59 protein-coding genes (2 of these 59 cut by a window edge) are annotated in these 57,671 nt (G+C 41.2%); 35 read left to right on the forward strand and 24 right to left on the reverse strand.

What is annotated here, in order from left to right; all coding sequences use genetic code 11:
• The 3 genes from srtB to CSV80_RS09650 form a co-directional block, all read left to right on the forward strand.
• A protein-coding gene (gene srtB / locus CSV80_RS09640; RefSeq protein WP_099670658.1) for a class B sortase crosses the window boundary here: on the forward strand, nt 1-19 show its 3' portion. 755 nt of this gene lie to the left of the window's left edge; the window shows 19 of its 774 coding nt (coding positions 756-774); its start codon lies off the left edge, out of view; the stop codon is at nt 17-19.
• Between the two features lie 110 nt (nt 20-129).
• Nucleotides 130-750 carry an NUDIX hydrolase gene (locus CSV80_RS09645; protein ID WP_029054341.1) on the forward strand — a complete coding sequence of 207 codons (621 nt, stop codon included), beginning with the start codon at nt 130-132 and terminating at the stop codon, nt 748-750.
• Nucleotides 751-769: 19 nt separating this feature from the next.
• Entirely contained in the window at nt 770-1,516 is a 747-nt protein-coding gene (locus CSV80_RS09650) for an alpha/beta hydrolase (protein ID WP_099670659.1), read from the forward strand.
• Nucleotides 1,517-1,611: 95 nt separating this feature from the next.
• Here the strand turns inward: CSV80_RS09650 and CSV80_RS09655 are convergent, their stop codons facing one another.
• Entirely contained in the window at nt 1,612-2,034 is a 423-nt protein-coding gene (locus tag CSV80_RS09655; protein WP_099670660.1) for an organic hydroperoxide resistance protein, read from the reverse strand.
• A 162-nt stretch (nt 2,035-2,196) separates the two neighbouring features.
• Here CSV80_RS09655 and CSV80_RS09660 point away from each other — a divergent pair, with 162 nt between their 5' ends.
• Both CSV80_RS09660 and CSV80_RS09665 read left to right on the forward strand, forming a co-directional pair.
• Complete coding sequence (locus CSV80_RS09660) at nt 2,197-3,390, forward strand: DUF4317 domain-containing protein (protein ID WP_099670661.1); 1,194 nt, start codon at nt 2,197-2,199, stop codon at nt 3,388-3,390.
• Nucleotides 3,391-3,635: 245 nt separating this feature from the next.
• The gene (locus CSV80_RS09665; protein ID WP_099670662.1) at nt 3,636-5,147 is read left to right on the forward strand and encodes a malate:quinone oxidoreductase; all 1,512 of its coding nucleotides are present in this window, start codon (nt 3,636-3,638) and stop codon (nt 5,145-5,147) included.
• 119 nt (nt 5,148-5,266) lie between these two features.
• Here the strand turns inward: CSV80_RS09665 and CSV80_RS09670 are convergent, their stop codons facing one another.
• On the reverse strand, nt 5,267-5,803 hold the full coding sequence (locus CSV80_RS09670; protein ID WP_099670663.1) for an ECF transporter S component: 537 nt from the start codon (nt 5,801-5,803) through the stop codon (nt 5,267-5,269).
• A gap of 544 nt (nt 5,804-6,347) precedes the next feature.
• On the reverse strand, nt 6,348-7,160 hold the full coding sequence (locus CSV80_RS09675; RefSeq protein ID WP_233201562.1) for a TspO/MBR family protein: 813 nt from the start codon (nt 7,158-7,160) through the stop codon (nt 6,348-6,350).
• 131 nt (nt 7,161-7,291) lie between these two features.
• On the opposite strand from CSV80_RS09675, the gene CSV80_RS09680 reads away from it, so the two are divergent.
• Both CSV80_RS09680 and CSV80_RS09685 read left to right on the forward strand, forming a co-directional pair.
• Nucleotides 7,292-7,684 (forward strand): (deoxy)nucleoside triphosphate pyrophosphohydrolase, encoded by a 393-nt coding sequence (locus CSV80_RS09680; RefSeq protein ID WP_099670664.1) that lies wholly within the window; start codon nt 7,292-7,294, stop codon nt 7,682-7,684.
• Nucleotides 7,685-7,708: 24 nt separating this feature from the next.
• Nucleotides 7,709-10,612, forward strand: coding sequence for a DEAD/DEAH box helicase (locus CSV80_RS09685; protein WP_099670665.1), 2,904 nt, complete (start codon nt 7,709-7,711; stop codon nt 10,610-10,612).
• A 41-nt stretch (nt 10,613-10,653) separates the two neighbouring features.
• Here CSV80_RS09685 and CSV80_RS09690 read toward each other — a convergent pair whose 3' ends face one another.
• On the reverse strand, nt 10,654-12,429 hold the full coding sequence (locus CSV80_RS09690) for a multicopper oxidase family protein (RefSeq protein WP_099670666.1): 1,776 nt from the start codon (nt 12,427-12,429) through the stop codon (nt 10,654-10,656).
• Between the two features lie 158 nt (nt 12,430-12,587).
• On the opposite strand from CSV80_RS09690, the gene CSV80_RS09695 reads away from it, so the two are divergent.
• Together CSV80_RS09695 and CSV80_RS09700 are read left to right on the forward strand one after the other, a co-directional pair.
• On the forward strand, nt 12,588-13,445 hold the full coding sequence (locus CSV80_RS09695) for a YitT family protein (protein WP_029054328.1): 858 nt from the start codon (nt 12,588-12,590) through the stop codon (nt 13,443-13,445).
• A gap of 255 nt (nt 13,446-13,700) precedes the next feature.
• The gene (locus CSV80_RS09700; protein ID WP_099670667.1) at nt 13,701-15,155 is read left to right on the forward strand and encodes a protein adenylyltransferase SelO; all 1,455 of its coding nucleotides are present in this window, start codon (nt 13,701-13,703) and stop codon (nt 15,153-15,155) included.
• Between the two features lie 83 nt (nt 15,156-15,238).
• Here CSV80_RS09700 and CSV80_RS09705 read toward each other — a convergent pair whose 3' ends face one another.
• The 6 genes from CSV80_RS09705 to CSV80_RS09730 all read right to left on the reverse strand — a co-directional run bounded on the left by CSV80_RS09705 (nt 15,239) and on the right by CSV80_RS09730 (nt 20,521).
• The gene (locus tag CSV80_RS09705) at nt 15,239-16,177 is read right to left on the reverse strand and encodes an ABC transporter permease (RefSeq protein WP_099670668.1); all 939 of its coding nucleotides are present in this window, start codon (nt 16,175-16,177) and stop codon (nt 15,239-15,241) included.
• Nucleotides 16,155-17,078: an ABC transporter ATP-binding protein gene (locus tag CSV80_RS09710; RefSeq protein ID WP_099670669.1), complete on the reverse strand. Its 924-nt coding sequence runs from the start codon at nt 17,076-17,078 to the stop codon at nt 16,155-16,157. Before CSV80_RS09710 ends, CSV80_RS09705 begins: the two co-directional genes overlap by 23 nt.
• An 84-nt stretch (nt 17,079-17,162) precedes the next feature.
• Complete coding sequence (locus tag CSV80_RS09715; protein ID WP_099670670.1) at nt 17,163-17,834, reverse strand: ABC-2 transporter permease; 672 nt, start codon at nt 17,832-17,834, stop codon at nt 17,163-17,165.
• Nucleotides 17,834-18,691 carry an ABC transporter ATP-binding protein gene (locus CSV80_RS09720; RefSeq protein ID WP_099670671.1) on the reverse strand — a complete coding sequence of 286 codons (858 nt, stop codon included), beginning with the start codon at nt 18,689-18,691 and terminating at the stop codon, nt 17,834-17,836. Before CSV80_RS09720 ends, CSV80_RS09715 begins: the two co-directional genes overlap by 1 nt.
• Nucleotides 18,692-18,696: 5 nt before the next feature.
• Complete coding sequence (locus CSV80_RS09725; protein WP_099670672.1) at nt 18,697-19,068, reverse strand: GntR family transcriptional regulator; 372 nt, start codon at nt 19,066-19,068, stop codon at nt 18,697-18,699.
• Nucleotides 19,069-19,192: 124 nt separating this feature from the next.
• Entirely contained in the window at nt 19,193-20,521 is a 1,329-nt protein-coding gene (locus tag CSV80_RS09730) for a TrkH family potassium uptake protein (RefSeq protein ID WP_099670673.1), read from the reverse strand.
• Nucleotides 20,522-20,651: 130 nt separating this feature from the next.
• On the opposite strand from CSV80_RS09730, the gene CSV80_RS09735 reads away from it, so the two are divergent.
• The gene (locus tag CSV80_RS09735; RefSeq protein WP_099670674.1) at nt 20,652-20,879 is read left to right on the forward strand and encodes a group-specific protein; all 228 of its coding nucleotides are present in this window, start codon (nt 20,652-20,654) and stop codon (nt 20,877-20,879) included.
• A 34-nt stretch (nt 20,880-20,913) separates the two neighbouring features.
• Here CSV80_RS09735 and CSV80_RS17515 read toward each other — a convergent pair whose 3' ends face one another.
• Both CSV80_RS17515 and CSV80_RS09740 read right to left on the reverse strand, forming a co-directional pair.
• Nucleotides 20,914-21,069 (reverse strand): hypothetical protein, encoded by a 156-nt coding sequence (locus tag CSV80_RS17515; RefSeq protein ID WP_155979523.1) that lies wholly within the window; start codon nt 21,067-21,069, stop codon nt 20,914-20,916.
• 75 nt (nt 21,070-21,144) lie between these two features.
• The gene (locus tag CSV80_RS09740; protein WP_099670675.1) at nt 21,145-22,062 is read right to left on the reverse strand and encodes a patatin-like phospholipase family protein; all 918 of its coding nucleotides are present in this window, start codon (nt 22,060-22,062) and stop codon (nt 21,145-21,147) included.
• A gap of 170 nt (nt 22,063-22,232) precedes the next feature.
• On the opposite strand from CSV80_RS09740, the gene CSV80_RS09745 reads away from it, so the two are divergent.
• Nucleotides 22,233-22,580: a DUF378 domain-containing protein gene (locus CSV80_RS09745; protein WP_099670676.1), complete on the forward strand. Its 348-nt coding sequence runs from the start codon at nt 22,233-22,235 to the stop codon at nt 22,578-22,580.
• Between the two features lie 139 nt (nt 22,581-22,719).
• On the opposite strand, the gene CSV80_RS09750 is transcribed toward CSV80_RS09745, so the two are convergent.
• Nucleotides 22,720-23,481, reverse strand: coding sequence for a purine nucleoside phosphorylase YfiH/LACC1 family protein (locus CSV80_RS09750; protein WP_099670677.1), 762 nt, complete (start codon nt 23,479-23,481; stop codon nt 22,720-22,722).
• On the reverse strand, nt 23,478-24,611 hold the full coding sequence (locus tag CSV80_RS09755) for an amidohydrolase (protein WP_099670678.1): 1,134 nt from the start codon (nt 24,609-24,611) through the stop codon (nt 23,478-23,480). Before CSV80_RS09755 ends, CSV80_RS09750 begins: the two co-directional genes overlap by 4 nt.
• A 510-nt stretch (nt 24,612-25,121) precedes the next feature.
• Here CSV80_RS09755 and CSV80_RS09760 point away from each other — a divergent pair.
• Both CSV80_RS09760 and CSV80_RS09765 read left to right on the forward strand, forming a co-directional pair.
• Nucleotides 25,122-26,603, forward strand: coding sequence for a BCCT family transporter (locus CSV80_RS09760; protein WP_099670679.1), 1,482 nt, complete (start codon nt 25,122-25,124; stop codon nt 26,601-26,603).
• 285 nt (nt 26,604-26,888) lie between these two features.
• Nucleotides 26,889-28,445, forward strand: a complete 1,557-nt coding sequence (locus CSV80_RS09765) for an ABC-F family ATP-binding cassette domain-containing protein (RefSeq protein WP_099670680.1) — start codon at nt 26,889-26,891, stop codon at nt 28,443-28,445.
• A 171-nt stretch (nt 28,446-28,616) separates the two neighbouring features.
• On the opposite strand, the gene CSV80_RS09770 is transcribed toward CSV80_RS09765, so the two are convergent.
• A complete protein-coding gene (locus tag CSV80_RS09770; protein WP_099670742.1) occupies nt 28,617-29,483 on the reverse strand; it encodes a LysR family transcriptional regulator in 867 nt (288 codons plus the stop codon).
• Nucleotides 29,484-29,598: 115 nt separating this feature from the next.
• Between CSV80_RS09770 and CSV80_RS09775 the strand changes: the two genes are divergently transcribed.
• The 8 genes from CSV80_RS09775 to CSV80_RS09805 all read left to right on the forward strand — a co-directional run bounded on the left by CSV80_RS09775 (nt 29,599) and on the right by CSV80_RS09805 (nt 36,380).
• The gene (locus CSV80_RS09775) at nt 29,599-30,294 is read left to right on the forward strand and encodes a CoA transferase subunit A (RefSeq protein ID WP_099670681.1); all 696 of its coding nucleotides are present in this window, start codon (nt 29,599-29,601) and stop codon (nt 30,292-30,294) included.
• Nucleotides 30,295-30,309: 15 nt separating this feature from the next.
• A complete protein-coding gene (locus tag CSV80_RS09780) occupies nt 30,310-30,960 on the forward strand; it encodes a 3-oxoacid CoA-transferase subunit B (RefSeq protein WP_099670682.1) in 651 nt (216 codons plus the stop codon).
• Between the two features lie 71 nt (nt 30,961-31,031).
• Nucleotides 31,032-31,571, forward strand: coding sequence for a 3-hydroxyacyl-CoA dehydrogenase family protein (locus tag CSV80_RS18170; RefSeq protein ID WP_369802819.1), 540 nt, complete (start codon nt 31,032-31,034; stop codon nt 31,569-31,571).
• The gene (locus CSV80_RS18175) at nt 31,568-31,963 is read left to right on the forward strand and encodes a 3-hydroxyacyl-CoA dehydrogenase family protein (protein ID WP_369802820.1); all 396 of its coding nucleotides are present in this window, start codon (nt 31,568-31,570) and stop codon (nt 31,961-31,963) included. The genes CSV80_RS18170 and CSV80_RS18175 overlap by 4 nt, the downstream gene beginning before the upstream one ends.
• 323 nt (nt 31,964-32,286) lie before the next feature.
• Nucleotides 32,287-32,520, forward strand: coding sequence for a GntR family transcriptional regulator (locus CSV80_RS17815; protein ID WP_099670683.1), 234 nt, complete (start codon nt 32,287-32,289; stop codon nt 32,518-32,520).
• Entirely contained in the window at nt 32,520-32,720 is a 201-nt protein-coding gene (locus CSV80_RS17820) for a UTRA domain-containing protein (RefSeq protein WP_233201565.1), read from the forward strand. The genes CSV80_RS17815 and CSV80_RS17820 overlap by 1 nt, the downstream gene beginning before the upstream one ends.
• A gap of 472 nt (nt 32,721-33,192) precedes the next feature.
• Nucleotides 33,193-34,863, forward strand: coding sequence for an amidohydrolase (locus tag CSV80_RS09800; protein ID WP_199083960.1), 1,671 nt, complete (start codon nt 33,193-33,195; stop codon nt 34,861-34,863).
• A 47-nt stretch (nt 34,864-34,910) separates the two neighbouring features.
• The gene (locus CSV80_RS09805; RefSeq protein ID WP_099670686.1) at nt 34,911-36,380 is read left to right on the forward strand and encodes a sodium:solute symporter family protein; all 1,470 of its coding nucleotides are present in this window, start codon (nt 34,911-34,913) and stop codon (nt 36,378-36,380) included.
• An 85-nt stretch (nt 36,381-36,465) separates the two neighbouring features.
• On the opposite strand, the gene CSV80_RS09810 is transcribed toward CSV80_RS09805, so the two are convergent.
• From CSV80_RS09810 to CSV80_RS09825, 4 genes are all read right to left on the reverse strand, one after another.
• Entirely contained in the window at nt 36,466-37,473 is a 1,008-nt protein-coding gene (locus CSV80_RS09810; protein WP_099670687.1) for a FecCD family ABC transporter permease, read from the reverse strand.
• The gene (locus CSV80_RS09815; RefSeq protein WP_099670688.1) at nt 37,470-38,477 is read right to left on the reverse strand and encodes a FecCD family ABC transporter permease; all 1,008 of its coding nucleotides are present in this window, start codon (nt 38,475-38,477) and stop codon (nt 37,470-37,472) included. Before CSV80_RS09815 ends, CSV80_RS09810 begins: the two co-directional genes overlap by 4 nt.
• 70 nt (nt 38,478-38,547) lie before the next feature.
• Nucleotides 38,548-39,480, reverse strand: coding sequence for an iron-hydroxamate ABC transporter substrate-binding protein (locus CSV80_RS09820; RefSeq protein WP_099670689.1), 933 nt, complete (start codon nt 39,478-39,480; stop codon nt 38,548-38,550).
• 3 nt (nt 39,481-39,483) lie between these two features.
• Nucleotides 39,484-40,278: an ABC transporter ATP-binding protein gene (locus tag CSV80_RS09825; RefSeq protein ID WP_099670690.1), complete on the reverse strand. Its 795-nt coding sequence runs from the start codon at nt 40,276-40,278 to the stop codon at nt 39,484-39,486.
• Between the two features lie 122 nt (nt 40,279-40,400).
• Between CSV80_RS09825 and CSV80_RS09830 the strand changes: the two genes are divergently transcribed.
• Entirely contained in the window at nt 40,401-41,447 is a 1,047-nt protein-coding gene (locus tag CSV80_RS09830) for an NAD(P)/FAD-dependent oxidoreductase (RefSeq protein WP_099670691.1), read from the forward strand.
• Nucleotides 41,448-41,500: 53 nt separating this feature from the next.
• Here the strand turns inward: CSV80_RS09830 and CSV80_RS09835 are convergent, their stop codons facing one another.
• Both CSV80_RS09835 and CSV80_RS09840 read right to left on the reverse strand, forming a co-directional pair.
• On the reverse strand, nt 41,501-42,181 hold the full coding sequence (locus CSV80_RS09835; RefSeq protein ID WP_199083961.1) for an MOSC domain-containing protein: 681 nt from the start codon (nt 42,179-42,181) through the stop codon (nt 41,501-41,503).
• A gap of 59 nt (nt 42,182-42,240) precedes the next feature.
• Nucleotides 42,241-42,573, reverse strand: a complete 333-nt coding sequence (locus tag CSV80_RS09840; protein WP_099670692.1) for a DUF5658 family protein — start codon at nt 42,571-42,573, stop codon at nt 42,241-42,243.
• A 174-nt stretch (nt 42,574-42,747) separates the two neighbouring features.
• On the opposite strand from CSV80_RS09840, the gene CSV80_RS09845 reads away from it, so the two are divergent.
• Genes CSV80_RS09845 through CSV80_RS09860 form a run of 4 tightly spaced genes read left to right on the forward strand, consistent with a single transcriptional unit; the run spans nt 42,748 to nt 45,446 of the window.
• Nucleotides 42,748-43,110, forward strand: a complete 363-nt coding sequence (locus CSV80_RS09845; RefSeq protein WP_199083964.1) for a GntR family transcriptional regulator — start codon at nt 42,748-42,750, stop codon at nt 43,108-43,110.
• Complete coding sequence (locus CSV80_RS09850) at nt 43,110-44,018, forward strand: ATP-binding cassette domain-containing protein (RefSeq protein WP_233201563.1); 909 nt, start codon at nt 43,110-43,112, stop codon at nt 44,016-44,018. The genes CSV80_RS09845 and CSV80_RS09850 overlap by 1 nt, the downstream gene beginning before the upstream one ends.
• On the forward strand, nt 43,990-44,739 hold the full coding sequence (locus CSV80_RS09855) for a hypothetical protein (protein ID WP_099670695.1): 750 nt from the start codon (nt 43,990-43,992) through the stop codon (nt 44,737-44,739). Before CSV80_RS09850 ends, CSV80_RS09855 begins: the two co-directional genes overlap by 29 nt.
• 8 nt (nt 44,740-44,747) lie before the next feature.
• A complete protein-coding gene (locus CSV80_RS09860; protein ID WP_143560478.1) occupies nt 44,748-45,446 on the forward strand; it encodes a hypothetical protein in 699 nt (232 codons plus the stop codon).
• A gap of 60 nt (nt 45,447-45,506) precedes the next feature.
• Here CSV80_RS09860 and CSV80_RS09865 read toward each other — a convergent pair whose 3' ends face one another.
• Complete coding sequence (locus CSV80_RS09865) at nt 45,507-46,376, reverse strand: dimethylarginine dimethylaminohydrolase family protein (protein WP_099670697.1); 870 nt, start codon at nt 46,374-46,376, stop codon at nt 45,507-45,509.
• A 233-nt stretch (nt 46,377-46,609) separates the two neighbouring features.
• On the opposite strand from CSV80_RS09865, the gene nhaC reads away from it, so the two are divergent.
• Entirely contained in the window at nt 46,610-48,052 is a 1,443-nt protein-coding gene (gene nhaC, locus CSV80_RS09870; RefSeq protein WP_099670698.1) for a Na+/H+ antiporter NhaC, read from the forward strand.
• 41 nt (nt 48,053-48,093) lie between these two features.
• Here the strand turns inward: nhaC and CSV80_RS09875 are convergent, their stop codons facing one another.
• Nucleotides 48,094-49,344 (reverse strand): HTH domain-containing protein, encoded by a 1,251-nt coding sequence (locus CSV80_RS09875; RefSeq protein ID WP_158231880.1) that lies wholly within the window; start codon nt 49,342-49,344, stop codon nt 48,094-48,096.
• Nucleotides 49,345-49,432: 88 nt separating this feature from the next.
• Between CSV80_RS09875 and CSV80_RS09880 the strand changes: the two genes are divergently transcribed.
• From CSV80_RS09880 to CSV80_RS09915, 8 genes are all read left to right on the forward strand, one after another.
• On the forward strand, nt 49,433-50,545 hold the full coding sequence (locus CSV80_RS09880; RefSeq protein WP_099670700.1) for a mandelate racemase/muconate lactonizing enzyme family protein: 1,113 nt from the start codon (nt 49,433-49,435) through the stop codon (nt 50,543-50,545).
• Complete coding sequence (locus CSV80_RS09885; protein ID WP_099670701.1) at nt 50,542-51,198, forward strand: GNAT family protein; 657 nt, start codon at nt 50,542-50,544, stop codon at nt 51,196-51,198. The genes CSV80_RS09880 and CSV80_RS09885 overlap by 4 nt, the downstream gene beginning before the upstream one ends.
• A 141-nt stretch (nt 51,199-51,339) precedes the next feature.
• Nucleotides 51,340-52,386 carry a selenide, water dikinase SelD gene (gene selD, locus CSV80_RS09890; protein WP_099670702.1) on the forward strand — a complete coding sequence of 349 codons (1,047 nt, stop codon included), beginning with the start codon at nt 51,340-51,342 and terminating at the stop codon, nt 52,384-52,386.
• A 21-nt stretch (nt 52,387-52,407) separates the two neighbouring features.
• Nucleotides 52,408-53,442 (forward strand): tRNA 2-selenouridine(34) synthase MnmH, encoded by a 1,035-nt coding sequence (mnmH, locus tag CSV80_RS09895; protein ID WP_099670703.1) that lies wholly within the window; start codon nt 52,408-52,410, stop codon nt 53,440-53,442.
• 255 nt (nt 53,443-53,697) lie between these two features.
• Nucleotides 53,698-54,087 carry a YugN family protein gene (locus tag CSV80_RS09900; RefSeq protein WP_158231881.1) on the forward strand — a complete coding sequence of 130 codons (390 nt, stop codon included), beginning with the start codon at nt 53,698-53,700 and terminating at the stop codon, nt 54,085-54,087.
• Between the two features lie 170 nt (nt 54,088-54,257).
• The gene (locus tag CSV80_RS09905; RefSeq protein ID WP_099670705.1) at nt 54,258-55,550 is read left to right on the forward strand and encodes an MFS transporter; all 1,293 of its coding nucleotides are present in this window, start codon (nt 54,258-54,260) and stop codon (nt 55,548-55,550) included.
• 126 nt (nt 55,551-55,676) lie between these two features.
• Nucleotides 55,677-55,919 (forward strand): PepSY domain-containing protein, encoded by a 243-nt coding sequence (locus CSV80_RS09910; protein WP_199083962.1) that lies wholly within the window; start codon nt 55,677-55,679, stop codon nt 55,917-55,919.
• Nucleotides 55,920-56,013: 94 nt separating this feature from the next.
• On the forward strand, nt 56,014-56,493 hold the full coding sequence (locus tag CSV80_RS09915) for a GAF domain-containing protein (protein ID WP_099670706.1): 480 nt from the start codon (nt 56,014-56,016) through the stop codon (nt 56,491-56,493).
• A gap of 478 nt (nt 56,494-56,971) precedes the next feature.
• Here CSV80_RS09915 and CSV80_RS09920 read toward each other — a convergent pair whose 3' ends face one another.
• Nucleotides 56,972-57,671 carry the 3' portion of a sodium-dependent transporter gene (locus tag CSV80_RS09920; RefSeq protein ID WP_099670707.1) on the reverse strand. The gene runs 623 nt beyond the window's last position, so 700 of the gene's 1,323 nt are visible here — the last part of the coding sequence; its start codon lies beyond the right edge, outside the window; the stop codon is at nt 56,972-56,974.

The raw sequence follows: 57,671 nt of genomic DNA on the forward strand, positions 1-57,671 counted from the left end.
GAAATTAGTGAAGCGCTAACGTATATAGATAGAATGAGGAGTTACTCTTACAGGGTAGCTCCTTTTAATTTCTTTAACGATTCGTCTGGTAATGATACGATAGGATAAAACGATGAGGTGGGGGACTTCATGGACTTGGATCGACTGCAAAGTAAATTATATGAAAATAAATCTTTATTCATCGGAGAAGATACTGCATTCCGTTCCGCTGTAATTATTCCGTTAGTAGAAGCGGAAGGGGAATGGCATGTACTGTTTGAGGTGCGTGCCTTCACGATGAGGAAACAGCCAGGAGACATCAGTTTTCCAGGCGGCAAAATCGATGTAACGGATGCGTCACCTATGGAAGCAGCTTTACGGGAGATGCACGAAGAGCTCGGAGTTGATCCGAAGACCGTACAGATGATAGGAGAGCTAAGTCCGTATATTGCGTCGCCTTCATTTGTCGTCTATCCGTTCGTGGCGGTTGTTGATTATCATGAAATTATTCGAAGCTATAATAAAGACGAGGTGGAGGAGGTATTCTCAATTCCATTAAAGTGGCTTGCGGAACATGAGCCATACATGCATATGGTAGCAATTGAAACAGCACCGCCTAAAAACTTTCCATTCGAAAAGATTATGAATGGAGATCGGTATAAATTCAGAAGTCATTCGCTTGAAGAATGGTTTTATGAGTATGGTAATTATACAGTTTGGGGATTGACGGCTAGAGTGTTAAAGCATTTTATCGATATCGTGAAGAAATAAACTGGAATGAGGATCAAGTATGAAACAAAAGAGGACATGGAAATTCAAGTTGTTCGTCGGGCTAGCAATTTTCCTGTTAATGATTGTAGTTGGTTTCTTTATATTCGCCAGTACTTATTATACAGCGCAGTCTTACGCGGAAGAAAATGTACAATCAGATTCAGATGTAGCGGTTGAGAATGGTAAAGAGCTAGTGTTTGAACCTACATCAAATAAGAAAAACATCGGTTTTATTTTCTATCAGGGTGCAAAAGTGGAAGCTGAAGCATACGCACCGATGGCCAAGGAAATTGCTAAACAAGGCTATACCGTAATTATTCCTCACTTGCCGCTCAAGATGGCCATCTTCTCGCCTGACCGAGCCGATAAAGTGATACGTAATCATCCTGAAATAGGTACATGGATAATAGGGGGGCATTCTTTAGGCGGTGTGACAGCATCGGATTATGCATCTCGCCATGAAAAGATTTCTGCGCTTGTGTTGCTGGCTTCTTATCCTGGAAGTCATACGGATTTGAGTGAAGCGTCGGTGGATATTTTGTCGATTTCGGCGAGTCAGGATGAGGTGGCGGATGCGGAGGCTATTCAGGCAGCTAAGTCTAGTATGCCTAGTGATGCAAAGTTCATCGAGATAGAGGGCGGTAATCATGCAGGTTTTGGTGATTATGGCGAGCAGAAGGGTGACGGTAAAGCCACTATATCGAATGAAGAGCAGATTATGCAGACTTCTGCCGCGATTGTGGAATTACTTGAGGGGTTGGAGTAGTAGAAAATATCTTTTGGTGAAATAAAAGGCTGTGCAAGAGGTCGTGTATGCATGTTTTCCAGCACAGCCTGTAGCGTTATTTTTAGAATGTAGAATTAAAGTACTGTTAGTGTCACTTCAATATTGCTTCTAGTTGCTTTGGAATATGGGCAGACGTGGTGTGCTTTTTCAACTAGCTCTTCTAGTTGAGCCTTTTCGATGTCTGTGCCTGTCACTTGTAACTCAACTTCTAGTTTGAAGCCGCCGTCTGTCTCATCTTTGCACAAGCTGACGTTAGCTGTGACTTCCGATGAAAATTTAACACGTTCTTTGCTTGCGACGAGTTGAAGTGCGCTGTCGAAACAAGCTGCATAACCTGCAGCGAATAATTGCTCAGGGTTGGTAGAGTTCTCTAATTCTTTCGCTCTTTTTGTACCTGGCATTGCCGTATCGAATTCGACTACTTTGTCGGAGGATACTACATGGCCTTCTCTTCCTCCGTTAGCAGTTGCTGTGGATGTAAATAATTTTTCTGACATGAAATCACTACCCCTTGTCTAATTTTTTAGTCTCACTCCATTGCGTACCCGAATATTGGATAATTATGTGTGAATTCTTTAATCTTTTATGTACGTGTATAGTAACGTCATCCAACGTAGTGAATACATTTAGTTAAATTAGTTAGGAAGTGGGAACACGAAATGAACAAAAATGATATTGCAGATATCCGTAAACGATTTAAATTAGATACAGATCTTTTGACGATCACTGACATTTACCATGTGTACATTAGGCAGGAAAGCAGTGAGATTTACCATGAAGAAAGTCAGGCTTTTGCTTTGCTTGACCGTGAGCAACAGGAATTGTTCATGACGAATTTCAAAAAGGTGCTCGGTGGTAAACTAGGCATGAAGTTATTTGAAGTGAAGTTCGAACGTCAGAATGAAGAGAATAACGAGGATCACGCACAAAAGATTTTGTATGAAGGGTTGCATGCGGAAGAAGCCGAAGAATGGAAAGAAGAGATGCAACATCTAGCACTCAAGATGGTGAAAGATGTCCAATACGAAAAGGATCTCGTCGTGACATTTATTCGTGGAAACTACTTTAAGAAGACTAAGCGTAACAGTGAAGAGACGGAAATTGATATGCGGGATGAAGTATTTACGACACCATTTATTCTATGCAGTATGAATCATACAGACTTGCCGAAGCGCTCCATTGTATTTGACTTTCAGGAGCGTGAATTCAAATCGAATACGATGCTCGATCCAATCATTAATCTTGCGTCACCAATAGGCGGCTTTTTATTCCCTTGCTTTACAGACAATTCAGCTGATGTCAATCATGTATTGTATGCTGCGGGTAAAGCGAATAAGCCGGATTATGCGTTCATAGAGAATGTCCTGAATGGAGAAGAAGTGGTTACCGCTGCGGACGATAAAGCTGTTTTCGAGGAGATCGTGAAACAAGTAGTTGGTGGTGAAGTAGACACGGAAACACTAGGAAATGTATATGAAGCTATCTACCGTTTAACTGTAGCGGATGAAGAAGAGGAAGAACCGGAAGAGCCGCCAGCAATTGATGCGAAGCAAATAGAGCGTGTTTTGAAAATGAGCGGTGTCGACTACGTGAATACAGAGTCTGTAGAAACGGCTTTCCAGACCATAGTGGATGACACTTCTTATGAAATGAAAGCAACTCACATCGTCCCAAGTTATACGTCGAAATCGATTAAGATCGAAACTAAAGTAGCGAACATTTCAATCAGTCCACAAGACTTGAAGTATGTGAAACAAGTGAACTACGATGGCAAGCAATGCATTTTGATTGAAGTAGAAGAGGATACAATTATTGAAGGATTCAAAGTGATCTCGGAAGATTTATTGACATGAAAATAGCCATAATTGAATCCAATCCGCGAAGTAGTTGAAAATTCGACACATTGCTGGCTTAATCCCGACAAATAAACAAGTCCCTTTAAACCAAGTTATATTTGATGTATAATAGAAAAGATGGTAGTAGATGTATGGTTAAACTGAGACAGAATAAAGTGCTCCTAGTACGCGCCATGTATGCTGTGACGCCTTATTTAGGAACATTTACGATTCTGTAAATTTCACATATAAGGAAGGTCAAAATGAGTAATAGACAAACTAAATCAGATGTTATATTAATTGGTGCCGGAATTATGAGTGCAACGCTAGGAACAATGTTGAAAGAATTAGCGCCTGACTGGAACATCTCGTTATTTGAGAAATTAGATAAAGCAGGGGAAGAGAGTTCGCATGAGATGAATAATGCGGGAACAGGACACGCAGCATTGTGTGAACTGAATTATACTTCCGAAAGACCGGATGGGACTGTAGATATCGCAAAAGCGGTTAAAGTTAATGAACAGTTCCAATTATCTATGCAATTTTGGTCCCATCTAGTAGAGAGAAATTTGATTAAAGATCCTGAGAAATTTATTATGCCACTGCCACACATGAGTCTTGTACAAGGTGAAGACAATGTGACGTATTTGAAGAAACGCTTTGAAGCGATGACAGCAAATCCACTATTCGAAGGAATGGAGTTTTCTGAAGATCCGGAGAAACTAAAAGAATGGATTCCGTTGATCATGAAAGACCGTACTGTTGATGAAGCAATTGCTGCAACAAAAATCGACACAGGTACAGACGTAAACTTTGGTGCATTGACACGTATGTTAATCGAGCATATGCAAAATGTGGGCGTTGATGTAAACTACGGTCATCAAGTGGAAGATATCAAACGTACAAGTGACGGCGAATGGGAATTAAAAATAAAAAATAATAAAGATGGCAAGCTTGAATTCCATAAGACTAAATTTGTTTTCATTGGTGGCGGAGGCGGAAGTCTTCCATTGCTACAGAAAACAGGTATACCTGAAAGTAAGCATATCGGTGGATTCCCAATCAGTGGTGTCTTCATGGTCTGTAAAAATCCAGACGTAATTGCAAAACATCACGCCAAAGTATACGGGAAAGCAAAAGTCGGTGCACCACCTATGTCCGTTCCGCACTTGGATACTCGTTATATTGATGGCGAGAAGTCCTTGCTATTCGGACCGTTCGCGGGCTTCACACCGAAGTTCTTGAAAGAAGGATCCATGATGGATCTTATTGGTTCTGTGAAACCAAATAACCTTACGACAATGCTTGCATGTGGTGCAAAAAATCTGTCGTTGACTAAATACTTGGTGGAACAAGTAGTACAAACAAAAGAACAACGTATTAATGAACTGCGCGAGTTTATTCCTGACGCGAAAAGCGAAGATTGGGATCTATGGACGGCAGGTCAACGCGTACAAGTCATCAAAGATACTCCGAACGGCAAAGGTACGCTTCAATTTGGTACAGAGCTTGTAACGGATCAGGATGGTTCCATTGCGGCATTGCTAGGAGCTTCTCCTGGAGCGTCAACTGCAGTAGCAGTTATGCTGGATCTTATTAACAAGTGCTTCCCGGGACAAGTAAGCGATTGGGAGCCGAAGTTGAAAGAAATGATTCCTTCATACGGTAAAGCATTAGCAGAGCATCCTGAATTATTGAAGGACATGCATGCATCTACTTCCAAGATATTGAAGCTAACCGAAAATGAGCTAGAAAAAGAAACAGTTCATAGCTAATAGTTAGAATTAAAAACGCTCTACTACGATGTATGTCGTAGTAGAGCGTTTTTTGTACCATTTTGTATAAGTAGTGTATTGAAGGAGTTCAGATTAGCCTTCTAATGTGAAACTGACATTTATTTAAACATAGAAACCTTCTTCAACATCGCATAAACCGGTATAGCAATGGCTATGCCTACTGCACATTGGACCAGATCACCTGGAATGGAAGCGAGTGGGATGATCAAACTGTTATATAGAATACTCTCTCCGATATAATAGCCAGCAATAGTGAATGGTATGGATACTAGCATGGCGAGCAAATTGAATTTAAAGCTTGTCCCTTTACGGCCGTTTGACCAAGCGATTTTACCTACAATATAACCTTGCAAGCCGCGTGTTAGGATAGTAATAGGTGCCCATAAAGCCCAACCGCTGACGAGATCGAACAAGCCCATTCCAACAGCTCCCGCAATCATACCTTTCTTCGGTCCGAACAAAATGGAGACAATGAACAACATGGCAGTACCTAGGTGAATTAGTCCGCCGTTTCCTAGTGGGAGTTTAATATTGAGTAAAAGAGTAGCGACGAACACGAGCGATGCAAGCATGGATGTCAGTATTAGATCAAACGTCTTCGTTCGTTGTGCTGGATAGCTCTGTGTTTTTTGCATAGTCTGAATCTTCCTCACGTATAAAAGTAGTAAATTTAGAATAAAGGCAATCTGATACTTTAGAAAGAGTCAATTTATAATAAATTTAAGGGGTCAGAACAGGAGACTTTTACATAGTTTTAAAAACACTCGCTATATTAGTTGTGTAAGTTTCTGTGGTATACATTTCCACTAACTATATGTTATGTGGTAATAGAAGTTAGGATGTGAAGGAAATGATACAAGTACACGGAATGGTGTAGGTAGGACAAGGTGAGTCAACGCTATTTGACTCCGACACGCAGAAGATTTAGTCGAGGTTTATAAAAGGAGTTTATAGATGGTAGTACGTTTGAAATCGCTACTCGATCCAGTTGTTCCTCAGCAAATTATATCGGTTGAAGTGCGCAATGATTGAATTGACCCCAATTGGAAAGACTATTATATTCATCACGATAGGTTTTTGTAGTAGTATGTAAGTATTGGGTATTGTATGATAACACGACCTGATGGCACAAATATTTGACGCAAAGGAAGAGGCGATTAGCGACTCCTTTGCGCTTTTTTATTTGCGTAGTTTTTTTACTGCAACGAGTACAATGGTCAAAGTTATAAGCCCCAAACAGATTAATATAGACAAGATAATAGAAGGATACTCTCCATTAAATCCACTTTCCGAAGTGTGCTTAGAATATATCCCGTAATATGCCCAAATCAATACAAGTGCGTACGCTATATCCTGACGTCGGATCGTAGTTAGAATCCCGATAGCAGCTCCTACGAATAAAATGATAATCGTCCATGTGATGTCAGATAAACCCAATCCTTCCCACTCAATAGAAACGAGAAAAGCGGTAATGTTTGCAATCGTAGCGATTGTAATCCAGCCGAAATAGATGCTGAATGGAAGTTTAATGAAGAACGCTTCTCTGCGAGTCAACGAAGCATCGAATGTGATGGTATTGATTTTTATTAATGTCAGCAACATCAGTAACATGACGATAACGGAAAGTAACAGATATTCATAATGCCATAAGAAAATCCATGATGCATTCAATACAGAGGAGATACAGAACCATATGCCAACTTGACTAAGTGGTTGTGGATTCTTCTTCTTCTCTTGAAAAAGACCAAGTTGATAGATGACATGAAATAATAACAGTAAGTAGATTACACTCCAAATAGAAAACGTAAATCCTGCCGGCGTAAATAAATTTCCGTATTTATCTGATAGCTCACCAGTCGTTTGTCCATTTAGAGGAATGATATTGGCCAATGCATTTGCTGTGATCATGATTGTATAAGTGATAACAATAGCTACGCGTAAAAGTATAGATGTTTTCTTTTGTTTCATTTCTTCACCTCTACTTTGTTTCATTATAGTGTAGTCCATAGTTAAGTATTCCTGGTTTAATGCAGAGTGAAACATGGGAAGCCTTCTTCATTTAATAGAGGTTGATGGTATAATGGATCCCAAATGGATTGGTAATAAGATGGAGGTCGGAATACATGAAGAAAAATGTACATGTAGTGGGAGCAGTGATTGAAAACGAGAAAGGTGAAGTGTTAGCTGCACTTCGTAGTCCTATGATGACACTGCCGAATTATTGGGAGTTCCCAGGAGGTAAAATAGAAACGGGGGAAACACATCAGGAAGCACTGCGACGAGAGATTCAAGAAGAACTGGGTTGCACCATTACTGTAGGGGAAGCAGTAGAAGACACTACATATGAATACGAAAAAGTCATTGTTCGATTAGAAACGTTCATGGCGAAGATTGTGAAAGGAAAGCCTGTGGTGACAGAACATGCAGAATTACGCTGGATTGCAAAAGATCGGTTACACACGCTGGAATGGGCACCTGCGGATCTACCGGCGATTGAAAAGTTGAAAGATCAATAGCATGAAGAGAGAGGTGTCTGTGGGATGGGAGATTTTATTCGGCAACTAGAAGCGTCTTTGCATAAGGGGTTTGTGAATAAAGAACATAATCAGAATGGCAGTTATAAACCGGAGTTATTGGTGAATAATTCAATAAAGAATACGACGGTGCTATCCTCGATTCAGGATGAACTTCGACACTGTGAACAATTCTTATTTTCAGTGGCATTTATCACAGAAAGCGGACTGGCTACACTTAAGTCTTTGTTTTACGATTTACATAAACGGGGCGTAAACGGCCGAATCATTACATCTACTTACTTATATTTCAATCAACCAAAAGTATTTCGTGAGCTTCTGAACATTCCGAACGTAGAAGTACGTCTTACTGAAAAGGAAGGCTTTCATTCAAAGGGTTATATTTTTCAGCAAGGCGATCAATATTCATTAATTGTAGGCAGTTCAAACTTAACAGCACATGCGCTACAAGTGAATTATGAGTGGAATGTGAAACTGACGTCTCATCGTGATGGAGAAATTGTCTATCATTTTAAAGATCAGTTTGAGGATGTATGGTCAGATGCCAATGTGTTAACTGAAGAATGGATTGAACACTATGAAACGGTTTATCAAGAACATGCAGATCGGATAAGCGCTGCTCAAGTATTTGAGCACCCAGCCACCTATCAAACCAATGCAATAGAACAGGCGCTAGAGATTACACCAAATAACATGCAACAGGCGGCCCTTGCAAGTATTGAAGCGGTGCGTGCGAACGGTGAGGATAAAGGGCTGGTCATTTCAGCAACAGGTACAGGGAAGACGTATCTATCTGCGTTTGATGTACGTAAATTTGCACCGAAACGTATGCTTTTCATTGTGCATAGAGAGCAAATCTTGAAGAAAGCTATGCAAGATTTCAAGCGGGTACTCGGGGGAATCGACGAAGATTTTGGATTGTATGTTGGGGCGAGTCGCCAGTCGGATAAGAAGTATGTGTTTGCAAGTATCCAAACGTTGTCCAAGCCTGAAAACCTTCGGGACTTTAATCCAGAAGACTTTGATTATATTTTAATTGATGAAGTACATAAAGCGGGTGCGGCGAGCTATTTGCGTGTGATCGACTATTTCACACCCAAGTTTTTAATGGGGATGACCGCGACACCTGAACGAACAGACGATTTCAACATATACGAGCTCTTCGATTATAATATTGCCTATGAAATCCGTCTTCAGGAAGCGCTGGAAGAAGATATGTTGTGTCCGTTTCATTATTTTGGCGTGACGGATTTTGAAATAGATGGTGAGCTAATTGGTGACCACACGGTTCTTTCTAAATTGGTGACGAATGAACGTGTAGAGCATGTCATTGAAAAGGTTGCCTATTATAGTCATGCCGGTGATCAAGTGAGGGGCTTGATGTTTTGCAGTCGAAAAGAGGAGGCGCGTGAATTATCAAGAGAGTTGAACTTACGTGGCTATAGAACCGTAGCATTAACGGGTGATGATTCGTATGATGAACGCATGCGCAGAGTCGGTCAACTGGAAAATGGCGAACTCGATTATATACTGACTGTGGATATTTTCAATGAAGGTATCGATATCCCAAGTGTCAATCAGGTGGTCATGCTTAGACAAACACAGTCCAGTATCATTTTCATTCAACAACTAGGACGGGGACTACGCAAAGATCAAAATAAGCCATTCGTTACGGTTATTGATTTTATCGGAAACTATGCCAACAACTATTTGATTCCAATTGCGTTGTCTGGTGACCGCTCGATGAATAAAGATAATGTTCGACGCAATATGAAAGATACTAGTTATATTAAAGGCGTTTCGACAATAAATTTTGAAGAAGTTGCACAAAAGCGTATTTTCAACGCAATCAACAGCAGTAATTTAACGTCTTTAAAAATCTTGAAAGATGCGTATCAGGATCTGAGGAATAAAATTGGTAGGGTGCCTTATCTATATGACTTTATCGAACAGCACTCCATCGATCCAGTCGTTATTATAAACAAACACAATAATTACTTTGACTTTCTAATGAAAGTTAAATCTACAGAAGATCCTATACCAACAATTACACCGTATGAAAGTCAGGTATTAACAATGTTCTCTATGGAATTGATCAATGGTAAACGGATTCATGAAGTAGTGCTAGCCGAGATGTTGCTCACTAAGGGAAGTGTTCGTTTGGACGAATTCATCTACGAGCTAGAAACTACAGGCTGTCAAGTTGATGACGATACGATCGAATCCGTCACGCGAATCTATGACTTATCGTTTTTTACACAAAATGCCCAAAAGAAATACGGAAATCAAGCGATTATTACAATGGATTACAACCAAGTGTTCACATTCAACGAAAAAATGCAACAAAGTATTGAACATGATTCGTACGTAGTATTTCTAATTGCAGACGTGTTGCGCAGTGCGAAGGAAAAGTCGAAAGTTTACGATTGTGCAAACAAGTTAACGCTACATGCAAAATATTCACGTAAAGATGTATGTAAATTATTGAATTGGCAGGCAGATGAGAGTTCAACGATGTATGGCTATAAAACAAAACATGGCACTTGCCCTATATTCGTAACGTATCATAAGCACGGAGAAGTAGAATCCAGTGTGGATTATGGTGATGAATTCATTAATCCTGAATTATTCAAATGGTATACGCGCAGTAACCGAACACTACGATCGAATGAAGTTCAAACTATTATTCAGGCTAAGGAAAAGAATATCGATATTCATCTATTCGTAAAGAAAGATGACGACGAGGGAATGGACTTCTATTACTTGGGTAAAGGCCTACCTGACCGGCAAAGTGTTGCGGAAGACCATATGATAGACAGCAAAGGGAAGCGTTTGCCAGTAGTCCATATGAACATGGTAATGGAACACCCAGTAGAAAATAGGCTCTATGATTATTTAATAGAAGCGTAAAAATCCCCGCGAGATTAATTATCTCGCGGGGTTCTTTTCCTTCATTCACATTCGCATCGATACGTCTCGGAACAAGGGGGGCATGTAGGGCACTTTTTATGACGACGTTCTTCTTTTGATTTCTTTTTCTTGCAAGTACATGACTTCTTACATGTACACTTGCCGCGACATGTACACTTTTTCTTGCACTCACATGTACGTTTTGGTTTATGCTCCTTACATATGCAGTTGGTTTTGCAGTCACATTTGCGCTCTACTACTTCGAATTGCCGCATCATATCATGATCTTCGTGCTCTAAAATATGACAATGAAGCATATAGCGACCGGTGAATGGAGCAAAACGCATAATGACCCGTGTCACAAACCCGGGTGGAGACTGCACCACGTCTTTCCAGCCTCGTTCATTTACGTCTGGTTGTACAGGGGGGCCTGTAAAATTGAGTAAACCATTCGCTGTGAAACCTTGGGCGTCAAATGGGATGCGATCGAGAATCTGGAATTGGACCAAGTGGATGTGTATAGGATGCGTTGCGCCAGCCGTGTTGATGATGCGCCAGATCTCTGTATCATTCAGTTTAGGCTTGAAATCGATTCGTTCCATGAAACCTTTATTATTAAACAAGAACTTTAAACGACCAAATTCATCGATGTCTGCATCCAGTGTAATGTCGCGTGTTCGAGCGGCGTCGCATTCCCGTAGTTTGGGTATATGGCTGAGTATAGCCGGGACATTGCTCGTATCTGGTCCTGTTAATTCAACCAATCTGAACTGTATAATCTGTCCATCGGTTTCAGGATCAGGCGGACTGCCTATTGGCGATGGGAAATCAAACGGAGTGGTTGCAGTATTTTCTAATACGATCGTATCATCGGGTGCCAGTTTGGAGAAGTCAATAATAACGTCCATCCGTTCAGCAGGTGCAATGGTTAACTCATCCATATATACAGGCGTTTCCAATAATCCACCGTCTGAGCCAATTTGTATGATCTTCTGACCGTTTGATAAGTTCATTTTGTAAAAGCGTTCATTTGAAGCGTTCAATATACGGAATCGGTATTTTCGCGGCTCTACTTCTAAGTATGGCCAGACCTTACCGTTGACTGTGATGTTTTCAAACGCTTCACCAGGTGTGACGGATGGATGTGGGAATGTCAATCCGGGCTGTACAGGTCCTGGTCTAACATTTGTTGTATCTGAATAAAATAAGGAACCATCTTCGTTAAAACCACGGTCAGCGATAATGAGTGGAATTTCATACGCACCAGAAGGAAGGTTCAGTTTACGTTCTTCTTCATCACGGATGATATACATTCCAACCAGTCCTGCATAGACGTTCAAACGCGTAATGCCGACCGCATGGTCATGATACCAGAGTGTGGCAGCGCGCTGATTATTATTATATTTATAAACAGGAGAATCAAATAGAGCACCGACTGTATGATAGTTATTCGTAAACCATGCTTCAGGATGTCCGTCGCTTTCCGGCTCTACTTCTGCTCCGTGTAAATGCACTACTGTACGGACATCTGGCATATGTTCGCTTGAACCGTGGAGTGTTCTATCAATCGGTAGAAAATGTTGATCAGGTAGTTCGTTCTTCCACTTGATATGTGCACACTCACCGCTGTTCACGTTGACTAGGGGGCCAGGGAATTGCCCCTCATATCCCCAGATCTTTGTAGGTGCCAACTCTGAATGAAACTCATGAAAGAATTCCTTCATGCCAATTTCATAGTACGAGAAGCATTTATGCCTCTCGTGTGGAGTAAGATACTGAGGAATAGGTAGTTGATCAATAAACGGTGTTAATTTCAATACATCGCTTCCTTCCAAGTGAATTTACTGTCAAAACTAGTAGATGCACGAGGGGGACCACTTATGCCTATAAACTAATGATAGGCTATTCATAGCTCAACATATGATGTAAAATAGCAAAAGTGCTTTTAGCTTATCACGATAGGGAGGTATTATGAATGAAGACCCGTTCACCAAAGAAAAAGCTGCTGATAGAATATGTTTGGATTGTGATTGGATCCATTTTAGTCGGTTTAGCTTTTAATATATTTTTATTACCAGCAAGACTCGCAGCTGGAGGCGTATCTGGAGTGAGTACTATTCTATATGAGATGTATAGATTTGAACCTGCCTTTGTGCAGTGGCTTATCAATATTCCCATATTTTTTATAGGTTTAATTCTTCTAGGTAAGGATTTTAGTCTGAAAACATTAGTGGGAACGTTTTTTGTTCCGCTAACCATTTGGCTGACTGCTGACATCCCTTCGACAATTGATAATCCTTTATTGTCCGCAATCTATGGAGGGATTATGTTAGGCGTAGGGCTTGGGATCGTCTATCGAGGAAATGGATCGACTGGAGGACTTGCGACCGTGGCGCAAATTGTTAAGAAATATACCGGTTTGTCCAGTGGTTATGCGCAATTACTCGTAGATGGTTTAGTTGTGATTGCTTCTGCCATCGTGTTTAATTTGGAATTGGCATTATTTGCGATGATGGCGATTTTTGTGACGAGTAAGGTAATTGACTTTGTGCAATTACAAACATCCCAATCAAAACTAGTATTGATTATTTCGGATAATGAAGAGCGTATCCAGACGATTATTAAAGAAGAAATTGACCGTGGATTGACTAAAGTGCGCTCCGTAGGCGGCTTTTCCAATCAAGAGAAGACCATGATTTTATGTGTGGTAGAACAAGCGGAAGCGATTTATCTGAAGAAGATCCTGAGAGAGGAAGAACCACAGGCATTTGTCGTATTCCTAAACGCATCTGAAATTCTCGGTAGAGGATTTTCACTATCAAAAGTATATTGAAAAAAGCTATCCTGGACACCAAGTGATGTCTCGGATAGCTTTTTTATGATCATACTGTTTACTCGGTCATAAGCTCAATGTAGGCTGGCTGATAGATGCTGGAAGCGACTTCATTAATTCGAATGCTTTGGCTGATCGATAACCGGAATGATACAATACATGCGTCTGGATATAGAATAGTGAGTTAAGTAAAATAAGGCACAATAAATAATAGTGATTCATACTAGGGCATCATATGGAAAGGAAGAAAAACATATGAAACGTAATCAAAATATTGGTTGGAAAGTCGAGTGCAGTTACCGTGAACTACCTGAAACATTTTATACAGTAGTGGAACCAAATACCGTCAGCTCACCGCAATTGGTTCTGACTAATGAAGAACTGGCGGTCTCACTTGGGTTGGATGAAAAACAATTGCATTCCGAAGAAGCGATCGCTGTTTTTGCTGGAAATGAAGAACTTGAAGGAATAGAACCTATTGCTCAGGCCTACGCAGGTCATCAATTCGGTAATTTCACCATGCTAGGTGACGGGCGTGCCATGCTGTTAGGAGAGCACCTGACGCCAGAAGGGAAAAGAGTGGATATTCAATTGAAGGGATCAGGAAGGACACCCTATTCGCGCGGTGGAGACGGACGTGCGGCTCTCGGGCCTATGTTACGTGAGTATTTGATTAGCGAAGCGATGCACGGACTGAATATCCCTACAACACGCAGTTTAGCCGTCACGGTAACAGGAGAGCCTGTTTTACGTGAAACAGCTTTGACAGGAGCCGTGTTGACTAGAGTTGCTTCGAGTCATTTACGTGTCGGAACGTTCCAATATGCGGCAGCCAGACAAGTAGTCGAAGATTTACGTGCACTTGCAGATTACACAATTCAACGTCATTTCCCTGAAGTGGAATCAGAGTCTCACCCTTATGTAGCACTACTAGAACAAGTTATAAAGCGTCAGGCATCTTTGATCGTGAATTGGCAGCTTACCGGCTTCATTCATGGTGTGATGAATACGGACAATATGGCTATTAGTGGCGAGACCATTGACTATGGACCGTGTGCATTTATGGATAGCTATGATCCGCAAACCGTCTTTAGCTCAATTGACGTGCAAGGGCGCTATTCTTACCGCAATCAACCTGGTATAGCAGAATGGAATCTTACCCGTTTTGCCGAAACACTTTTGCCGTTGCTTCACGAAGAGCAAGCGGAAGCAGTGAAACTGGCGGAGAGCAAGCTTTCCAATTTCGCCAGAATTTACGGCGCGGAATGGTTGGCAGGTATGAGGTGCAAATTAGGCTTGTTTAATGAAGAGGAAGCCGATGAAACATTGGTAAAAGATTTGTTAGCTGTCATGAAAGACCATCAGGCTGATTTTACAAATACTTTCCGTTCATTGACGCTTGGACAGCAAGAAGAGTGGTTCCATGAGCCGGACTTTTTAGAGTGGAAAGGGCGCTGGGGTGATAGGTTACAACGTCAGTCGGAAGATACACAATCAGTAGAAGCTTTGATGAAGCGGCATAATCCATCGGTCATTCCTAGAAACCATAGGGTGGAAGAGGTGTTACAGGCAGCTGAAGCTGGCGATATGCAGCCGTTTATGAAGCTAGTTGAAGTTCTCAAAAACCCTTATGCATATACGGCTGAACAAGAAGAATACGTGAATCCGCCAGAAGACGGAACTACTTTTCAAACATATTGCGGAACATAAAATGAGATGCCCCATTGAAAGTGACAACACTTCAATAGGGCATCTTTTTGTATGGAGTACGATCAACATCTAAAATGAAAATATTATGCAGTAATATCTCGTTTCGTAAACACAGTGTAGCTAATAACTAAGAAAGCCACTAAATATGCCGCTAATACTACAAGCGAGAATGGCATAGTGATACCATCCACGAATACAGAATCTGTTTCATACATCGTCAGATTCATATGTGTAAATACGAGATACTTCACAATTTCATACTGTGAAAGCAATAGGACAATGGTGTTACCTGTAAAGAAAATGAATAATGATAGGCCGATTGCCATACCGTTTGAGCGGAAGACGCTACCAATCATGAATGCGAAAGTGGCGGTGATGATCACGTTAGCGAAAGAAAGAATCAGCATATACAAACCGTGTCCCCATATGGAAACGGGCACAATTGCATTGCCATCCCATTTCAGTTCCTGACCTACTCCTGAAGGGAACAGGATGTACGCACTCATAATAGTTACCGCAAATCCAATAAACATTAGTAAGACACCAAACAAAAGAACCGTTACGTATTTTGACGTCATGATTTTCCAACGGCTCACTGGTCGTGTCAACAACATTTTAATTGTGCCTTGAGAAAATTCGGAAGCTACGATGCCTGCTGCTACAATGACTGTAAGGAGTACGACAAGGCTACCAACCCCTACAGGATTGATAATTAGAGATTCCCGACCGTCTTCTGCGAGAGGCGGGATATCATTTGCTAAACGATATTCCAAAATCTTAATAGTCTCTTCATTTTGCTTGCGTTCCATCTCTGGTAAATCTAGCTGAGTAGCTTCATTTATATAGTTTATTTGTTCTTGTGCATTAGACTTCCAATCGGTCGGCTGTGTAGTGTTCTGGTTGTTTACCCATTTGGTTATCCCCATAAGACCAATGACAGCAGCGATTAGCAAAATCGTCATAATCCACGTACCTTTTTTAGACCATAGTTTCATCCATTCATTTTGTATAAGATTCAGCAATCTGTCCGCCTCCCGTCATTTCTAGGAACTGATCCTCTAATGTTTTCCGGTGCGGTTGCACAGCGAACACTTCGATTTCATTGGCTGTCAGTAGCTGTACAATGAATGGAATCTGATCTTTTTCGACCTGCAGTACCAATCCAACCGGCAATAAATTTGGCGTAAAACCATTGGACACCAACAGGCCGTGTGCTTTTTCAGTAGGTGACAGTTCGAAATAGTAATGAGATTGCGCAGTTTCTGACATATCTCGTATGTCAACTAGCCGGCCGTTTTGAATTACAGCAATTCGGTCGCACATTAATTCGATTTCCGAGAGCATGTGGCTTGAAACGAAGACAGCCACACCTTCAGTTTCAGCTATGACTTGCAAATGCTGACGGAATTCCCGAATGCCTGCAGGATCCAGTCCGTTTGTCGGTTCATCTAAGATTAGGAATTTTGGACGATGCAATAAAGCTTGCGCTAGACCAAGACGTTGCCGCATACCTAGCGAGTAAGTGGAGACCTTTTCATGAATACGCTGTTCTAATCCTACTTGTCTAACGACTTCATTGATTCGGTCTTTACTAATATTTTTCTGCATACGTGCGAAATGCAAAAGATTTTTATAGCCCGACATGAACTTATACATTTCAGGATTTTCAACAATGACACCGACTTTTGACAGACCCTCTTCAAAGTTTTCCGAAAGTGGTCTTCCATCAATCAGAATCTCGCCACTTGTACGTTTCATCAAACCGACCATCATTCGAATGGTTGTGGTTTTACCTGCTCCGTTAGGTCCGAGAAAGCCAGTAATCTGTCCGGGGTATAATGACAAACTAACATCATCAATAATTTTCTTGTTGCCAATGACTTTCGTCAGATTTTGTAATTCGACTATGGGTTTTATATTCATACATCCTCTCTTTTCATTAATTACTAACATTCTTCCTATACTAACTAACGATTTTTATTTGCAAAAGTTATTTGGTTTAATAAATTACGCATGATCAAAATCTGTTTTGTGTATGATTCGTATGGATAATAGAATGGATAACCATGTCAGTAAGGCGCTAATTAGTAGAACGGAGAGTGCGATTGTCCATTGATTGGTAGTAATAAGGTCTGCGGTTTGCAGAAAGAATTTTTGCTCTGCCACCATTCTTGGATTTTCCATAATATTTAAGATGATTCTAAATGACATCATGCTCAGTAACGGCAAGGCAATTGTTAGAGAAGACGCCAGTACATAGCCCGCCTTGAATTGCAGCGGATAAAAGAGGGAAATGATGAGATAAAAGAATCCAAGCGCGATGAGTAATTCAGGCATTGTCATCATCCGGGTAGGAAATGGAGCAAATGTATCGAACAAGAAGATATAAAACAGCACAACCACCGTTGACAGACCGAACCAGATGAAAGCAGATGCATACTTCGCCAGTACGAATTGTTTTCTTGTAACCGGAAGGCTGTTTAGTAAGACCAATTCTTTCTCAAACGCCTTGTTACTTGTTGAAATAGCTATGAAATAAGCGACGAAGATTAAAAGTAAAACATGACGTACAGGTTGACCATCCGTGAAAAAGTTTGTAAAGATGATGAACCATAGTGCCGAAATAAGGTAAGTACTCGTCTTTTGTGTGTATAAATCTTTTCGGATCAAAGCATTCATTAGAATTCTCTCCTTCCGGTGTAATACATAATATCCTCGAGTGTCGGTTTTTCAATAAACAGTGATGTCAGGCGCTCTAGAGGGGTCTCAGCAGTATCTGCCAAACATTCAAAGCCGACATCTGTAGTGCGTAGTCCAATCGTAGGTAATCCATCGAGCAGAGTACGCTGATCTGCGGTACCTTTTACCAATACATACCGTTCAGTGAATTCGTCTTTCTCACCTTGGAAGATAATCCGTCCTTGATGAATAAAAACAATGAAATCTGCTATTTTCTCCAAGTCAGTCGTAATATGCGTTGAAAAGAAGATAGCCTTTTCTTCATCTAGTATGAGGTCTTGCATCATATCGAGTAGTTCGCGTCGGACGATTGGATCCAGACCGGCTGTTGGTTCATCCATAATGATAAAATCTGGATGGTGGGAAAGAGCCATTGCAAGTGAAAACTTCATTCGCATACCTTTCGATAAATGCTTTATCCGTTGGGCTGTATTCAACTGAAACTTTCTCAGATAGTAATTGAATAGTTCATCGTCCCACTTGGAATAGAACGGGGCAAGAATCCGTTTGTTTTTCTCGATAGTCAGTTCTTCATAATAGAAATCTGCATCATACACGAAACCGATGCGCTCTTTGATCTCTACCGTGTGGTTTTTATGTGACTCGCCAAACAAACGTATTTCTCCTTGATCAGCTCGAATTAAATCCATCAAACAGCGAATCGTCGTTGTTTTCCCAGCACCATTTGCCCCAATGAATCCCGTAATGAACCCTTTTTTAATATCGAAGTTGAGATTATTCAGTGCAAAGCCCTTAAACTGTTTGGTTAGACCTCGTACTTCCACTATATTTTCCATTCTCTTCACTCCTTATATAGAAATGTCAGCATTTGAATTAACTCTTCAAGACTTACGTCAAAAGCTCGCCCATCCTCAATAACGTTCATCAGCTGTTCTTCAATTTTCTTTAACTGTTCTTCTTTTAATAGCTCGTGATTCTGCGCAGCAACAAATGATCCTTTGCCTGGAAAAGTCTCAATAAGTCCGTCCCGTTCCAGTTCTTCATAAGCCTTTTTCGTTGTGATGACACTAATCTGCAGGTCTTTCGCTAATTTACGTATAGAAGGCAGTGCCTCTTTCTCTCTCAGTGTCCCTAATAAAATCTGCTCTTTCAACTGGTTTTTAATTTGCAGATAGATCGGTTGGTTCACCGAATTGGAGATGACAATATTCAATACATCACCCCTTTCTTCTTATACTGTATATGTACAGTATACACAGTGTGTGACAGTTGAGTCAACCATAAAAAAACCCCAGAATAGAGTTCTGGAGTTTTTCAATATGAGCAGTTACTATCAATTAACCTGTTTGCACTTGATCATACGAATAATGATAGGATTCTTTTTTGGTGTGAATGAGTAAGAAAAACAATGTTAATGGTCCGATGCGGCCTAGAAACATAACAAAACAAAGAATTACTTCACCTGCAGGGCTAATGTTTCCTGTAATGCCTAATGAAAGTCCTACTGTTGCAAAAGCAGAGACTGTCTCAAATAATAAAGGCAGGAATGGCATCTTTTCAGTAACAGTCAGCAAAAATAAAGCGACAAAGATAATGACAGAGCTAACCGCCCCTATAGCCATAGAACGAAATATGACTTCGGACTTGATGGTACGCTGGAAAATATGCGGTTCTTTTATTCCCCTAAAGTAAGAGATCGTTGCAAGTAAAATAATCATAAAGGTCGTTAACTTGATGCCGGAAGCAGTAGATGCGCTACCCCCACCTATAAACATGAGAAGGAGTGTCAGTAAGAGGGAAGACTCCTCCATATCTCCGACGACGATCATATTGAAACCGGCAGTACGTGGGGTCACGGCTTGGAAGTAGGAAGTCCAAAGCTTGTCAATAAAATTCAAACTGCCAATTGTCTTTTCATTATGAAACTCCAAGATGAATAAGAAGAGCGTAGCAATAACGTTCATGATCAGCGTGCCGAATATCATCATTTTCGTGTGTAGTGTCCATTGTTGAATAGATCTCTTTAGAAGGATGTCCTTCACTACAATAAAGCCGATTCCTCCAATAATAAATAACCCAGAAAGGATAATTGTAATAATAGGATTACCTGCAAACGAACTCAAGTTGTCTGGAAATAATGAAAACCCAGCGTTATTAAATGCAGATACTACATGGAATACACTGTAGTACATTCCTTGTTTCCAGCCAAACCCAGGTATCCATACAGTGCATAATGCGATAAATGCAATACTTTCTATTACAATCACGAACGTTAAGATTTCACCTACAAAGCGAACGGTTCCACCAATGGACTGATAGTTGAATGTTTCCTGGATGAATATACGGTTGGTCATACCAACTTTTCTACCTAAAATAATGAGCACTGCAACGGCAAATGCCATTAATCCGACGCCGCCTATTTGAATCAGTATGAGCAACACGACTTCTCCGAAAATGGTGAGTGTAGCGGTGATATCAAAGACGCTCAGTCCAGTTACAGTTGTAGCGGACGTGGCAGTAAAGAGTGCATCAATCCAGCTAATTGGTTTATATGTAGCTATCGGTAATTTTAATAGTAAGGTACCCATTACTATAGTAAATAGGAAAGAGGAGGCTATAAGAGCAGGAGGAGAAATAGCTTTCCTACGTTTTTTAATAGCTGTCATGATCTTTTCATCTCCAGGTAGATCAAATAAAATAACAAAAAGACTCGTAGCTCTTACGAAATTAGCAACAAGTCTTCGTTTTAAGTTCATTGAAAATTATGATACAGTGTAAACAAGGGAGTGAATCTAGATGAGCAATTGTGAACTTGATCATACGCAACTAGACGTTGTAGAAAAATTGGCAGAGCAGCAATCCTTCATGCCAGAAGAGTTAGTGAAAAGCTGTGAGTTGTTTTTAAGTAAGCCATTGAATCAAGATACATTAAATGTGGTATTTCATTTACTGAAAAAATATGACTTGGCAACAGAAGAAGAACGCGCAGAACGTAATACTAAAATGCAACAGTTATTTCCATGAGCTAGACGATCCGTCTACTCTATATGATAAGTCATTACTGTACGTCACTTTGTAAAAGAGAAATCGCAGACTCAAGTAACTGAATATCTTGTAGGATAAAAGTTTTGATATCGGCGGGCGCAGTATGGTACTCGTCACTGAGTAGTTCAAGCTCTCGGATGAAAATAGAACTTTCATTTTGGTTGGTCATGATTGCAACCCTCCTTATAAGTCAATTTACCCCCTAAGATGGCGTTTTAAACTGTATTGAAATCAAATATTTCAATTACATTACATTTGGGTTGCTGACTAACTGAGACTTCGTTGGCGACCAAGTTAGCAAGAATTCCTGGGTACGACTACGTCCGATAGACAGCAAGTCATCCATTTGCTCTTCACTCAAATCAAATTGTGTCGCACTATAATTTTCTACGGGAATGAAGACTATGTTTTGCACATGTCGTTTTGAGATATATTTTTCATCATGCGCATTCTTCATAGTAGAGAATAACGCTTCGAATAATTGCATAGCATTTCGAATGGTGCGGCCGGGTACTTCATCTTGATTGCGACTCAATTTGATCCCAATTACGGGTAGTTTACGCGACGATGTATCTTCGTCAAAAATCCACATCGGGAAATTACTTAATACGCCGCCGTCTACGACAATCGTTCCTTTTGGTGCATCGAGACGTACAGGTTCAAAAAAGTAGGGGATACCACAACTCATACGCAGTGCCTTTGCAATGGAAAATCGATCAGCATCATATCCGTATTCCTGTAAATCATCAGGAAGTACCATCATCTTGCCATTTGTTAAGTCAGATGCGACCAATTTTAACGAGCCTTTTGGAAGATCACCAAACGCATAACAACCTTTACGCGCAAGCTTCTCAAAAAACCAATCCTCCAACGCCTTTCCTTGATACAAACCCATTCTCCAATAAAGCGAGACCCATTTCATAAAGGGGAATGGCAATAGAGTCTTTCGCGGATCCAGCAGAGCTTGAAAATCTTCTTCAGCCAACATGACTTCAATTTCATCGGCTGTATAGCCGGCCGCCAAAAAACTCGCAACAATAGCTCCTGCACTTGTGCCAGCTACGTTTTTAAATTGATAACCTTGTTTTTCCAACTCTTGCACCGCTCCAACTAGCGCAAAACCTTTTAAACCTCCGCCTGAAAACACGCCATTTATTCGCACTGTATCCCTGCTTTCATTTTTATTGGTCTACTACTGTAAGGTCTTCGCAACAGAAATAGAACAATATTTATGTGGAAATGTATGAAAATTCTCTTTCGGTGAACTATAATAAAGAATCTATACAAACATGTACAGGATTCAATTATAGATTGTTGGAGGAGGTGTGCAACATGAGCGTATTTATGCGGATTGCACTGACGTTAGTGATTATTGGTGCTCTTAACTGGGGATTGATCGGCTTTTTCAACTTTGATTTGGTTGCCAGCGTATTTGGAGGACAAGACACGATTCTTGCGAAGATTGTCTATGCCATTGTGGGACTGAGCGGATTGGCAGCGATTGGACTTTTAGTTAAATCGAATGAAGAGATTATTGTCGACGAGGATGAGAAAAGAGAGCCCCATAAGCAGTTCGATCGAATTCGGAATGTGAATTACAACACAGAATTTGGGGAAGAACTGGATATGATGGAGAAGCGTAAAAAAGTGGATCGATCACGTAAGGACCCTAAAGAATGATCAAAGAGTGTTCTCGTGTTAAAGCGGGAACACTTTTTAGTGTAGTGGTGAGAAAAAGTCGCCTATCCGAATTACCGGTCAGGCGATATCAACTAGCATTGAAATGAAAAGCGCAGTGAGGAGATCCTCACTGCGTTTTTTAGATTGTCCTCCTGATAAAGCTAACATGACGACCGGCTTGTCTATCTTGACGATAGGAAAAGCTGTCTGGACTTAGGAGTGTACATGTACGGTCGATTGTAATATTGGCTTCAGGAATTCCAGCCAACGTGCATTGTTTCTTCACAGTCAGTTGGTTATCAATATGATATTTTCGTGTTACCGCATTATAGGATATGAATTCGTCTGCATAGCCGAGGTTGTGAAACATCGTATAGACATCTTCATCGACTTCAAATTTTTCTTGACTGAGTGCTGCACCGATTTGGACATGAACACGACTCAGGTCACAGTGCTCGTATTGCTGTAGATGGTGGAACAGCTTTGGTGTGATTTCCTTCACCGTGCCTTGCCAACCGGAATGAATGGCTCCAATCAATGGACTAGCTTCACTGTAAAATAATATAGGTACGCAGTCCGCCGTTAAACTGCACAGCACGATATCTGATTCAAGTGTATACAGTGCATCTGTGTCGGGAATTGCCGTATCTTGTCGCAATGCACCTTTACCTCTTTCTTGTGCAGTCACTTTATGAAAGTTTGCGCTATGTGTTTGATTGGCAAATACGAAATCTTCCAAATTACATTGCAAAAAATTCGCCAACTGTCGGCGATTGTTCATCACGTCAACGGGTGAAACGCATGCATGTAAAGCAGTATTATTGCACTCAGGTTGACTGCAATCTTTCAGGGTCATACCTAGTAGGATATTGTTATGGTCTTGATAGATGGTTGTTTTCATAACTCTCGATCCGCATTCAGCAATAGTTGCGTTAGAATTTGTGCACCATAAATTAAGGCATCGGTATTAAACGACATCTGGGGATGATGCAAGCCTGGTTTCAAATCACAACCGAGTCCAATCATCGTGGCAGGAATTTCAGGCGTTTTCCACGTGTAGAAATGAAAGTCTTCCGCCCCTTGAGAAATACATGGTCCATCTATGTTTTCTTCACCTAATACTGAGCCGATCGCCTGTTGTGCCAGTTGGATTGCTGTGGCATTTTCCGTAGCAGCAGGTGAATAGCCTTCTTCCTCATAAGCAATCTTCGTCTCTGTCAGTGCAGCAGTGTGCTGTATGATGTGGCGGGCTTTTGCCAGCAAAGCATCCATCGTCTCATTCGTTTCAGCGCGAACGTCGAGCGTAAATCGAGCGCTGGCGGGGATGGAGTTACTTGTTTCACCACCATGTAGCTCTGTAATTTTGATGGAAAACTTTTTATTGCCTGGCAAGCGGATCTGACGCAGTGACTGGATTAGGAAACTCGCTGCTTCAATTGGGTTATTACCTTCTTCAGGTCTCGCTGCATGCGCAGGTGTACCTGTGATCGTGCCTATAATAGTTGCAGACGATCCATGTAAAATTGCAGGGGCAGATTTACCAAACGGAACTTCGGTATGTGGACGTACGTGCAGGCCGCCTAGAAATAGAACATCTTCAAGCACGCCTTCTTTCATCATTTGCAACGCACCTTCTGCCAACTCTTCTGCAGGTTGGAAAATGAATCGGATCGTATGATGTAAATCTGTTTCGCTGTTCTTTAATGCTAGTGCGGTATATAACGCCATTGTACTGTGTGCGTCATGTCCGCACGAGTGGTTAGCTATTACTTCGCCGTCGACTTCCTGTACCAGTGCATCCATATCTGCACGCAACGCAATGACGCCCTTCGTACGACCGGCAATTTCTGCGATGAAGCCGTGATGCCCATTGTAGGTAGTGATACTTAATCCGGCAGATGAAAGCTGATCCTGTAAATAACATGAAGTCTGCTGCTCTTGCCAACTAGGTTCAGCAATAGCATGCAGGTCTTGATAGGTCTGTAGGATTTCCTTTTTATGAAGTTCTATATAGTTTAGTGGATCAGACATTATGCATTACCTCCGTTTGTATGAAGTGGATGATCTTAAAAGTAAAACATATTGACTAGTATACAGCAATGAAGGTGACTATTCGTCAAGAATTAATGGACTTTTCAAAAACGGTTACTTGAACATAATAAAGTAATAGCTCGCACCATCAATGGAAGGAGAATTTTTATGAAACTTATAATAATAAAGAATTCTAAAAAACTATCTACGATGTATTGTGGGTTCCGTTAGCGCACACGACGCCACCTATTGGATTCGCTGATTTTGTAAAAGGCTTTGAACCCCATCCAATGAAAAGTGATAATTTTACAGTTGATTTCTACTAGTAAAATATAGTGGTGAAAATAAAATGAGATAGTTTGAGACGTAGAAGAAGACTTACTACAATGGGGTTTAGGCTATATCATGTTCTAATTAAATCAAATAAATTGCTTGTATTCATTTGATTTCTAGTTTTTTTTACAGTATAGTGTAAACCTGCTTGTGTAATTTATCTCTAAAGGGGGAACTATGAAGAAAATATCAAAGGTTTTTTATATTACCATTGTCTTAATAATAATTGCGGTAGGATATGGAGTAATAAATCCAGTACATTTCGAGGAAATCACTTCAGCTGGTAAAGCTTTTGTAGCATCAACATTTGGTTGGTACTATATGTTAATTATGACAGCGCTACTGTTGCTCAGTATTTTTATGATATTCAGTCCATACGGTAAAATCCGTTTAGGAAAAGATACAGATCGTCCGCAATTCTCTACGATTACGTGGATTGCGATGTTATTCTCGGCTGGGATGGGAATCGGACTCGTTTTCTACGGTGCCGCAGAACCATTATCCCATTACGCAGTACCAGCAACAGAGGATCCGCTAACACCTGCTGCTTTTAAAGAATCTATGCGGAAAACATTTCTACACTACGGTCTTCATATCTGGGCTTTGTATGGAATGGTCGCATTGGCATTGGCATACTTCCAGTTCAGAAAAGGCGAACCAGGCCTAATCTCAACAACATTGAAGCCAATCTTCGGAGAAAAAGTAAAAGGTCCTTTAGGAACAGTAATTGACGTACTTGCAGTTTTTGCAACTGCTTTCGGTGTGGCAACTTCACTAGGATTAGGTGCTGTTCAAATTAACGCAGGATTGGATTACTTGTTTGGCTTTACGATAGGTATCCAATCGCAAGTTATTATCGTGACGGTCGTAACGGTACTATTTATTGGATCAGCCTGGTCTGGATTAAGTAGAGGGATTCGCTATCTGTCCAATATCAATTTGATATTAGCAGTAGCTCTTTTAGGATTAATTCTTATTCTTGGACCTACTTTATTGATCTTTAATATGTTCACGGATTCAGTTGGTGGTTATTTTACAAATCTCATCGATATGAGTATGGGCACAGCTCCACTCAATGGTGAAAATCGTGGATGGTTAGATGGATGGACTATATTTTATTGGGCTTGGTGGATCTCTTGGTCACCATTCGTCAGTATGTTCATTGCGCGAGTGTCTAAAGGGCGTACAATCCGTGAATTTATGGCAGGTGTCTTGCTTGTACCTTCATTCTTTGGGTTCTTATGGTTCTCAACGTTTGGTACTACAGCAATCGAAATGCAGAATAACGGAGTAGCAGATCTGGCTTCTTTAAATATTGAAGTAGTTGCATTCGAAATGTTTCACGCAATGCCACTTTCATTAGTTCTATCATTGTTCGCGATTCTTTTAGTGACATCGTTCTTCATCACGTCGGCTGACTCAGCGACTTACGTGTTGGGCATGCAGTCAACGTATGGTTCGTTGACACCGCCAAACTCCGTAAAAGTGGTTTGGGGTATCATTGTTTCGACAATTGCATTGATTTTGCTTTCAGCAGGTGGACTTCTTGCCTTGCAAAATACAATCATCATAGCGGCCTTGCCATTCTCGTTCGTCATCTTACTGATGATGTATGCGTTGTTCAAGTCAATGAATGAAGAGCTATATAAAATGAAATAAAAGGAAGGAACATGCGAATTATTTTGCATGTTCCTTTTTTATAAGAAAAGGACAGGTAAGCAGAGGGGCGACGTTTCACTACGTACAATTTGTAGCTAGTTCTTAAGTTTATAAAAGGTAATATAATCAGTAAATAAACTAGATATTCTTGAAGTAACGAAAACTAATTTCAGTTGCTCTAAACTACATATTGTTTTCTCTTTTCTTAAGTAATTATAAGCATAGGATGTTAAAATAACGTAGATAAGTTGGATTGAAACAATGGAAAAGGAATAGGTGTACAATATGAGTTTATTAACAGTAAAAAATATTAGCCATGGATTCGGTGACCGTGTAATTTTTGAAGATGTGTCATTTCGTCTATTAGCAGGTGAACATATAGGATTAGTAGGTGCGAATGGAGAAGGTAAATCTACGTTTATGAATATCATTACGCATAAGCTGGAGCCGGATGCGGGAACTGTCACGTGGTCAAAGCGTGTTCGCATCGGATACTTAGATCAACATGCGGCTTTGAAGCAGGGGATGTCCATCCGTGATGTATTGCGCACAGCATTCCAATATTTATACGATATGGAAACTGAAATGAATAGCCTCTTTGCGAAAATGGGTGAAGTGGAGCCGGATGAACTGGAAAGTTTGCTTGAAGATACTGGACAAATTCAAGAATCTCTGGAGCAGAGTGATTTTTATATGATTGACGCAAAAGTAGAAGAAGTTGCAAATGGTCTTGGACTCGATGAATTTGGTTTGAATACTGACGTGAATGACTTGAGTGGTGGCCAGCGTACAAAAGTATTACTGGCTAAATTGCTGCTTGAAAAGCCCGATATCTTATTGCTTGATGAACCAACGAACTACTTGGACGTCGAGCATATTGAATGGTTGCGTACGTACTTACAAGAGTATCCAGGGGCATTCATTTTGATATCGCATGATATTCCATTTTTGAACAGTGTCATTAACTTGATTTATCATATGGAAAATCAACAGGTCAATCGTTATCCTGGCGACTATGACGAGTTTTTGCGTGTGCGTGAAATGAGATTGCAACAAGTCGAAGCTGCTTATAAAAAGCAACAAAAAGAAATTTCCCATCTGAAGGATTTTGTAGCTCGCAATAAGGCGAATGCAGCAACCAGTCGAATGGCAATGTCCCGCCAGAAGAAGCTGGATAAGATGGACATTATAGAGTTAGATTCTGAAAAACCAAAGCCACATTTTGATTTCAAAATGGCAAGGACACCCGGGAAATATTTATTTGAAACGACAGATCTAGTGATTGGATACGATGAACCGCTATCGAAGCCTTTAAATCTATCTATGGAACGTGGACAGAAAATCGCTCTTGCTGGAGCAAACGGAATCGGTAAAACGACACTGTTGAAAAGTATTCTCGGGGAAATAAACGCTCTTTCCGGTAAAGTGGAGCAAGGTGAGCATCTATCAATTGGTTACTTTGAACAGGAAATGAAAACAGACACAGAGCATACGTGCTTGGAAGAAATTTGGAGTGAGTTCCCACACTTTGCGCAATATGAAGTACGCGCAGCTTTAGCGCGTGTTGGATTAACTACGAAACATATTGAAAGTAAAGTAAAAGTATTAAGTGGGGGAGAGCGTGCAAAGGTACGTCTTTGTAAGCTGGTAAATAGCGAAACAAATTTACTAGTATTGGATGAGCCCACAAACCACTTGGACTATGATGCAAAAGAAGAACTGAAACGTGCTTTGAAAGAATATAAAGGAAGCATCTTACTCATTTCACACGAGCCTGACTTTTATGAAGATGTAGTATCTACTATTTGGAATGGTGAGACGTGGACTACGAAGATGTTCTAAACAAACAATACTGTTCCACGTGAAACAAAAATCCAACCGATGCCGGTTGGATTTTTGTTTCAGTTACGCATCTCCAAGTGCTGACAACATGATAGGGTGTAGGCGCGTTTCATTCAGTACTTGTGATCATTGGTACAATCCGTTTCTTTGTAGAAATCAATTCAATTGTTCTCAAAATAATTGCATAAATTTTTTCAACGCAAATGAATGATAACTGTTCTTCTTAGTGACGATGCCAAGCTCCCATAGTAAAGGCGGTTCTTGAAGGGGAATCATCTTTATGTTTTTATTCGTAAACTTCGTTGAGATGGATTGAGGAAGAAGCGTGATACCTAGTTTGGCCGCCACCAGTTCAATGATTAAATCCCATTGGGAGCTTTCATACGATATAGTCGGATTAAACCCTGCCTCTTTACAGGCGCCTATAATATAGCGGTGTAAGGCAAAGCTTTTAGAAAATAGGATGAGTTGTTCATTTTTTAACTCAGATAATGCGACAGCATCTCGTTTCGCAAATGGATGATCAGTATGGACGAACAGAAAGAATTCATCTGATATAAAAGGATGGACCTGGAAAATATCTTGATTGGTCGGCAACACAATAATACCAGCATCAATCTGACCTTTATCTACAAGCTCTTCTACTACTTTAGCACCCAGTTCGTGCAACTCGATTTTAATATGGGGATAATTCTTTGAAAGGTTTTTAGCGATCTGTGGAAAGAACAGTGTGCCAATCAAAGGTGGCATGCCGATTTTAATTTCTCCCGACACGCCCTCGGCGAGGTCTTCGAGTAAGACAGGAAGCTCTCCAAGTAATTGTAGAATTTGCTGTCCTTGCTCATATACAATGTCTCCCGCATCCGTCAATCGAAGGCTGCGTGTAGAACGGTTGAAAAGTATGACATTGAGTTCTTCTTCAAGTTTTTTCACTGATTTACTTAAAGAGGGCTGTGAAATATATGAATATTCAGCGGCTTTTGTAAAGCTTAAATGGTCTGCTACGTGTATAAAAGCTCGAAAGTCTTTGAGTTCGATGATCATCCAACCTTTCATTTATGCATATTAAGAATAAAATTCATTCACAATATTCATTTTACATATAAGTCAGAAATCTGTACACTATTATTAAAGAGTCGGAGGAGGTTACAGTATGAGTAAAGTAATGAATTCATTCATGGAAGCGGTTTCAGATATTCAAGACGGTGCTACGTTAATTGTAGGAGGCTTCGGATTATGCGGTATTCCGGAAAAATCCATTGAGGCGTTACAGAATCGTGGCGTGAAAGATTTAACTGTAGCTAGTAATAACTGTGGAGTAGATGATGCAGGTCTTGGGAGGTTGCTAGTGAATAAACAGATTAAAAAGATGATTGCTTCGTATGTTGGAGAAAACAAGACTTTTGAAAAGCAGTTCCTTAACGGGGAGTTAGAAGTGGAACTGAGTCCGCAGGGAACACTTGCCGAGAGGATTAGAGCCGGGGGTGCAGGGATTCCTGGATTCTACACAGCAACAGGGGTTGGCACGCCCATTGCAGAAGGTAAAGAAACGAAAGAGTTTAACGGTAAGACGTATCTGCTTGAAGAAGGGATCGTTGGAGACTTTGCGCTTGTGAAAGCCTGGAAGGCCGATACCCTTGGGAATTTAGTGTACCGCAAGACGGCAATGAACTTTAATCCACTTGCTGCGATGGCAGGAAAAATAACAATTGCGGAAGTAGAAGAAATCGTGGAAGCAGGCGAACTTACTCCAGAAGAAATTGATACACCGGGTATTTATGTACAGCGAGTTTTACTTGGCACGGATTATGAAAAACGTATTGAGCGCTTAACAGTGAGAAAAACGTAAAAAGGAGAGATGAACATGTCAGAAACACGAAATACAATCGTTAAACGTGCGGTAGAAGAAATTCAGGACGGTATGAATGTTAACCTCGGTATCGGTATGCCAACACTTGTCGCCAATGAAATTCCAGATGGGATGACGGTTTTATTGCAGTCGGAAAACGGCTTGCTTGGTATCGGTCCTTATCCTGTAGAAGGGCAAGAGGATGCAGATCTGATCAATGCTGGAAAAGAAACCATTACGACAGTCCCTGGTTCATCCTTCTTTAATAGCGCGGAATCGTTTGCGATGATCCGCGGTGGACATATTGACTTGGCAATTCTTGGCGGTATGGAAGTTTCAGAAAACGGAGACTTGGCTAATTGGATGATTCCAGGAAAAGTCGTTAAAGGAATGGGCGGTGCAATGGACTTAGTTGTCGGTGCAAAACGTGTCGTAGTGATCATGGATCATGTCAATAAACACGGTGAATCGAAAGTTAAGAAAACGTGTTCGTTGCCGTTGACGGGTCTTGGTGTTGTAGACCGACTCATCACGGACTTGGCTGTATTTGATTTTACGAAGAGCGGCATGGTGCTCGTTGAAACATCTGCTGGTATTTCAATAGACGAAGTTAAAGGTAAGACAGGAGCAACGTTTACGGTTTCACCGGACTTCATAATTAGATAATACATTTTGACGATACCCTCTATTGTAGGTATCGTCTTTTGCTTTCACATGACAGACTTGGAGGTAGGTTTATGGAAAGAATAGCGATCATAGGATGCGGTACAATGGGTCATTCCATTGCACTGAGTGTTGCGTGGGCTGGATACGATGTGACGATGCATGGCATAGCCGCTGAAGAGCTCGAGTGCGCACAGGCAAGCATTGCAAGTAAATTGAAAGTGCTAACGGATAATGACTTATTGGCGTTTGAAGAAGTGGAATTAGTGAAAGAGAGAGTAACTACAGTAACTACAATAGAAGAAGCTGTGAAAGATGCGACGTTCATTATCGAAGCGGTGCCTGAACGTCTAGAGTTGAAGCAACAAATCTTCAAGCAACTGGATCAGCTTTGTGATCCGTCCGTCATTCTGGCAAGTAATACTTCGGCAATCAGTCCGACAGCTATCGCGGATCAAACAATACACCCTGAACGCACAGTCATCACACACTTTTGGCATCCGGCGCACTTAATTCCATTAGTCGAAGTAGTTAGAGGAGCCAGAACGAATAATGAAACAGTTGAACGTTCCATAGCACTACTGAATGAGCTAATAAGAAGCCAATCGAAGTGAAAAAGGAAGCACCCGGCTTCGTAGGAAATCGTTTGCAATTCGCTTTATTGCGTGAAGCACAGCATATTCTACAAGAAGGAATCGCGACGAAAGAAGATATAGATGCTGCGGTGCTTTATAGTATCGGTAGAAGATTACCTGTCACCGGTCCTTTCCTATCAGCAGATATGGGTGGTTTGGATGTATACACAGACATATCAAATTATCTATATAAGGACTTATCGAATGCAAAACAATCCGCAACAAGTATGCAGGAATTATTGGACGCGGGAGAACTCGGCAGTAAAACAGGTAAAGGGTATTATGAGTGGAATTCTACATTTACTGAGGAGATAAATTCTGCACGAGAAAAAGAGCTGATCCGTTATATGAAGCAAGATAGAGGGTTATGAAGGGGAAATGCCAGAACACCCTAGATGGGATGTTCTGGCATTTCTCTTCTAATAGTTCGTCTAATATCAAATATTAATTCAGTATAATAGGTCAATCTTATTAGTAGTAATTTTAATATTTATGAATATTTAATGGAGAATACTATCAGTTAATTTCTTCGAACTGTTCATTGCATGCTTGTATGGAAAATCATGAATTTGAAAATATAGGTAATAATCAAATGGTTGCACACTAACAAATTATTCCATAGAATATACTGAATTACGGACAAATCATTGAAATAATAGTTGGCTTCTAAACTAACGAGAAAGGATAATGCATTGTGAAGTTAGATCCTAACAGTCCCTTACCACTGCATGTTTCACTTAAAGATATAATCAAGAACTCTATCGAGCAAGGTTTTTATGAAAAGAAGATTCCTAGTGAAAGGGAGTTAACAGAGCAGCATGAAGTGAGTCGAGCTACAGTAAGGGAAGCTGTAGCTCAACTAGTTCGAGAAGGTATACTGGAAAAGAGACACGGCAGGGTTTTACAGATGATGGCGAGATATATGTAATTAAGAGGCTTAGATACGCTTATGAAACACCGCTAGCTATTGAAACTCACTATTATCCTGTATACATTGGAATGAAATTGTCAGAGCTGGATATTGCTACAGAAGCACTCTATGACCTCCATGAAAATAAACTACATATTCAATTGTCAGATGCCGAACAAATTATAACGAGTAACACTTTGAATAGTGAAGACGCATAACTATTAGGGATTAACCAATCAGATAACACCCTACAGACGGAGAGATTTTTGACAGATACAAAGGGTGCTTTGATTGAATACTATATAGCGAATTGTAAAGCCGATATGTATTCTTTTCATATCAAGCTATCAAGAGAAAAGTGAGTATATTTTATGTTTTTATTCATTAGTTATTTTAATCTTATAGTGAAATTTTTAAAATCTTATCCGTAAACATTTGTAATAGATGTTTACAGAGAAGATTTTTTATATAGACAGTAAAGGTCAAGAAAAAAAGAGATAGGGAAACTATGACAGTTAAATTTAAATAAATCTGACTAGTGTGAATATATTGTATACATGCAACTTTACATGTGCTAGTATATAAACAATCTTAACTGGTACGGACAACATGATGAGTTAAGAATTACGGTTATTTTGTCTCGGAAAGACGTAAGACATTCGTATTTAAATCAACATTTACTAAACTCATATGGATTGGAATGAGGACAACGTGATAAAAGCAGACTTGATTATTTATAATGGCACAGTTTTAACACTGGATAAAGTCAACACTGAGGGGCGTTCGCTAACTAGTTATAAGGGGCGTATAACAGGAGTATGGAATACAGAAAGACCACCTGAAAAACAAATAACACGATCTGAAAAAACAGTGGAAATAGACTTGAATGGAAAAACAATTATGCCTGGGTTTGTAGATACTCATAATCATTTGCTGATGTACTCTCAGAATAAAGCCCAAGTAAACTGCACATCTCCTTTACATAAAAATATAAAGGATTTACAAACGAACATAGCCAAAGAGTCTTTAGCTAAAGAAAAAGGAGAGTGGATTCTAGGGTATGGATATGACGATACAATGCTTGATGAAAAACGTCATCCAACCATAAAGGACCTAGATGCAATTAGCACAGATCATCCAATTTTCATTCGACACATTTCGGGTCACCTGGCTGTAGCTAATTCGGTTGCCTTAAAGATTGCTGGAGTAGATAAAGATACGCCTAAACCTAATGGTGGTTATTTTGGAAAAGATAGAAATGGGGAACTTACAGGAGTACTTTATGAACCAGGTGCAATGGATATAGTATTTGACGCAGTACCTGTTCCAAGTACTGAAGAAATTGTTGAACTAATAAGACGTGGAGCTGTCGATTATCTTGCGCAAGGTATTACAACGAATACAGACGCGGGTGTAGGCTTACATTTACTCAAGCTAGAATATGATGCACATATACTTGCTGTTCAAAAAAAGGCGAATCCTATGAAAATGCGTCTAATGATATTGAGTTATCTGTTAGAAAAGGGTGGAGACTTCAGTGAGTATAGTGCTGCGGAACTTGATGCGGAAATACGAGGAAAGACAAATGGCCGAGCGAAGCTGGATAGTGCAAAGCTATTTCAAGATGGATCAATCCAAGGGTTAACAGGAGCATTGCGAGAACCATATTACTGCAATCCTAAACTGTATGGTGATTTAATCTACACGCAAGAGCAATTAAATAATTATGTAATGGACTTTCATCAAAGAGGATTTAGGATTGCTACGCACGGCAATGGAGACTATGCAATAAATTCTGTTATTGAAGCGTATGAAAGCGCTATCAAAACAGGGGGGGAGCGTGATCATCGTCATCGGATTGAACATGTTCAAACAGCTACAGAGGATGATCTAAAAAAGATGAAATCGCTAGATATCGCGGCCTCATTCTTTATAAATCATATTTACTACTGGGGTGATCGTCACCGTGATATCTTCCTCGGTCCAGACCGAGCTAAGCGAATGAATGCGCTACGGGAGGCTGATGACCTTGATATGTTATATACACTTCATTCTGATTGTCCAATTACACCGATTTCTCCACTTTTCTCAATATGGGCAGCTGTCAATCGGATTACGCGAGATGGGGAAGTGTTAGGTGAAGATCAGAAGATAGATGTAGAGACTGCATTGAAGTCTATGACAATTTATGGTGCAGAGCTAAACTTTGAAGAAGATGAGGTAGGGAGTATTGAGGTAGGCAAAGCCGCCGATTTCGTAGTATTAGAAGAAAATCCAATAACCATTGATCCAATTAAAATAAAGGACATTCAAATAGAAATGACTATCATAGATGGTGAATTAGTTTATAAGAGTTCATGAAACAACTCACATCTATAGAGAACACACGCATAATTGGGGGAATGTAAATGGCTTGGTATGTAACTTATTCATCGATTTATTTTGTAGTAATGTTTGCTATTGGTGTTTATTATTTTACTAAGGTAAAAGATGCTGATTCCTACCTAATAGCAGGTTGGAATATGAGCTTTTGGAGTATAGTAGGTACAACGATCAGTACGAATGTGGGTGCAGCAGTCTTTATTGGTTGGGTTGGTATGGGCTTTACAGTTGGCATGTCTGGTTACTTTAAGTTTGCTTTGCCTGCTTATTTAACAAGTATATTACTCATTTATGTTTTCAGTAAACCGCTTAGAAGACAGAGATTGTATACAATGGCCGATTTATTTGGAGAAAGGTTTAATTCCAAAACAGGGGTTATTCCTTCAATACTATCCGCTTTTATATACTCAGTTCCTGCGACTGCGCTTCAAATTGTTGGTATGAGTACAGTTTTTAGTATAGTTTTTAATATTGATGTCAAAGTAGGAATTTTTCTGTCGTTTACATTGATACTTGGCTTCACTATTCTCGGAGGACTAGTTGCTGCTATCGTTACAGATGCATTGCAAAGCTTTATTTTAGTAATTGGTCTATTTATATTAGCGTTTACAGCACTTAAGTTTGGCGATGGTATTTCAAACGTGATAGCTCAAACACCAATGATGTATTTATCTCCCGCCGGTCCACATGGTGTTGGAGAGGTATTAATGTTTGCACTTACAGTAGCTCCATTCTACTTAATTTGGCAATCGACTTGGCAAAGAATTTTTGCTTCGAAAAGTGAAGAAGTTGCGATACGGGCAGGAATAACTGGCTATGTTATAACGGCTATTATTAGTATACTGCCCTTTGCAATCGGGGTAACGGCCCGCCAATTCGTACCGGCAGACCTCCATCCAGATTTAATATTTTCTTACGTAACAGTAGATTTGTTACATCCGGCGATTGGCGGTATCGTTATTGTCGGATTGCTAGCTGCGTTGATGACGGGAGCCGATTCCTTCATTCTTCAAGGTAGCTCTAATATTTCGCAAGATTTATACTTCCGTATAATCAATCCAAAGGCATCTGGTAAACAGATGATGTTTGTGGCTCGTTTCAGTGTGGTAATAATAGCTGTTATGGCATTGATTGTATCTTATTTCATGACAGATATTATTAGTGTATACCAGTGGGCATTAAGAATTTCAGCTACAACAATTGTCTTTCCATTCTTGGCAGTAATTTTCTGGAGAAAGACGACTGCTCGGGGGGTTGTTACCAGTATGATAATAGCTGGTTTAGTCACTGCAATCTGGCCTTTTTTCAATACGGGTCTTGATCAAGTAGTGCCTGGACTATCAGCTTCTTTGATAGTGTTAATTATTGTAAGTTTAATGACTAAACATTCGTCTGATGAAACTATAAGAGCAGTGTATTGGGAGGACCTCCCTTCCGCTTCTAGAAGGATTATAGGCGATGAAAATTCAGAGTTGGATAGTGTTTTAAACAAATAACGGTAAAGAGTTATTGTGAATGTGTACAAATGAGGATTATGAAGGGAAAATGCCAGAACACCCAAAGCGGGTAGTTCTGGCATTTTTATTTTTTAATTAGTAAATAGCAAAAGTACGGTGCACCTATCAACGAAACGATAATACCTGCTGGAATACCACTTGGTTCCAAAATGTTTCGACCAATTGTATCTGCTAGCAGTAGAAGAAAGCTGCCGAGCAAAATAGCAATAGGTAAATTCATTTGATGGCGTGGGCCGATTAGGGACTTGGCGATATGAGGCGCCATCAGCCCGATGAACGCGATGCCACCTGTGACCGACACAGCGGAAGCGGCTAGAGCTACGGCGGCCAGCAATAATATTGCACGCTCTCGTTCGATCGACACGCCGATACCCGTCGCAACAGCTTCATTCAAACCAAGCATGTCCAGTCGGTGTGCTTTAAATAATGCGAAAGGGATTAATATAAGCAACCAAGGGGCAAGTGCCCAAATATAAGGCCAATCAGTTCCCCAAATATTCCCGGCTATCCATCTTGAAATAAAATCCACTTTCTCTTGCTTGGCAGAAGAAGTCAATACGACCATTACACCTGAAAGAGCCATCGAGAATCCAATACCGACTAGTACAAGGCGCATAGGCTGTAGTCCGTTTTTTCTACTGTAAGCAAATAGATAAATTAAAACGGAGGTGATGGTGGCTCCCAAAAATCCTACTAACGGCAATAAGTAAGCGAATGCGCCAGCCTCAATGGGTACAAACAAGAAAAATACCGCAATAGCGACTCCAGCGCCCGAATTAATACCGATGATACCCGGATCCGCAAGATCGTTTCGCGTGATACCTTGTAAAATAGCACCAGACAAGGCAAGTGCAGCACCAGCCAGCAACGTAATGATGATTCTAGGAAGGCGAATAGAAAACAGTACAAACTCTTCTTTAAACGTGCCTTGGCCAAGGAAAGTAGGGACTAGCCGGTTCCATTCAATAGAAGCAGCTCCTAAACCAAGCGCGAGAATAGTTATGAAGAGAATTAAAACAACTAAACATATTCCGAGAATTCTTTGTTTTCTTCGTATACGTGGATGTATCATGAGAATGCTCGACCTCCCTTGCGTACGATCAAAAGAAAGAACGGTAAGCCAATGATGGCAATCAATGCAGCAACAGGCGTTTCAAACGGTGCTTGTAGCATTCGTCCAACCGTATCCGCTAGCAACATAAAAGTTGCACCTAAAAGAGCGGAAATGGGAATGATGAATCGGTAATCTGTTCCGACGATTGCACGAACAATATGTGGAATCATTAATCCTACAAATGCTAGGTTACCCGCTAATGCCACAGCAGCTCCTGCTAATAAAATAATAACAATAAACAACATGACTTTTATTTTCAATGTATTTTGTCCAAGTCCAATCGCTACTTCTTCATTCAAGCTCAATAATGTCAACTGGCGTGAAAGTACGAGTGCGACGAAGATACCTATGATGATGACTGGCGCAATAGTCTGAAGCTGTCCCCATGAGGTGCCAATCAATCCGCCGGCTGTCCACATTGCCACATCCTTTGAAATCTTAAAATACAAACCAACACCCTGTGCGATGGCGAATAAAAATGTGGAGACGGCTGCGCCTGCCAATACCAGTCGAATGGGTGCAAAGCCGCCTCGCTTCGCGGAAGCAATACCGAAGACGATCAGCGCACCAACAGCCGATCCAATGAAGCAAGCTGTCATGATACCGAAATAGTTGATAGTTGGAATGAAGGCAAGTGCAATAGCTAATGCGGCATTTGCCCCGGCAGTCAGTCCAAGCAATCCCGGGTCGGCCAAAGGGTTTCGCGTCATGCCCTGCATGATAGCCCCTGAAACGGCCAAAGCGGCACCCACAAACACGGCACCTACTTCACGCGGAAAGCGTATTTCTTTTAGGATCTGAATGTTGTCTTCTTGGTTTGATGTGAATGAAAGTAAAACATCTTGCCATGAAGTGTGAGCGGCACCAAGCTTCATAGCAAATAGGAAACTGATTATTAAAAGGATTGTGCTAGCAAATAATTTAAAACTAGACGGTATAGCTTTTCCAACGGGTTTTTCCATTCTATTCATCCGCTCCTTTCTTGTCATAAAAAAAGGGGTCTTCAATGAAGAAGAGCCCCATCTTGTTTGATTACTTAGTTCCTAAAAAGCTTTTGATGAAGAAATCAAGCTGGTTATCAAGTGTGTAAGCATCGTTGAAAGAGAATTCTGCTGTGTTTACCTGATAGACTTGATCATTTTTGACGGCAGGAATATTCTTGTATGTTTCTGTTTCCAGGAATGAATTATCTCCGGTATCACTTTTACTCAAGATGACATAATCCCCGGCAAATTCAGGCAAGACTTCTGCAGATAGGGCGTAATATCCGTCTTTCTCGGTCATTTCTTTGACCTTCTCAGGCATAGCCAATTTCATTTCCTGGTATAGGATTTCAGTTCCTCTACCCCAGTTATCGCCGAAGACGTAAATTTGTTTGTCAAACTCTTCGATGACGGAAACTGTCGTATCTTCTCCGATCTTGGCTTTAATATCTTCTCCTGCTTGCTTCGCACGTGCCTTAAATGCTTCTACCCATTCTGTTGCTTCTTTTTCCTTATTCAATAACTTACCGATTTCGATTTGTTGTGTTAAATAATCCACTTTTCCGTATGTATACGTAACAGTAGGTGCAATTTCTTTTAATTTATCAATGTTCTTAATTGTGTTCAGTCCAATAATTAAATCGGGCTCGAGTTCAATAATTTTTTCAATGTTTTCGTCTGAAACTTCTTCTACATCTTTCAGAAATGAATCAAAGCTTGGGTTATCTTTTGACCAAGACTCTGCTCCTACTATATTCACGCCAAATTCATGTACAGTACCAGCAAAACTTGATAATACCACAACACGCTGCGGATCTGCAGGAACCTCCACAGGACCTTCTTCAGATTCATAAGTAATCGTGCCGCTTGCTCCTTGTTCTTTTGCAGGTGAATCTTCTTTCGCAGGTTCTTCCTGTTTATTGCCGCAAGCTGCTAACGCAAGTACGATAAGCAAAAGGGCAGGTAATAGAATTTTCTTCAACAGTTATTCGTCTCCTTTTAGTAGATCATATGTGATGCATAACGGTTTGCCCGTTCTTGGATCCGTTCCGATTTCCGCGTCAATTCGAAATACTTCTCGCAGTATGTCTGGTCGTATTACTTCTTCGCACATACCCGCACGTACAATTTCTCCATCTTTCATCGCAATGATGAAATCGGCAAAACGTGCAGCCTGATTTAGGTCATGAAGTACCATGACAATGGTGCGTTGCTGCTCTTCATTTAGCCTTTGCAACAGCTCTAGTACTTCCAACTGGTGTGCCATATCCAAATAAGTAGTCGGCTCATCTAGGAAGATAATATCTGTTTCCTGAGCAAGTGCCATCGCAATCCAAACGCGTTGCCGTTGACCACCGGATAATGCATCGACTTGACGATATTTGAAATCAGTCGTATTGGTGACTTTGAGTGCCCAGTTTATGACGTCCATATCACGCGGTGTCAAACGCCCCATTGCATTCTGGTAAGGGAATCTGCCATAGGATACCAATTCACCAACCGTTAAACCACTGGCGGCTTCTTGTGTCTGAGGAAGAATAGCCATCTTTTGTGCGAGCTGTTTCGTCCTTTGTTTAACGATATTCCCACCATCTAATATGACGTCTCCTGATTGATGAGGAATTAAGCGTGTAACGGCTTTTAGAAAGGTTGATTTGCCACATCCATTTGCTCCGATGATGGCAGTCACTTTCTTGTCAGGTATTTGAACCGATAATCCTTTAACAATCAGGCGATCATCGTATGAAACTTGTAGATTATCTGTATACAAGCGAACCATTTCGTGAAATCAAACCTTTCCTACTAAGTAATCATTGATAATGATTATCAATGTCGTTACAATGAGAACTATAAATTGAAATGCAAGCGATGTCAATAATTATTTTAAAGGGAGAAGATGGAATGAGACAAGATCAGCTACTAGACGTAACGATTATCGGCGGCGGACCTGCAGGGTTATATGCTGCATTTTATAGTGGATTGCGTGAAATGAAGACGAAAATCATTGAATATCAGCAGCAGCTTGGCGGAAAGATCCATGTCTACCCAGAGAAAATGATTTGGGATATTGGCGGTATGACCCCGGCACCAGGAGCTCAGGTAATTGAACGGCTTGTGGCTCAGGGATTAACATTTGACCCAGAAGTCGTACTCAATGAAAAAATTGTGAAGATCGAAAAGACAGAAGACAAGCATTTTGCATTACATGGCTCCTCGGGTACTGTTCATTATAGTAAAACCGTGATAATTGCGACAGGTACGGGTATTTTGAATCCACAGAAGATTGAGGTGGAAGGCGCAGAACGATTTGAAGTGTCGAATTTAAACTATACGGTAAAATCTTTAGGACGCTTCAAAGGGAAGACCGTCCTCATTTCAGGCGGTGGCAACGCAGCGATTGACTGGGCGAATGAACTGCAACCGATTGCTAAGAAAGTATACCTAACATATCGTAAAGAGAATTTGAACGGCCATGAAGCGCAAGTAAGACAACTTTTGGAGAGCGGTGTGGTCTGTCACTTTAATACAAATATATCTCGATTTATTGCGTCGGAAGATCATAGCTCAATTGAGAGAGTGGAGCTACAATACAATGAAGAAGAAAAAGTTACTACGATTGCTGTGGATGAAGTGATCATTAATCACGGTTACGCGCGCGATACTTCGTTAATTGGTGATCAGCAACTTGGTGTTGAACTAACGGAACATAAACAGATTGCAGGTACTTGCACGAGTGCTACGTCCATAGAGGGGATGTATGCGGCAGGGGATGTACTGAGCCACAAAGGCAAGTTGCATTTAATTGCAGGGGCATTTCAGGATGCAGCGAATGCAGTAAACTGCGCCAAAATCTATATTGATCCCGAAGCAAATGAAAATGGCATGGTATCTTCCCATAATGAACTCTTCAAGGAACGAAATCGAGAATTAGTGAAACAGCTTATATAAACAAAAAAAGGGAACTGACCGACGATTTTTATTATCGTAGGTTAGTTCCTTTTTTAGATATTCTTGAGTTTATCTAGCCGTTTCGTCAGCATATGTTGCCATTCTTCAGCCAGTGCATCGACTTCCAAAATTCGTTTCAATCCTTCCAAATCTTTAGGACGCTGAAAATATACTTCATTTGCATAAAGAATGGAGACGTGGTTTGGGTCTTGTTGAAGCAAAGTAATCGGAGAATCCCAACGAACAATTCCTTCTTTAACAACACGGCATAGGTAACCTGTGAATCCGGTGTTGACCATTCCTTTCATCAGACCAGGCAACCCAGTGCGCTTACTAATGGTGCTGCAAGGTACTCGACCTTGTGTGACTTGAATCACTGCATCTCCAACTGTAAACATATCTCCAATACATATATCTTTCTCGAACATCCCGTCTACTGTCAGATTTTCTCCAAATGTAGAAGTGGGCAACATGCAGGAGAATTCTTTTTCCCAAAAATCATAGTGTTCACTTGGATAGATACAGACCGCTCGATCGGGACCGCCATGGTGCTTCGTGTCTGCAATTCCATCCCCTTGAAAACCATCTACAGAAAGAAATGCTTCTTCTACAGGCTGTTTACAAATAGCGGTGGAAAATTCTTCACCATTAGTAGTTGGTAATGTACGTGGCATACCAATAGAAAGCGTTTGCAATGCTGGTACAATGTTCAATAAAAACCCCACCTTTTCCATGTAATCATACATTTAGTATACAATAACACGAGTTATAGAAGGCGTAATTTTACTGCATTTCAGATTGCGACTATGATCAACCAAAAGATATGCATGAACAGTACTGCGATATAAATGAATAATGCAGTAGTCAAAGCGATACGTACGACAATCCCTGAAGAACTTACTGTCACGATATACAAAAGTATCAAAGGTAACCCTAGTTTCACTACATAGAACAAAGGAATACTTTGTTCATATAAAAACGCTACTAGTAGATTGGCTTCTTCTATAAGACCAAGCCGTAAACCATAATCCGTGAAAACGGCATCTAATAAACATAAGCAAGCTAATAGGAAGCCCGCATTTATTAATCTATTTTGCTGAATGGGAAAGTCCTTTACTGTATTCATTTCATCCGCTCCTTACATACAGTGTAAATACCTAGGATGAGTAGTAAGTGATGATTTTATTCATCGTTTTACAACATATTTTTTCTGCACTTGCAGTATAATATAAAAACACGTATAGTACATTACAATAGTAATGCACTAGTTTACCTTAAGGTGGTGAAGTTCTTGCTTGAGATGGATGGAGAAAAGCCGATTTATATACAAATTGCAGAATGGTTAGAGACGGAAATTATTGACGGTACGTTACAAGCTGACGATAAAGTGTACTCGCAGTATCAACTGGCAGATCTTTTCAACATCAATCCTGCGACTGCGGGGAAGGGGCTGACGATTTTGCTGGATGCAGAACTTATTTACAAGAAACGGGGACTTGGCACGTTTGTATCTGCTGATGCACGTGAGAAACTGCTGACGAAACGTAAAGGCGGCAGGTTAAGTCGTCTCGTGCAGGAGCTACTTAATGAAGCTACATTGCTGGGCCTCCAAGAGGAACAGCTCATTGAATTAATCAGGGCAGAGCGAAAGGAGAGGTCATAATGCCAGCAATTACTTTGAAAAACGTGACGAAAAGCTATCGTTCTATTACAGTACTGAATCAGTTAAATTTAGAAATCCGTGAGAATGTCATTACGGGATTGGTAGGACGTAATGGTGTGGGGAAAACGACACTTATGAAGATGGTTGCAGGATTCATAAAAGAGTCAGATGGAGAGCTTCGTGTGTTTAGTGAGCGTCCCTTCAATAGTCTTAAGGTTTCTGCCAACATGATTTTCATAGACGATATGATGGGCTTTCCGGATGCGCTAACACTGGGTGATTTACTAATGGAATGTGATCGCTTCTATGAAAATTGGGATCAGGACCTGGCTATGCGTCTGCTTGAGTACTTCAAATTACCGCTTACGCTGAACCATCGTGTCCTGTCAAAGGGCAAACGCAGTACATTCAATGCTGTTGTCGGCATTGCTACACGTTGTCCACTAACAATGTTTGATGAGCCGATTACGGGAATGGATGCTGGAGCGCGAAGAGATTTTTACAGGGCGCTGCTGAAAGATTATCTAGCACATCCACGAACTATTCTTTTATCGAGTCACCATATGGAAGAAATGGAGGACTTGCTGGAGGATATTCTGGTAATCGACGGTAAAAGCATTGCTTTTCATGGTCCGATTACGGAACTGCAGGAAAAGTTCCTGTCACTTCAAGCTAAAGAGAGTGTGCTTAAATCTTATGCGATTCGATATGGGGTCGTTCATCGATCGAATGCGGGTCCGATGACAGAATGGATTGTTGACAATGAGCATACGGAGGCTGAAGTGGATGAGCTGAAGCAGGCTGGTATCCGCGTATCGGCACTATCTGCAAGCGAAGCCTATTTGGCAATGACAGGCCAGACGACAGGAGGGGTAGACGATGTTTACAACGCAATGGAGCGTGAATGAACTGGCAAAGCGTCAGTATTTATTTAAATTGAGTACCAACGGAGCCGTATTTACGACACTGATTGTATTGCAGATCATTGGAACTATTTTCATAAGTGGCGCCGGATCTACTCCCATGAACGATTGGGGAGAGGGTATAACTTTCAACTTTACGTCCATATCGAATGACCCACAGGTAGGATTGACATTATTCTGGGCTCTTATTGTCGGATTCTTGTTGACATCGGCTGCTCAGCGCAATGAATCTTTTTCATTCGTGACGAATCGTCTAACCTTTCAGCTCGCGAACTTCTATTTCATTTGTACTGCGGCATTACTCGGTGGTGTGACAACAGTGCTACTCGGGTCGGTGATGAAAATTGTCGCGCTGTTCGGCGACAATGTCATCATAGAAACGACAGGTCTACTGTCATCGCCGCTTGATTTCTTCTCACGTATTCTAGTGATGACAGCGTACACGTTGCTGCTCATGATGATTGGGTATTTACTTGGAACCTTAATACAATTCAGCAAGTTGTTTATCGCCTTGTTTGGATTGATCTGGTTTATGTATTTCACGTTCGGTATCAACTTGTCAGTTGGTGAAGGTGAAAGCTTATTGTACTTTTACTACGGAGAGACATCGATTCTATTATTTATTTTGAAAGTAGTAGTGTCTGTTTCCGTGCTGTTCGGTGTCAGCTTCTTTGTGACAAACCGTTTGGAGGTGAGAAATCCATGATGTTTTTTATGGTTTTGATACCTGTGTTCCTGCTGATTGGTCTAGTTTTAATTGTGATATTCATGAAAAACATGAAGCGCACACGATTGAAGAAAAAGTTTCATCGCAATTTCATTTTTGGTTATCTTCTGTTGCTGCTGCTTAGTCTTGTCGTGGCGGAAGTCATGGAACGTAAGGTAGAACATCAAAATCCCCCAAAAGTCAACGTGGAGGACGTGGAGTTTGATTTGCCGGCTGCGATAATAGAAGGGACACCGATTCCTGAAAAATTTGTTCTGGCGAAGCGGTCACATAAAGTAAAAGGTGAACTAGTGATATCCTCTTTCACAAATGCTTATCTTTTAATTGAACGTACACCTGACAACAGCCATACCATTACAGAAACCGTCTACACCCCTGAACTGATGGCGAATATCGGGGAGGAGAATGATGTGTATTATGACGTTACAGACCGGCTTGAAATTGCATTGCCTATTTGGGAAAGTAATTTAATGACTGTACCTAAACAACCTCTTAATAATATACAGTATACGTTTTATCATGATTCGAATATATTGAATCAGTTCACTGGGGAAAGAGCGTATGGTTATTCTTCAGGATCGGTGTCTAGAGCTATGACGATTCACTTGATCGTACCCGAATCAATTGTGCTGAAACTTCCAGAGTTAGAAAATGAATATGGGACTTATATAGATGTGATTGAATAGAAAAAGACTGAAGCGTAAAACGCCGCATTGTTTGTGGCATTTAAGCTTCAGTCTTTTGTATTATCCGCGTTCTACAGGCATCGAACAACATCTGAAAGAACCGCCTGATTTAATGATTTCAGAGAAGTCGACTTCTATGACTTCAAATCCATTTGCGCGTAATTTTGCATTCACTTGTTCGTTTTGTGGAAGGCTGAATACTTTATTATTACCAATGGAAAGGACATTAGTACCTAGCGAAAACTGTTCATCTTCCGCCACTTCGATCAGTTGGTATGAATCTGCCAGTTGATGGAGTGTTTCCTGATCAAACGCTGCTGGAAAGACTAGCGCTTTTTCGGGAGAAAGGATATTGAAAACGCAGTCTAGATGCAAGTACCGTCCGTCAAATGGAATCCGCTTGAGTTGATGATCAGGAAGCTTTTCTTCCAGCTTGTTAACAGCTTCCTCGGATGTACGGCTACTGATGCCGATGTAGAGAGTATCCCGGTCGACAATGATGTCTCCGCCTTCCATTCGATCCGTCGCGGACTGATAGGGAATGTCTTGCGCGATCAGCCATTCTATTAGTGTGATTTCTTCCCCTTTTCGTATATTTGCAGCCAAGTCAGCGATAAATACTTCATTGCCAATCGTAAAGCCGATATCCCGTGTGAAGACTTGTTCGGGATATTTTTCAGAAGTAGGAAGGGTGATCACTTCCACTCCGTTTTCCTTCAAAAGTTTTTCGAATTCTGCGTGCTGATTCATTGCACGGCTTTTATCGATATTTTCATTTTCATACTTTTTTTGTACTTCGTTAATGACTTCATCAATCGCCATAAATTCTGGCTGGCATAAAATGACTCGGCGCAATGTATCATATTCTGTTACGCATTTCACCGTATCTATTCTTTGGTTATTAGCGGTCACTGTCAGTGTGCCTCCCATTCATGAAAGTACTTTGTATTATTCCCATTTACGAATTTTATAAACTTCTCTAGCTAATAGGTTCCACTGTTTCAGAAAGGCCTCTCACAGCGCCTGACAATCGGTTAAAAAAATAAATACAGTAAACGCTTACATATTCTCATTGACAAATAATTTAGAAAACGTTTAAAATAGGTTAAACGACTATATAGCGACACTTTTGAATTGACTGAATTTGGATGGGGTGAAGTGCAATGGATCAGAGGAAAAGAGAAATAGGGTTCTGGTGGTCGATCTTACCGTTAGTATTGATGATTCTAGTCATGATTATTACCGTAGTACAGCTTAAAGAAGGACCGCACATGCCGCTAATTGTAGGCACTGCCATTGCGTCACTTGTAGCTTGGCGTCATGGTTTCTCGTGGAAAGAAATTGAGGAAATGATGTACAAAGGAATTCGTTTGGCCCTTCCGGCAGTAATCATCATTATGCTGGTCGGTTTGGTTATTGGCTCGTGGATGGGTGGCGGAATAGTCGCGACAATGATTTTCTACGGATTGAAGATCATTACACCTTCTTGGTTCCTAGTAGCCATTGCGCTGATCTGCTCAATTGTTTCATTGGCAATAGGTAGCTCCTGGTCGACAATGGCAACGATTGGTGTAGCTGGAATGGGGATTGGACTCAGTATGGGAATCCCTGCAGGTATGGTAGCGGGAGCTGTCATTTCTGGTGCATATTTTGGAGACAAGATGTCACCGTTATCGGATACAACCAATTTAGCCGCAGGACTTACGGGAACGGATTTGTTCGATCATATTAAGCATATGTTGTATACGACAATTCCTGGATTAGTAATTGCTCTTGGTGCGTTTACATTCCTTGGAAGAAAATTTGGTTCAGGTGAAGCGGAATTAACATCGATTGCAAAAACAGCCCAGGTCATGCAAGAGAGCTTCGTTATATCACCCTGGCTATTGCTAGTTCCTTTGGCAGTCATCGTGATGGTCGCAATGAAGATTCCTGCAGTACCGGCACTGATTATCGGAATTGTTTTAGGTTTTTTATCTCATGTAACGCTTCAGTCAGGGACATTTGCAGATGCGCTAGGTGCTCTGCAGAGTGGTTTTGCAATCGAGACAGGCAACCAGCTAGTTGATAAACTATTTAATGGCGGCGGCCTAGATAGTATGATGTATACCGTCTCTATGACTATTGTGGCCATGACCTTCGGTGGTATTCTTGAGTATTCAGGTATGTTGCGAGCAATTATGAAGCAATTGCTGAAGGTTGTGAAATCTACATCTACTTTAATTATTTCAACGATTGGTGCGTGTGTCATGACCAATGCAACTTGTTCTGAACAATATATTTCGATTGTCGTACCTTCCAGAATGTTCAGCAAAACATATAAAGATATGGGATTGAGCTCGAAGAACTTGTCTCGTGCATTGGAAGATGGCGGAACGCTTACGTCCGTGTTTATTCCTTGGAATACTTGTGGTGTGTTTATATTCGGTACGCTTGGTGTCAGTGTAGTAGAATACGGCCCATATGCTATTTTGAATTTTGCTGTTCCTCTCATTTCAATCATCTACGCTCTGACCGGTTTCGCCGTTGTCAAAATGACGTCTGAAGAAATTGTGGAAATGAATGAGCAAGAAGCGAAGTTGGAACTTGAAGCACAGATCGAATAATTTAAAAATGCAAAGCCAAGGTAATTAACGGCTTTGCGTTTTTAATAGATAGCAAGCTTCATTTTGTACAATGCACGTGGTCTGCCTTGGCTGTAGGTCATTTCTTCGCCAACCGTATCGACAAATTGTTGATCCATTAGCTTTTTAATTGTACGCTCAGCAGTTCTTCTGGAAACTCCTAAATATCCTGCTAAATCATTAGCTGTGAATGGCGTAGATTGCCTGAATTGATCAAAATGCGTTAGCTTGGAAATGACTGCAGGGCTCAATGTCGTCTTTTCACTGATCTTAAGCAACTCTGGGTCGTCCAACCTCATCGCAACTGACGGTTTTGTAGCTGGTAAAGGACCGTGTAGTTTCTTATGTTCATCCAGCATAAAGACGCCTTTGTTGATCGCTTGTTTGCCAAGTTGCAGTGCACTCATCGCATTGTCACTAGCTTCTACTATCGTTTGTCCTAATCCGAAAGATAAAGTGGATGCAGGATGAAGTGATTCACAGAACTGTATGAAGTCCTTCAGTGCTAAGACAAATTCAATGGTTCCTATAGTGGTGTAAAAAAAGAAGCTACTTTCTTTTTCTTTCCATTGCGCCTGCAAGTAGTTTGCTAGTGTCTCGATGGTGTCCTGTGGAAGTTGCTCAGGTTGATGAACTTGCAGTATACCTACAGCGATTTTAGTCGCTTCGCTTCTTGTTAAATTCGCTTGTTGGACAGCGTGTTCCATCGCACGTAAAATATTGCTTGCAGGATCCAACATCCGGAATGACGGGATGCCTGCCGCTTGTAATTGATCATACACGGCATGCACACTAGTTACTGCCATTTTTGACTTTCCGCTTTTTACATGCTCAATATGAAAGTTCACAACAGCCTGCAAATCACCGTTGGATTGCAGTTCATGTATAGCGGGCTTCTGCATGGAAGAGAGAGGATCGAGATCTTGCAGGATCTGTTCAATGTGTATTTTGTTTTTTATATCTAGAGAAATATCATGAATTGCGATATTTTTTTCTGAAGCAAGGTATAATAAAGTGACAGCGATAGTATGTTCATTTTGCTGAATATAAAATGTTGGAATCGAGATAGTCCGAAGAACTTGCTCAGACGCTTCATAAGGCAAGGAGCCAGAGAACAAAATAGCGTGACAAGGTTTCAGTGTCTCCAGTAAACGAGGAGCTTCGGACGGACTATCATATTGATAGTAATCAATGCGCATATTATGGGGCAACATAATATTCTCTGCTTGCCGACAAAATTCTTGTGAGCCGACCAATGCAATGGTAACCTTCATAATGGGACCTCCTCTTCTCATTAGCGACTATTTAACGACAATCATACAATACGAATGAAAAACTGCCAATAGGAAAGGAAGAAAAATAATGAAAATAACTGAAATTGAAATTTTTGCAATTCGATTACCGCTCTATGAACCATTTGTAATTAGCTACGCATCTTATGATGATATGCCTTCTATTATCGTAAAACTTACAACAGACACAGGTTACGTAGGGTACGGTGAAGCAGTAGCAGACGACCATGTCACGGGCGAAAGTTGGGAGGGTACATTTGCTGTACTTCGTCACACTCTTGCTCCCGCTTTACTCGGAGAAAATCCAAGTCGCTTTGGGAAAATTCATGAAGTGATGGATCAAGCGATTTACGGTGTACCTACAGCGAAAGCGGCACTAGACATGGCTTGCTTTGACGCAGTGGGGAAGGCATATGGTATCCCTGCCTATAATTTACTTGGGGGTCGTTATCATAAGAAGTTTCCAATTACGCATGTGTTAAGTATTGCTTCACCTGAACATATGGCACAAGAAGCTGCTGATCGTGTGGCAGCTGGCTATAGTTCATTAAAGATGAAAGTCGGTACCAACGCAGCTGAAGATGTCAAGCGAATTCAGGCCGTGCGCGAGCGTGTTGGCAAAGATATCGCAATCCGTGTGGATGTTAACCAAGGTTGGGTCAACAGTGCGACGACATTGCAGGCAATGAAACAATTGGAAAGCTGTGAACTGGATTGGCTCGAGCAGCCAGTCAAAGCGGATGATATCGATGCAATGGTAGAAATCAAATCGAAAATTGCGACGCCTCTAATGGCTGATGAGGGATTGCGTGGCGTGCGCGAGATGCGTGAAATCATAGCAAAACGTGCAGCAGATAAAGTGAATATCAAGCTCATGAAATGTGGGGGTATGTATCCTGCAATGAAGCTTGCACATATGGCGGAGATGGCAGGTATCGAATGTCAGGTTGGATCCATGGTGGAGTCGTCTATTGGATCTGCAGCAGGATTCCATGTAGCTTTCTCGCAAAAATCGATGACGAGTGTAGAATTGACCGGGCCGTTGAAATTCAGTAAAGACATTGGAAATCTGCACTATGACGTACCGTTTATTGAACTCAATGAAAAGCCTGGACTTGGTATTGATGTAGATGAGCAAGCTCTAGAAGAATTGACAGTGCGTAAAGAAAAGGTGACATTATGACGTTGCAGGCATCACTTTCACTTCTAACAGAAGATCAGTTGCCGGAAGTTCTAGCTTTACAAAACCGGGTCATTGCTGTTCTTGAGCAACCTGAATTTCTTCAACCGCTAACGGATGTAGAGTTTGTGTATATTCTGCGCGGCAATGGCATGATGGCAGGAGCTTTCGTCGATAATCGTCTCGTCGCGTTCCGTGCTATGTTGGATCCTGGTGAAGACGAAGAGCATTTAGGAATTGATGCGGGAGTATCACCAAATGAATTATCTAGCGTGCTGTACTCGGAGATTTCAGGTGTGGATCCAGACTATAGAGGGCATGGACTGCAAACGACACTCGGTAAATGGCTAATGGAACATGTCGAGAGAGATCGCTATCGCTATATTTGTACAACTGTTGCACCATTTAATATTCCAAGCTTGAAAGATAAATTTACACTTGGCTTAGGAATCAAAGAACTCAAAGTGAAATATGGCAATAAATTACGCTATATTTTATTCAAGGATTTACAAGAGCCTTCTCGTGGGACGACTTCGGAACAGCAATCTGTTCTAATGGAGAATACCGAACAGCAGCAAAAGTTGCTGAAAGAAGGTTGGATGGGGGAATATATAGAGAAAAAGAACGGCCACTGGTATGTAAGGTACGTAAAATAATACATTTGCATCATGTAAGACTATGCCTTAAAGCGTAGTCTTTTTTTCATTGTCCATAAGCATCTTAAGTGCCCAACAGATCTAGAATGCAAACTCTATGGTAAAATTAAGGGATTACAAATTGAAAGGTTGATATCCGTAATGCGAAATTCTACTGTAAAACTCACTTCATTATCTTCAAAAGGAGGCTGCGGATGTAAAATAGGACCCGCTGATTTAGCTGAAGTTCTACGTACATTGCCTCCCGGTCTCGCGGATCCTAATTTACTTGTCGGATTGGATACAGGCGACGATGCAGGCGTATATAAGATAAATGATACGACTGCTATCGTGCAGACCCTCGATTTCTTCACACCCATTGTCAATGATCCATATGATTTTGGACAAGTGGCAGCGGCGAATGCGATCAGTGATGTCTATGCAATGGGCGGTAAACCAATTACAGCGTTGAATATCGTCGCATTCCCGATCCATACACTTGACCGCAGTATCTTGACGGAGATCTTGCGCGGAGCTGCTGACAAATTAAAAGAAGCTGGTGCAGTTCTTGTCGGTGGCCACTCCATTGATGATCAGGAGCCAAAGTTCGGTATGCAAGTAACTGGAACGGTACATCCTGACAAGATTCGCACAAATGCAGGGGCAAAACCAGGTGATCGTTTGATTCTGACAAAACCGATTGGCGTAGGTATCATGACTACTTCGTTGAAAAACGGATTATTGTCTGAAGAAGAAGAAATTCACGTGACAAAAGTGATGACAACACTCAATAAAACGGCGGCTGAAGTAATGGATGATTACAGCATTCATGCGTCAACAGACGTAACAGGCTTTGGCTTACTTGGACATGCTTCTGAAATGGCAACAGGTAGTGGCGTATGCTTGCGAATCGATAACGAGAAAGTTCCTGTATTACCACGTACAAGAGAACTAGCAGAAGCCGGTTCGGTTCCGGGCGGTACGAAAAACAACTTTGCACATATAGAAGATATGGTAGAATATCCAGAATCATTGGATCAAATCGGCAGATGGATTTTATGTGACGCGGTAACTTCTGGTGGCTTGCTTGTATCAGTTGCTGGAGATGAAGCAGATCGTTTGCATGCACAATTGCGTGAAGCGGGAGTCGATGCGCATATTATTGGAGAAGTAACCGATGAACATAACGGTCGAATTATCGTGCAGTAAATCAAGGAGATGGAAAATTACATGGTACGAGATATTACATTGACAGACGCACTCGAATTACAGAAAAATCATTCACATACATTAGTCGATGTACGCTCTCCGAAAGAGTTTAAGGAAGCAACTATTCCAGGCAGTATTAACATTCCGATTTTCACGAATGAAGAACGTGCGGAAGTGGGTACGCTTTATAAGCAAGTAGGAAAACAAGCCGCAATGGATCACGGTCTGGCTATTTTCTCTAAAAAACTACCCGAGTTCATTGCGGAGTTCAGGAAAATTGACACGCAAATCACTGTGTTTTGCTGGCGTGGTGGCATGCGAAGCAAAACGGCAATGACCGTACTGGAATTGATGGGAATCCGCTCAAGCCGAATCAGTGGCGGGATTCATACATATCGCCAGTGGGTCATTGCGAAACTGCAAGAACCAATCAAACCTAAATTGCTTGTACTAAACGGCTATACAGGAAGCGGCAAGACGAAGATTCTTCACAAGCTAATGGAAGACGGCTGTCCGGTCATCGATCTAGAAGGTATGGCAGGCCATCGAGGTTCGATATTCGGACAAATCGGTGTAAAGCCGAACAACCAGAAGAAATTTGAATTGCTAATTGCAGATAAGTTGGAGAAGTATGAAAATAAACCATATATCTTCATAGAAGGTGAAAGCAAACGCATAGGACAAGTACATATGCCGGAACTACTGTTTGAGAAAAAAGGCCAGAGTCCGCAGTGGATTATTAGACTGCCGGTCAAAGCGCGGGTTGAAGAAATCCTTTCCGAGTACGAACCAGAAAAACAACCGGATCTGTTTCTAGAAGCATTTGCAAGAATTCGCAAACGCATCCACCAACCCATCGCGGCACAAATCCAGGAAGATCTGGAAAATGGACGTTTCACGGAAGCTGTAGAACAGCTATTGACTCATTACTACGACCCACAATACGAACACTCCGTTGCGCGCTTCGCTACAACTGGCCAAGACGTCATCGAGGCTGCAACCGTGCAAGAAGCGTATGAAGAATGCTTGAAACGGTATAAAGAGCTAATGAAATAAATGAAGGTAGACTATCCTGTTGGGTAGTCTTTTTTTTTGCGTAAAAATAAAATGAGTTGAGTGCAGTCCGCCTGCGTAGATCAAAGAAACTCTCACTTTTGGTTAATGTTATTCATTCAGACCACTAGAAAAGTTTGTCAGACAACTAACTAGGGTATTCTTAAAACTATCATCAACCAGACATTCATCAAGAAAAACTAACATAGAAAAGAGGGGATGCCATGATCGAACTTAAAACAAATCTGCCAGAAAAAATTGTTTGGAGATACGTGTAATATACTCATAGAACATGACATCCAAATGGGAGACAACTGGGACTTCGACCGCGGAAGCTTGGACACCATCTTGAATCAGGACGGTAGCGATACGATCTACTTGCGAATACCTTTTCACGTAATTGACGGTGAGCTCGATGAAGATAGCGTAATGATCGAATTTGACGTACCATTTATCATCAATCATGTAGTAAATATTGGATTGGATAATGATGACAGCCCTGTATTAGCTACTGTCGGCCTCGAACAGTTCCAGACACCGGAAGATAAAGACGGACCTATTGTATACGATGAAAAATGGGTACATGAAGGTGAAGCGCGAATAGCAAAGTTCTCAGATCATCCTATTTTTATTGCTCCGCTAGTATAAAATCTTACACTATGAAAGGACAAGCAGGCCTAGCAAAACAAGGCCTGCTTGTTTTCGTGTACGGAAAAGCCCCCTCTTTGTCTTGACTAATGTATGATAAGATAAATAAAGTGTAAAAAATCAATTAACTTGCAAATCCATTACGTAGTAATAAAAAAGGTGGGAATTTCATGTTGAGACGGCAAGATTATTCATACTATACAAAATCTAAAGCAGCACAAAAGCAATTGTATAAGCGCTCCTTACTTGTCGTGATCATTTCCCAAATATTTAGTGGGGCCGGACTTGCAGCAGGAATCACAGTAGGTGCGCTATTAATCCAAGACATGACGGGGAATGAAAGCTTAGCCGGTATGCCGATTGCGCTGTCTACTTTTGGTTCCGCATTCTCTGCCTATCTCGTCGGCAGGTTATCTCAGCGTTACGGTCGTCGCCTCGGCCTCGGTGCAGGCTTTATTACTGGTGGCGTAGGAGCATTCGGTGTGATCTTTGCTGTGATGACCGGAAGTCTTGCTGTTTTATTCATTTTTCTGTTTATCTATGGGGCAGGTACATCCTCCAATCTACAAGCTCGTTATGCTGGAACAGATCTCGCGAATGAAAAGCAGCGGGCTACTGCGGTCAGTGTCGCCCTAGTTTCAACCACAGTTGGTGCGGTAGCCGGACCCAATCTCGTCTTACCAATGGGGTATGTTGCAGATTTCATCGGTATCCCTTCATTGACCGGCGTATTTCTACTAGCAGGTGTCGCCTACGTATTATCGGGGCTGACATTCTTACTGTTTTTACGACCGGATCCTTTACTTGTTGCACGTGAGATAGAATTGGCTGAACAAAAAGAACGCGGAGAGTCTAATGAAGGACATGTTGCTCATCACCATACAGCCAACAGGATGGGGATTTGGGTAGGAGGCATTGTACTCGTATTGTCGCATGGTGTCATGGTGGCTATTATGACGATGACCCCTGTCCATATGCAGCACCATGGCGCTGAGATATCAGGTATTGGTTTGGTAATCGGCTTACATATAGCGGGTATGTATTTACCGTCCGTTTTTACGGGTGTGTTAGTAGACCGGATTGGACGACCTACTATGGTTGTAGCTTCGGGCGTGACACTTGCGTTAGCAGGTATTCTCGCAGCCTATGTAGCAGGCGGATCGATATTCTGGATGTCCGCATCACTCATATTACTAGGTGTGGGCTGGAACTTCGGATTAATCAGTGGAACGGCCATTGTTATCGATTCTACTGATGTGTTAACTCGCGCGAAGATCCAAGGAAGCATCGACGTGTTTGTCGCACTAGCAGGAACAGTAGGTGGACTTGCATCGGGAATTGTCGTGGCGTTCTTAGGTTTTTCCATGTTAAGTTTTCTCGGAACCTATATTTCCTTACTACTTATTCCGCTCATTATTTGGATGCGGTATAAACAAAAGAATATTCTTGCACAGACTGCCTGACAAAAACGGATTATTTCCTCGGAAATAATCCGTTTTTCTTGCGTAAACGACAGGCTTGGCTGTGGGGCATCTTATCATTCTTTCGCATAGAGTAACAACGTAGAAAGAAATAGGAGGGATCGTTCATTGAATCAGCAAAGTGAGTATTGGATGAATCACTGGCAACATCCGCAGTATCGTAGGATTTCAATGGAGCAGGCAAACGAAATTGCCAGACAAAGAGTACCCGGTGAAGTAGTCAAATCAGAACTGGAATTTGACGACGGTATGTTGATATATGAAGTGGATATTCGCACAGCAGAAGGGCATAAGTATGAAGTCAAATTAGATGCGGTGACCGGTGAGGTACTGAGGGTGAAATTAGATTGATGTGAAACAGGGAATGAAGTTCGATTACTTTTCCAAGTCTATTATTCTGTGTATGATGAAAGTAAGAACTATACACAGAAAGCAGGGAATTAGTATGTACACACCTATTGATTACTCCAATAACCTACAAGAGAAGTACGCACAACTTGCAACACAGTTGGATGCACTAGTATCGGGAGAGCCAAACTTATACGCAAACTTAAGCAACGCATCTGCATTACTCAATCAATTTTTCGATCGCATCAATTGGGTTGGTTTTTACTTGATGGATGGCGATGAACTCGTTCTCGGCCCGTTCCAGGGATTGCCGGCATGTATCCGTATTCCGCTCGGTAGAGGTGTTTGCGGAACAGTTGCGAAGACAAGAGAGGGCTTAGTCGTACCGGACGTCAACGCGTTCCCAGGTCATATAGCATGCGATGCAGCATCTCGTTCCGAAGTTGTTGTACCGCTGATTAAAGATGGAGAAGTGTTTGGGGTTCTCGACATCGACAGTCCTGAACTAGATCGCTTTGCGGAAGACGATTTGACAGGATTGACGCAAGTAGTGGGAGCACTTATGAAGCATATTTAGTGAAAAAGAAAGGCTGAAGGAGAGAAAGTCGTTACACTGCGTTCCAGGCGGACGCGTTCTGGAGGGCCCGCGGCGAGCCCCCTAGTCGCTTTGCTCCTTTAGTGGTCTCACCTGTCGAGCTGATCCTCCCAGAGTCGCCGCCTTCCACTCCGCTTCACTACTGTCTCTTTCGTGACTGATAAAGTGGAATGACAAAACCTTATGTATTCGTATTTGAATCTAATAAGTAAGAAAACAAGCTAAGTCAGTTGGTGATCGCAATGTAAGCTTAATTATCTCTAGTATAATCAGTTGATCGTAAGTGGAATGCTCCCGATGGATTAGCGTGCGCCTTGAGTCCGCACGAAGAAGCTCAAGCCACGGCCGTGGGAAAGCGACCGCCTGGAACGTCGATCAACGGTGCCTTTCCACTCACTCACTTTCTAAGATTATATAAAGAAAAAGCACGCCGGAGAAGTTTAGTTCTCCAGCGTGCTTTTTACATACCTAAAACCCAAGTAAAGAAAATGACGACGATTGCAATAGGTGCGAAATAGCGTACAATCACTTTCCACAACGAGTGAAGAGCTGGATGCATTCTTAACTCTTCCGCTGTGTCCTCTTTCGTCAGCACGAAGCCAGCAAATAAAGACACGGCCAATGCCCCGAGCGGCATCGCAATTCTACTCGTCAGCAAATCGGCAAAATCGAAAATGGAATTGCCGAAAATACTTACATCGGACAGCAAGCCAAATGATAGTGCACTTGGAATTCCGACCAAAAAGATCAGTCCGCCAAACACCCATGAAGCGCGTTTTCTTCTATCATGCTTTTTACGGATGCCTGTAGAAACTACAATTTCGAGCATCGCAATAGCAGAAGTCAGTGTGGCAAACAGCATTAAGAGAAAGAAAATAATTAAAAACACACTGCCGAACGGAATTTCATTGAAAATCGCCGGTAAAATGACGAAAATCAGACCTGGGCCTGCTTCCGGTGAATGTCCTAATGCGAAAACGGCTGGGAAAATAACAAGTCCTGCTAGAATCGAAATCCCGATGTTTAGGATGGATACATTAAACGCGGACTGGCCAAGTTTCTCCTCTTTTGATAGATAGGAAGCATAGGTCATCATCGCTGTCACACCGACACTCAGTGAGAAAAATGCCTGTCCCAACGCAACAAGGAATGTAGTTCCG

It is taken from the genome of Sporosarcina sp. P12(2017) (assembly GCF_002743035.1).
GTDB classification, from domain to species: Bacteria; Bacillota; Bacilli; order Bacillales_A; family Planococcaceae; genus Sporosarcina; species Sporosarcina ureae.

Bases quoted from the DNA above. Each gene is read 5' to 3' on its own strand.
- CSV80_RS09645 (WP_029054341.1), top strand. From the start codon at position 130: ATGGACTTGGATCGACTGCAAAGTAAATTATATGAAAATAAATCTTTA.
- selD (WP_099670702.1), top strand. From the start codon at position 51,340: ATGCGAAATTCTACTGTAAAACTCACTTCATTATCTTCAAAAGGAGGC.
- CSV80_RS09845 (WP_199083964.1), top strand. From the start codon at position 42,748: ATGGATGGAGAAAAGCCGATTTATATACAAATTGCAGAATGGTTAGAG.
- CSV80_RS09720 (WP_099670671.1), bottom strand. From the start codon at position 18,691: ATGGAAAATATAGTGGAAGTACGAGGTCTAACCAAACAGTTTAAGGGC.
- CSV80_RS09855 (WP_099670695.1), top strand. From the start codon at position 43,990: ATGTTTACAACGCAATGGAGCGTGAATGAACTGGCAAAGCGTCAGTAT.
- CSV80_RS09675 (WP_233201562.1), bottom strand. From the start codon at position 7,160: ATGAAACAAAGTAGAGGTGAAGAAATGAAACAAAAGAAAACATCTATA.
- CSV80_RS09810 (WP_099670687.1), bottom strand. From the start codon at position 37,473: ATGATACATCCACGTATACGAAGAAAACAAAGAATTCTCGGAATATGT.
- CSV80_RS09685 (WP_099670665.1), top strand. From the start codon at position 7,709: ATGGGAGATTTTATTCGGCAACTAGAAGCGTCTTTGCATAAGGGGTTT.
- CSV80_RS09780 (WP_099670682.1), top strand. From the start codon at position 30,310: ATGTCAGAAACACGAAATACAATCGTTAAACGTGCGGTAGAAGAAATT.
- CSV80_RS09765 (WP_099670680.1), top strand. From the start codon at position 26,889: ATGAGTTTATTAACAGTAAAAAATATTAGCCATGGATTCGGTGACCGT.
- CSV80_RS18170 (WP_369802819.1), top strand. From the start codon at position 31,032: ATGGAAAGAATAGCGATCATAGGATGCGGTACAATGGGTCATTCCATT.
- CSV80_RS09775 (WP_099670681.1), top strand. From the start codon at position 29,599: ATGAGTAAAGTAATGAATTCATTCATGGAAGCGGTTTCAGATATTCAA.
- CSV80_RS09750 (WP_099670677.1), bottom strand. From the start codon at position 23,481: ATGAAAACAACCATCTATCAAGACCATAACAATATCCTACTAGGTATG.
- CSV80_RS09885 (WP_099670701.1), top strand. From the start codon at position 50,542: ATGACGTTGCAGGCATCACTTTCACTTCTAACAGAAGATCAGTTGCCG.
- CSV80_RS09825 (WP_099670690.1), bottom strand. From the start codon at position 40,278: ATGGTTCGCTTGTATACAGATAATCTACAAGTTTCATACGATGATCGC.
- CSV80_RS09665 (WP_099670662.1), top strand. From the start codon at position 3,636: ATGAGTAATAGACAAACTAAATCAGATGTTATATTAATTGGTGCCGGA.
- CSV80_RS09660 (WP_099670661.1), top strand. From the start codon at position 2,197: ATGAACAAAAATGATATTGCAGATATCCGTAAACGATTTAAATTAGAT.
- CSV80_RS09730 (WP_099670673.1), bottom strand. From the start codon at position 20,521: ATGACAGCTATTAAAAAACGTAGGAAAGCTATTTCTCCTCCTGCTCTT.
- CSV80_RS09880 (WP_099670700.1), top strand. From the start codon at position 49,433: ATGAAAATAACTGAAATTGAAATTTTTGCAATTCGATTACCGCTCTAT.
- CSV80_RS09865 (WP_099670697.1), bottom strand. From the start codon at position 46,376: ATGGGAGGCACACTGACAGTGACCGCTAATAACCAAAGAATAGATACG.
- CSV80_RS09905 (WP_099670705.1), top strand. From the start codon at position 54,258: ATGTTGAGACGGCAAGATTATTCATACTATACAAAATCTAAAGCAGCA.
- CSV80_RS09700 (WP_099670667.1), top strand. From the start codon at position 13,701: ATGAAACGTAATCAAAATATTGGTTGGAAAGTCGAGTGCAGTTACCGT.
- nhaC (WP_099670698.1), top strand. From the start codon at position 46,610: ATGGATCAGAGGAAAAGAGAAATAGGGTTCTGGTGGTCGATCTTACCG.
- CSV80_RS09755 (WP_099670678.1), bottom strand. From the start codon at position 24,611: ATGTCTGATCCACTAAACTATATAGAACTTCATAAAAAGGAAATCCTA.
- CSV80_RS09850 (WP_233201563.1), top strand. From the start codon at position 43,110: ATGCCAGCAATTACTTTGAAAAACGTGACGAAAAGCTATCGTTCTATT.
- CSV80_RS09915 (WP_099670706.1), top strand. From the start codon at position 56,014: ATGTACACACCTATTGATTACTCCAATAACCTACAAGAGAAGTACGCA.
- CSV80_RS09735 (WP_099670674.1), top strand. From the start codon at position 20,652: ATGAGCAATTGTGAACTTGATCATACGCAACTAGACGTTGTAGAAAAA.
- CSV80_RS09680 (WP_099670664.1), top strand. From the start codon at position 7,292: ATGAAGAAAAATGTACATGTAGTGGGAGCAGTGATTGAAAACGAGAAA.
- CSV80_RS09805 (WP_099670686.1), top strand. From the start codon at position 34,911: ATGGCTTGGTATGTAACTTATTCATCGATTTATTTTGTAGTAATGTTT.
- CSV80_RS09670 (WP_099670663.1), bottom strand. From the start codon at position 5,803: ATGCAAAAAACACAGAGCTATCCAGCACAACGAACGAAGACGTTTGAT.
- CSV80_RS09745 (WP_099670676.1), top strand. From the start codon at position 22,233: ATGAGCGTATTTATGCGGATTGCACTGACGTTAGTGATTATTGGTGCT.
- CSV80_RS09815 (WP_099670688.1), bottom strand. From the start codon at position 38,477: ATGGAAAAACCCGTTGGAAAAGCTATACCGTCTAGTTTTAAATTATTT.
- CSV80_RS09710 (WP_099670669.1), bottom strand. From the start codon at position 17,078: ATGAATATAAAACCCATAGTCGAATTACAAAATCTGACGAAAGTCATT.
- CSV80_RS09835 (WP_199083961.1), bottom strand. From the start codon at position 42,181: ATGGAAAAGGTGGGGTTTTTATTGAACATTGTACCAGCATTGCAAACG.
- CSV80_RS09800 (WP_199083960.1), top strand. From the start codon at position 33,193: ATGGATTGGAATGAGGACAACGTGATAAAAGCAGACTTGATTATTTAT.
- CSV80_RS09760 (WP_099670679.1), top strand. From the start codon at position 25,122: ATGAAGAAAATATCAAAGGTTTTTTATATTACCATTGTCTTAATAATA.
- CSV80_RS09650 (WP_099670659.1), top strand. From the start codon at position 770: ATGAAACAAAAGAGGACATGGAAATTCAAGTTGTTCGTCGGGCTAGCA.
- CSV80_RS09830 (WP_099670691.1), top strand. From the start codon at position 40,401: ATGAGACAAGATCAGCTACTAGACGTAACGATTATCGGCGGCGGACCT.
- CSV80_RS09875 (WP_158231880.1), bottom strand. From the start codon at position 49,344: ATGAAGGTTACCATTGCATTGGTCGGCTCACAAGAATTTTGTCGGCAA.
- CSV80_RS09695 (WP_029054328.1), top strand. From the start codon at position 12,588: ATGAAGACCCGTTCACCAAAGAAAAAGCTGCTGATAGAATATGTTTGG.
- CSV80_RS17515 (WP_155979523.1), bottom strand. From the start codon at position 21,069: ATGACCAACCAAAATGAAAGTTCTATTTTCATCCGAGAGCTTGAACTA.
- CSV80_RS09715 (WP_099670670.1), bottom strand. From the start codon at position 17,834: ATGAATGCTTTGATCCGAAAAGATTTATACACACAAAAGACGAGTACT.
- CSV80_RS09655 (WP_099670660.1), bottom strand. From the start codon at position 2,034: ATGTCAGAAAAATTATTTACATCCACAGCAACTGCTAACGGAGGAAGA.
- CSV80_RS09840 (WP_099670692.1), bottom strand. From the start codon at position 42,573: ATGAATACAGTAAAGGACTTTCCCATTCAGCAAAATAGATTAATAAAT.
- mnmH (WP_099670703.1), top strand. From the start codon at position 52,408: ATGGTACGAGATATTACATTGACAGACGCACTCGAATTACAGAAAAAT.
- CSV80_RS09860 (WP_143560478.1), top strand. From the start codon at position 44,748: ATGGTTTTGATACCTGTGTTCCTGCTGATTGGTCTAGTTTTAATTGTG.